The organism is Rhodococcus sp. C26F (genome assembly GCF_053345925.1).
On record NZ_JBKFBA010000020.1, the window covers coordinates 1 to 56,678 of the forward strand.

Below are 56,678 nucleotides of genomic sequence, written 5' to 3' on the forward strand. Positions count from 1 at the left end.
CGGTCCCATTCCGAACCCGGAAGCTAAGCCTGTCTGCGCCGATGGTACTGCACTCGACAGGGTGTGGGAGAGTAGGACACCGCCGAACACCCGTTACCGAAGACCCCCAACATTGTTGGGGGTCTTCGGCTTTGAAAAGGGGATCCGCTTTCGCGGGTCCCCTTTTCTCGTATGCGCACATCCGGCCGATCTATGCTCGGAGACGTGGGACGGATCGAGCCGGCGACAAGCGTATTCGGTGATTTCGAACTCACCATGGACGAACTGCGAGCGGTTGCCCGATACGTGGCGGAGAGTGCACAGGCCGTGCTCCCCGTCTTCGAGGAGTTCGTGCCCGACGACCGTCGTCCACGTGCAGCACTCGACGCAGCACGGGAATTTGTCGACGGTGCGCGACGAACGCGACTCCAGCGCGTCACCGCCTTGGATGCCCACCGAGCCGCGAAGGACGCACCGACCGAAGTGGCGTCCCTTGCCGCACGGTGCGCCGGTGATGCCGCGGCGGCTGCCTATCTGCACCCGATCGCGAAGGCCACTCAGGTCGGGCACATCCTGCGTGCCGCAGCGAGTGCCGCGCGCATCGCCGAACTCCGTACGGATGGCCACCCGGGAGCCGCGGAGGACGTGCTCGAAGACGCCCGGCGACGCGCGACTGCCGTCGTGGTCGACGTCCTCTCCAGATATCCGCTCGCCCCCACGTCGAGAAGTCGCGTCGGACAGTTGATGAGTGCACTGGATGCGTCTCTACGTCGTCGGCCCTAGACGACATCCGGAGGGGGACCCGATGCTCGGGTCCCCCTCCGGATTCCCATCCCCCGCGACCGGTGCCCATCCCACCGGTCGGCGTCCGGAAGATCGCGACTACAGGTACCAACCACCGTTGACGCCGATGGCCTGCCCCGTGATGAAGCCGGCGTCGTCCGTGCACAGGAAGGCAGCCGCCGCGGCCACGTCGTGCGGCGTGCCGGTGCGGCGCACCGGAGTCATGGTCGCCAGCACGTCCAGGTCGATCAACTGACCGGGCTGGTCCTCGGCCCGCGCCATCGGTGTGTCGATGATCGACGGTGGAATCGTGTTGGCGGTGATGCCCTTCGGCGACAGTTCGAACGCGAGGACCTTGGTGAGCGCGATGACCCCGCCCTTGGACGCGACGTAGTGTGCTCGATCCGGTGCGCCGGACTGCGCGCTCGACGACGAGATGGTCACGATGCGCCCCCACCCCGCCTCGAGGAGATCGGGGAGCGCCGATTGGATCGTGTTGAACGTGCCGGTGAGATTCACGTCGAGAGTCCGCTGCCACGACTCCGCGGTGATCTCACCGAACGGTGCGCTCTCCTGGATGCCGGCACTCGTGACGATGATCGAGATCGGGCCGAGTTCGGCGCGTGCCTTCTCGACGGCCGCATCCACGCTCGCCCGATCCGAGACGTCCACCTCGAGCCCGATCACCCGAGCGCCGTCGTTCGCCAGTTCGTCCGCCGCGGCTCGGACTGCGTCGCCGCTGCGGTCGAGCAGGACCACGGGGTGGTTGCGTCCGGCGAGTTCTCCGGCGATCGCTCGCCCGATGCCGGACGCGGTGCCCGAGACGATAACCACCCGATCTGCTGTGTTGTGCTCAGTGGACATGGGCGCTTCCTTCCGTGACGGAGACGGGAGTGAACTCGAGATGGATCTCGGTCAGTCCGCGGAGGATGTAGGTCGGTTCGTAGGTGAAGTGCCGGTCGTCGGCGGGTCCGTGCTTCTCTTCCGAGATCCGGATGTCGCCGAGCCGGTCCAGGAGACGTTCGACGGTGACACGTGCTTCCACCCGGGCCAGCGGACCGCCCGGGCACGAGTGGACACCGCGACCGAACGCGATGTGTTCGCGCGAGTTCTCCCGATCGATCCTGAACTCGTGGGGGTCGGTGAATCTGCGCGGATCGCGGTTGCCCGCCGGCAGGGACACCATGACGGTGGTGCCCGCCGGAATCTCGACGCCTCCGAGGTTCGTCTTCTTCCTGGTCAGTCGGAAGTCGCTCTTGACCGGACCTTCCAGCCGGAGCGCTTCCTCCACGAACTGCGGTACGAGACTGCGATCCTCGCGAAGTTGCTTCTGCAGGTCGGGATTCTCGGCGATGAGCCGGAACGCCGCGGTGATCAGGCGTGCGGTGGTGTCCTGCCCGGCACCGAACAGGAAGGTGGCGAGCCGGACGAGATCGACGACCGCGGGAGTATCGTCGTCCGCGTAGGTGGAGCCGGCGAGGATCGACAGGACGTCCTTCCCCGGATTCTTCCGCCGGTCCTCGATGTAGGCCGAGAACTTCGAATCCAGGAACTCCAGCGGATTGGTCCCGAGGGCGCCGTCCTCGGCCATCGCCCCGGGTGTCTGCGTCGACAGGTGGGCGACGAAGGCGGCGTGGTCCTCCTCCGGTACGCCGAGGAGATCGGCGATGGTGAGCAAGGCGAAGGGTTGTGCGTACTGGTGGAGCAGTTCGACCTTGCCGGACTCGTGGAAAGTGTCGATCAGACGGTCTGCCAACCGCCACATGAAGTCCTCGTTCTCGGCGAGGCGCCGCGGGGTGAACAACCCACCGAGTAGACGCCGGACACGGGTGTGCTGGGGCGGATCCATCGTCACGAGGTGTTCGTTCAGCGGGATCTCGGGACGATGACGTTCGATCTGTTCGCCGATATCGTCGCCCTCGGGCTCGAACGGCATGCCGGGGAACGGTCCCGTCGCGGCGTTGATGTTCGAGTACGTCGCCGTATCACGAAGTACGGCAAGACATTCCTCGAATCCGGTCACCGCGACCACGTTGCGGGGACCGGTGAACCGCACCGGGCATTCCGAACGGAGGTGATCGAAGTAGGGATGCGGGTCGGGGATGAAGGACGGATCCGTGAAGAAATCCTTGGAATCGAAGTCGTTCACTCGGGCTCCTGACGTCGTGCGCACACGAGGTGCGCAACTGCGGTGTTTTCCGATGAGAACGCCAGCCTCGCCCGATGCTGAGCGCCTGCCTAGCAGTGCTGGTCATATGGATAGCACGGGGGCCGAATGTGGTCAAGAGCACACTCGCCGGTGTGGTTACGATGAGCACGCATCGGTGCGCCGCACCGGCCGCGCGAAGCGGACGCCGACTACCACGGAGGTAGGGGATGACGTCGTCGAGGCGGATCGGCTCGCCGGATGCGAAGAACAGGACCGTTCTGCTCGACGCGGCCGAGCAGTTGATGCTCGAAAAAGGCTACGCTGCGGTCACTTCGAGACGCGTCGCCGAACGTGCCGGGCTCAAGCCGCAACTCGTGCACTACTACTTCCGGACCATGGACGATCTCTTCCTCGAGATGTTCCGCCGGCGCGCCGAGGAGGGCCTGGCGGTCCAGGCCGAAGTGGCGAAGTCCCCCAACCCTCTTCGGGCTCTCTGGGAGTTCAGTACCGATCCCGCCGCCGTGGCCGTGACGATGGAGTTCATCGCGATGGCGCGTCATCGCGACGCGCTCCGTTCCGAGATCGCGCGCTATTCGGAGCTGTTCCGCGTCGGGCAGCGGGATGCCGCACGCACCGCTCTCGCGCGGTCGGGATACGACCTGACCCGGATTCCTCCCGTGGTGCTGTCGGTGCTGATGACGAGCATCTCGCGAGTGCTCGTGATGGAGGAGTCCCTCGGCCTGACGGCGGGTCATGCCGAGACCTACGAACTCGTCGAGTGGTGCCTGTCGATGCTCGAAGGTGGTGCCGATAGCGGCGGAGCAGAACCTGCTTTCCAGCGCCGTGACCTGGCCTGATAAGCCTCGGTAAGGACTGGAAACCGAAGTCCTCCGAAATCGTGTATTGCAACTACGAGAATAGTATTCTACTTTTGGCTCGGGCGGACAGCCCGGCTTCGGCACCCGATCGCCCGCGGGTCGCCGAGGCGCTGCGCCACCGAGTGTGACCCGGCATCGGCCGGTCCCGCCCGTGCGCTCCGGTCGACGATGCGCTCGTCGTGCCGGATCTCGAAAAATTCTCGAAAAGTCTGCGAACACAATCTGTTTCGGCGATGCTTGCGACCGTTCGATGGTCGGTGTCGTCCACGCTCATCTACTCCTGGAGGGGAGCAGCCGTGACACCTACGAGGTGGGGGTCGAGACGGTGGGGTGTGCTCGATGTCGGATCGGTGCGGTAGGCCGCGATGAGCACGACGGCCACGAAAGAGATCGGCGCGTGGGCCCGCGGCTACCTCCGGCGACACCCGATGGCGGCGCTCGAAACCGTCGGTGGTCAGTGTGTGCTGGGCATCCGTGCCCTCCAGTACCTGATCCTCGACATCGCCACCCTGAGGTTCCCGTTCGCCGAGTTCGTCCGTCAGGCGGCTTTCATGGCTTCGGCCTCCGCACTGCCCACGATGTTCGTCGCGATCCCGATCGGGGTGACCCTGTCGATCCAGTTCGGGCTGCTCGCCGGCCAGGTCGGCGCGACCTCCCTGGCCGGCGCGGCGAGCGGTCTCGCGGTCATCAAGCAGGGCGCACCCATGGTGGCCGCCCTGCTCATGGCGTCGGCGGCCGGTTCCGCCGTCTGTGCCGATCTCGGATCCCGCAAGATCCGCGACGAGATCGACGCCATGGAGGTGATGGGCCTGTCGGTCGTCCGACGGCTCGTGGTGCCGCGCCTGGTGGCCGCGGTGGTGGTCGGTCTCGCCCTCACCGGCCTGGTCTGCTTCGTCGGATTCCTCTCCGGATACATCTTCAACACCTTCGTGATGAACGGAACGCCAGGCAGTTTCGTCACGACGTTCGCGTCGTTCGCGACGATCGGCGACTTCGTGCTGACCATGATCAAAGCGGCGGTCTTCGGGGCGATCGTCGCGGTCGTCGCCTGTCACAAGGGGCTGTCGACGCGCGGTGGGCCGGCGGGCGTCGCCGACTCGGTCAACGCGACCGTCGTCGCGTCGATCCTGCTCCTGATGATCGTCAACGTCGCCTTCACGCAGCTGTACGTGCTGCTGTTCCCGAAGACGGGGTTCTGACGATGGCGTCCCGCTACTTCCCGCCCGGCACCCGGCCGCTCGTCGTCGTCGCGACGGCACAGATCCGGTCGGTCCAGCGTCTCGGCCACATGGTCGTCTTCCTCCTGCGTGCCGTGGCCGCGATCCCGATGACCCTGCGTCACTACCGGAAGGAGTTCCTGCGCATCCTCTCCGACGTCACCTGGGGTAACGGCTCCCTCGTGGTCGGAGGTGGCACGGCCGGGGTGATCATCGTCCTGGGTGCATCGGCCGGTGCGATCGTGGCCATCGAGGGATACAACGCTCTGCACCTGCTCGGACTCGAACCCGCGACGGGCATGGTGTCCTCGACCGCCACGACCCGCGAACTCGCGCCCATCATGGCCTCGCTCGCGTTCGCCGCGCAGGCCGGGTGCCGGTTCACCGCCCAACTCGGTGCGATGCGTATCTCGGAGGAGATCGACGCCATGGAGTCGCTGGCGATCCGGTCGATCCCGTATCTGGTCACGACCCGGCTGCTCGCCTCGGTGGTCGCGGTGGTGCCGCTGTATCTGGTCTGCCTCACCGTCAACTACGTTGCCGTGCAATCGGTGATCGGGCTGACCGGGGGAGTGTCGGCCGGCACCTACGGCCACTACTTCTCCCTCGTGCTCAACGGCACCGACATCGCCTACTCACTGCTCAAGACCGTGGTCTTCGTCGTCATCACCACCACCATCCAGTGCTACTACGGCTTCTACGCCGCCGGCGGGCCGCAGGGTGTGGGAACGGCGGCCGGCCGCGCCATGCGGGCGAGCATCTCCGCGATGATCGTGGTCAACCTCCTCATGACCGTCGCCCTCTGGGGCATCGGTTCGGGCGCAAGGCTCGGAGGGTAGGCATGGCCATCCTGCTCGAGAGCGACGTCGGACGGGTGACCTCCACCAGGTTGTTCGTTGCGGGTGCGGTGGCACTGCTCCTCGGTGTCCTCGGTGTGGGGGCCGTCGTGGCGAAGGCCGACGGCAGATTCACTCGGACGGTCGACGTGGAGGCCGTGCTCTCGGACATCGGCGACGGACTCCCGGCGCGCTCGGACGTGAAGTTCCGGGGCGTGCTGGTCGGTGAGGTCGGCGAGGTCGTCCGCCCGGACGACACGTCCTCCCTCGTCGTGAGGATCGCGCTGAAACCCGAACATGCGCACTCGATTCCGAACACCGTCACCGCACGGGTCGTGCCGAGCAACGTGTTCGCGGTGTCGTCCGTGCAACTCGTCGACAACGGTCCGGCACCCGCCCTGACCGCCGGGGCGACGATTCTGCAGGACACCGGCCTCGAGACCGTCCAACTGCAGACCGCGCTGACGAAACTCCGCGACATCACCGCGGCGACCGCCCACGTCGACACCCGGCACACCCTCGGCATCCTCGCCACCGTGGCCGAGGCGACCGATCGCCGCGGTGCCGACATCGTCGCCGCCGGAGAGAAACTCGACCGGATGGTCCGTGAACTCGGAGCGGTCCTCACCCCCGACGGCGGACCCTCGACGCTGGTCGCACTCTCGGATGCCGTGCGCGGGCTGCAGGAATCCGCGCCGGATCTGCTCGACGCCGTCAACCATGCCGTGGTCCCCATGCGGACTCTGGCGGAGAAGCAGGCGGAGTTCGGAAGGTTCCTGGCGGCGAGTGCCACCACGCTCGACCACGTGGCGAACGGTTTCGAGAAGCACATCGACCAGGTCATCGGTGTGACGACCTCCCTCACGCCGGTGCTGGGGGTCATGGCGGACGGAGCCGACGAGTTCCCACGCATCACCACACGGATGCGTCGCATCTCCGACAAGTGGTTCGAAACCTTCTGGCCCTACGGCGCACCGCGCGGGATGGGCAAGTTCATCTTCCAGTTCACGCCGCACCGGATGTACACGCGCGCGGACTGCCCCCGCTACGGCGACCTGGCCGGCCCGAGCTGCGAGACGGCACCCGAGACCGGGGCACCCCCGGTCTCGTCGATGAACACCGGACCCCGGAGCGGAACGCAGGTGCTCAGCAGCATCCCGTCCGGTGGCAACGTCGGCCCGGTCGGCAGCGACGAGGAGAAGAAGCTGCTCGGTGCCCTTCTCGGCGGCGATCCGTCGGCCGCCGCCGAAGTGCTGCTCGGACCGGTGGCGCGCGGAGCGATGATCTCTATCCTCCCGGACGAGGGGAGCGGCCCGAGGTGAGCTACCGCAAGCCGCTGATCGGCCTCGTCCTGTTCCTGCTGCTGGCCCTCGCGGCGACGTGGCCGGTGGTCGTCACCCTCCAGCGGAACGTCCACGGCGACACGGCCGGCTACCGCGCGGTCTTCAGCGACGTCTCCGGCCTGCGGGTGGGTGACGACGTCCGGATGGCCGGCGTGCGGGTCGGACGCGTCGATGCCATCGAACTCGACGGGTCGACCGCGCGGGTGGCGTTCCGCATCGAGACCGGGCAGACGATCCACGACGACACCGAGGCCGCGATCACCTACCAGAACATCATCGGCCAGCGATATCTGGGACTCTCCCGCGGAGAGGGCGGCTCCGGGGCGCCGGTCCCGGAGAACTGGGAGATCCCCCTCGAACGCACCGATCCGTCGTTCGACATCTCCGTGCTGCTCAACGGATTCGAGCCCCTGTTCAGCGTGCTCGATCCCGAACAGGTCGACCGCATCACGAGCGCGATCATCGCGGCACTGCAGGGAGACGGTGGTGCCGTCACGGCCCTCGTCGCCGAAACGTCCCGTCTCGCAGAGTCGCTCGCCGAACCCGACCGGATCCTCGGCGACATCATCGTCAATCTGGACGCGGTCATCGGCGACCTCGCGACGCAGAGCGAGGACGTCGATGCCGTCCTGACCAGTGCTCGTGCGATCTTCTCCGAACTGTCGGCACGACAGGACGAGACGATCGGCTCCCTCGACTCCCTGTCGGCGACCGTCGACCGGATCGCGGCGATGAGCCGGGAGGTGCAACCCGATCTGCACGCGATGATCAGCCGCCAACCGGGTTTCACCCGTCACTTCCTCGACAACAAGGACAGCTTCGGATATTTCGGGGCGAACCTGCCGGGGCTGCTCAAGGGCCTCGCACGCGTCAGCCAGGAGGGCAGTTACCTGAACACCTACCTGTGCAACTTCAACGTCACCCTGATCCCCGAAGTGGGATCGATCATCCCGTCCGTCGTCTCCGAGGTCACGCCCGAAGGGCGGATCACGCATTCCCAGGTGTGCAGGTGAGATCGTGACACGGAAACCGACCCTCGAAGATCGCAATCCCCTGGTCATCGGGACCGTGACGGTCGTGGTGATCGCCCTCGCGCTGGTCGCCACCGTCGTCGTCTCCCGCATCGGATTCTCCTCCGTGCGATACGAGGCCGAGTTCGCGCAGGCGGCCCGGATCAGCGCGGGCGACGCCGTGACGATCGCCGGCGTCCAGATGGGAACCGTCGAAGGAGCGCGACTTGCCGGGGATCACGTGGTGGTGGCGATGGACATCGACCGCGACGTCGAACTCGGATCCGGCACCGTGGCGTCGATCAAGCTCACCACGCTGCTCGGATCCCGCTATCTCGAACTGCAACCCGCAGGAGGAGAACCCCTGGCCGACAACAGGATCCCCCTCGAGAACACCGTCGTGCCCTACGATCTGCAGGAGTTGCTCGCGGACGCGACGACCACCTTCGAGCAGGTGGACGCCGAACGCCTCGGGGAGACGATGACGCTGATGGCGGACGAACTCCACGGCGTACCCGAACTGCTCCCGCAGGTCCTGCAGAACATCGAGAGTCTCTCCGGCACTCTCGCCGACCGGCGCAGACAGATCGGGTCGATCCTCGAGGCGACCGCGTCGATCACCACCATCGTGCGCGCCCAGCAGGACAGCCTCGGTGTCCTCGTCCGCGACGGGTACAGCATGCTCGCCGAACTCGAGAACCGCCGTAATCTGGTTCAGCGACTGCTCGATTCGACCACTCGCCTCGTGGACTCCCTGCACTCGGTCGTCGTGGAGGACCGGACGCACGTCGACGCGATGATCGCGGATCTCGACGAGTTCCTGCAGACCCTCGCGAACAACGACGCGCTGCTCCGCAACATCCTCCAGATCCTGCCCGTCCCGCTCCGGAACTTCACCAACGCGTCGGGGACGGGCAACGAGGTCGACTTCACGGCGCCGGCCGGACCGATGATCGACTCCTGGATGTGCGCCCTCGTGGGGCACACCGGCGAGCCGAGCCTGCGCGACTATCTCGGGGAGTGCCGATGACGGTGAAACGGTTGGTGAAGGGGATCGTGCTGGTCGCGGTCGTCGCGCTGGCGGGAGCCCTCGTGTTCGACCGGGTCCTGTCTCCGGATCGGCCTGTCACCGTCACCGCACGGTTCGACAATGCCGCCGGTCTGTACGAGGGGAACGAAGTGTCGATCCTCGGAATACCGGTGGGGCGCGTGCTGACGATCGAGCCGCAGGGCACCCACGTCGCGGTCGCGATGGAGATCGACGCCGGTGTCGATGTACCTGCCGACGTCCGGGCGGTGGCCGTGTCGACCTCCGTGCTCACCGACCGGCATGTCGAACTGACTCCCGCCTACCAGGGCGGACCGACCCTCGCGGACGGCGCGGTGATCGACCTGGACCGGACCCGGACCCCGATCGAGTTCGACCGCCTGCTCGCGATGGCCGACACCCTGGCCCTCGAACTCGAGGGCGACGGGACGGGCGACGGACCGGTGGCACGACTGCTCGACGTCGGAGCCGGGATGACGGTGGGCAACGGCGTCGGTATCAGGGCCGCTCTCGGCCGCCTGTCGGACGCACTGCGGATGAGCGCCGAGAAGGGCGCGGTGACGGGCAACGAGATCACCACCATCGTCGACAACCTCTCCGCCCTCGCGGACATCGCCGCCGCCAACGACGTCGAGATCCGCGAATTCGGCGAAGCCACCAGGAGACTCAGCACGGTGCTCGCCGACGCTCGGGTGGGTACCGGCGACACCGGAACGAAACTCAACGAGATCCTCGCGCACGCCGAGCAGCTGCTCGAGACCCACCGCGACGAGGTGCACTCGGCGGTGACGAACGCCGAATCGGTCACCCGCGCGCTCGTCGACTACCGCAACGAGGTCGCCGAATTCCTCGATCTGTCACCGCTTCTCCTCGGCAACGCGTACAACGCGATCGACCAGGAGCACGGTGCGGCCCGCGTCCACGCCCAGCTCGAGAAGGTCTTCTTCGACGGGCATCTCGTCTCCCAGGTATGCGCGGCGCTGGAGATGCGCGATCTCGGGTGCACCTCCGGGAACCTCAAGGACTTCGGCCCGGGCTTCGGCATCGCCTCAATGCTCGAAGGGATCGCGGGGTTGCCACGATGAGACACCGACACACCAGCGGGCGACGGGCACGAGCCGTGGTCGCGACGATCGCCGCGTCGGTTCTCGGCACCACCGCCTGCTCTGTCGGCCTCGAGAGTCTTCCCCTTCCCGAACCGGGAGTGGGTGGCGAGTCCTATCCGCTCCACGCGACCTTCGAGAACGCGCTCAACCTGCCGACGAAGGCCAAGGTGAAGCTCGCGGGTGCGGACGTCGGGGAGGTCGCGTCCATGCGGGTGGAGGAGTACTCCGCGATCGTGACGATGCGCATCGCCGAAGACGTGTCCGTCCCGGTGGGAACGGGCGCCGAGCTGAGATCGGCCACGCCGCTCGGTGACGTGTTCGTCTCGTTGCAACCCCCGGCCGATGCGACCGGTGCCGCGGCTCTCGCACCGGGGGACACGATCCCGTTGTCGTCGACTGCGGCAGCGGCGACCATCGAGGAGGTGCTGTCCACCGCATCGGTGCTCGTCAACGGCGGAGCGCTGCGGAACCTCACGAAGATCGTCGATGGGCTGGGGGAAGCGGTGGGGGACCGCGGCGACCGGCTCGGGGCGCTCGTCGACGAGTCGACGCGGCTGGCGGGCCTCATCACCGCACGCACCGCCGAGATCGAGGAGTCCCTGACCCGCACCGACCGGCTCATCGTGACCCTCGCGGAAAGGCGATCGACGATCGACGAGGTGATGCTGGCCGCGCGCCCGGCGCTCGACGTCGTGGCCGCCGACACCGCGCAGCTGCTCGACCTCGTCGGTCAGGTCGACCGGATCGGACAGCAGATGGGACGGTTCCCCTCGGTGCAGGGCACCGACACCCGCAGCACCCTCGCGGACCTCGACCGGATCGCCGAACAGCTGAACACCGCGGCGACCCATCCGGACGCCAGCCTGAACTCGGTCAACCGGTTGCTCGCACCGATCATGCGGGTCACCAACAGCACGTCGGCGAACGTCGATGCCGACCTCGAGCAGCTGGTGATCGGCGCCGTTCCCGCGCCGGGCCATTCGGGGGATCCGGGAAGCCGCCTGCCCGACGAGACCGACTGGCAGGCGTTCGTGGGAACACTGACGTACACGCTGATGCGATTGCAGCAGCGACTGGACGGAGAGGGCCCGTGAGCCGCCGCGGCCCCCTCGAGGTCACCGCCGGCGGCATCGTCGCGGGGGTGCGGTACGGCTACGCGCGTCGGCTGGGACTGTCCGTGGTCGCCCTCGCCACCACCTTCGTCGTCGGAACGGCCTACCTGGTGTTCGGTGTGTTCGACGCGGACCCGACGGCCGAGACCTACCGGATCCGGGTGCACTTCGACGAGTCGGGCGGCTTGCTACCCGGCCGGGACGTCACGCTGCGGGGTGTTCCCGTCGGCACGGTCTCGTCCGTCGACCTGACGGAGGACGGGGTGGTCGCAGTCGCCGAGATCGATTCGCGGGCACGGATTCCGACAGGCGGCGAGATCCGGGTCGCGGGCCTGTCGCTCGCGGGCGAGCAGTATCTCGACCTGCGTCCCGACCGCGACGACGGCCCCTATCTCGAGGACGGTGCCGAGATCTCGGCCGAGGACACCTCGACACCCGTTCCGCTGTCGACCCTCATGCACGACCTCGACGGGATGCTCGCCCAGATCGACCCCGGCTCGCTGCGGGTGATCGTGGAGGAACTCGGTGTCGGACCGGACGGTCCGCGCAAACTCACCGACATCGTCGAGGGTGGAACCTTCCTCGTCTCGACGCTCGACGGAGTTCTGCCGCAGACGGTCTCGCTGTTGCGCTCCGGCAGGATCGTGCTCCGCACACTCGCGGACGCCGCACCCGGACTGCAGGGCATGTCGGCGGAGATGTCGACCCTGCTCGGCGGAGTCGAAGCGATGGACGAGGGATTCCGCAGTTTCGTCGACAGGACACCGGCGACGATGCACTCCGTCGACGCTCTCCTCGCGGAGAACTCGCCGACGATGGTGCAACTGCTGGGCAACCTGACGACGGTGGCGCAGATGGCGCACGTGCGCGTGCCCGCCCTGAACGAATTCTTCTTCCCGAGCGATCGTGACGGATCGACGCTCGAAGCGCTCATGACCGCCTTCCGCGACGGCGGCATCTGGGCGCTGGTGAACATCTACCCCCGCAACTCGTGCGACTACGACCTGCCGCGACGCCCACCGACGATCGCGGATCATCCGGAGCCGTATCTGTACACCTACTGCACCGACCCCGACCCGTCGACGCTCGTGCGCGGCGCGCGCAACGCGCCACGTCCTCCCGGTGAGGAGGGCGCCGCGACCATCCCACCCGGCGTCGATCCGCTCCGTACGTCCGACCCGGCTCCCGTCGGACCGTACAGCGTCCCACTCGAGTACGGCGGACCGACAGTGCCGAACTGACCTGTGCCCGACGATCGTGCAGAACCCAGGAGAACCGATATGAGCACCGACACCGCGACCCGCACGGACGGAACCGGGACGACCGACGACACGGATACGGGAGTAGCCGAGAAGAGTTCGAGGAGAACGCGGTTCGCGCGGATTTCCCTCCTTCTGCTCGCGCTGGTCGCGGTGGCGGGACTGGTGACCGCGGCGGTGCTGGGGGCCCAGCTCCGGAACGCCCGCGCCGTGGAGGACGCTGCCCGCGCGGCGTCGGAGGCCGCGCGGCAGTTCGCCGTGACGTTGACATCGGTGGACTCGGCGGACCTCGACGCCGACTTCGCCGCGGTACTCGACGGAGCCACCGGCGAATTCGAGAAGATGTACGCCGAGTCGAGTGCACAACTCGAACAGGTGCTGATCGACAACCAGGCACGCTCGGAGGGTGTCGTGGTGGAGTCGGGCATCAGGTCCGCGACCACGACGAAGGTCGAGGTCCTGTTGTTCGTCGATCAGAGCGTCACGAACACTCTCGTCCCCGAACCGCGACTCGACCGCAGCCGCGTGGTCATGACGATGGAACTCGTCGACGGCCGGTGGCTCGCGTCGCAGGTGGATCTGCCATGAGAAGAACTCGCGTCAGGCGGTCGGTGCCGGGGGAAGCTCTCGAGTGCTCAACCACGCCTCCCACAGCGGCCGGAGCGAGACGTCCGAGAAGCGCGCGGCGAGATCCTTGAACTGCGCCGTCGTCACGTTGCCGTGCCGGTGTTCCGCGGTCCACGTCCGCAGAAGGGTGAAGAACGGTTCGTCGCCGAGTTGCAAGCGCAGAGCGTGCAGTGTCAGTGCCCCGCGTTTGTAGATGCGGTCGTCGAACATGTCCTTCGGGCCCGGATCCTCGAGCAGGATGTCCTGCGGCTTGCGGGCCAGACCCCGGTGCGCGTCGAGCGCGTGCGCGTGCGCCGGCCTGCCGCCCGAGTTCTCCGACCACAACCACTCCGCGTAGCACGCGAATCCTTCGTGGAGCCAGATGTCGCACCAGCGGTTAAGTGTGAGGCTGTTGCCGAACCACTGGTGCGCCAACTCATGTGCGACGAGCCGTTCCTCGCGGCCGGTGCCGTCGCAGAAGTTCGCGCCGAAGATCGACAATCCCTGTGCCTCGAGGGGGATCTCGAGGTCGTCGTCGGTCACCAGCGCGGTGTAGTGCGCGAACGGGTACGGGCCGAAGAGGCGTGTGAACAACTCGAGCATCTCGGTCTGGCGCGCGAAGTCCCGATCGAACTCCGCGCGCAGGCGAGGCGGGTGGATTCCGTACTGCGGTACGGGTTCTGTTGCGAGGGTGCGTATCTCGTAGTGCCCGGTCTGGACCGTGGCGAGATAGGTCGCCATCGGTTCGGGTTGCTCGTACACGCGTGTGGTGCGGCTCGCCTTCGTGGTCTTGTGCACGAGCGTGCCGTTCGCGATCGCGACGAACGGAGCGTCGGTGGTGACCGCGATGCGGTAGGTGGCCTTCGAACCGGGATGGTCGTCGCAGGGGAACCAGGTGGGTGCGCCGTTGGGCTGGCTCGCGACGAGCGACCCCTCGTCGAGTTCCTCCCAGCCGACCTCACCCCACATGGTCCGCAGCGGGATGGGGGTCCCCGAGTACTGCACACCGAAGACGAGGACCGCCCCGGCGGGGAGTTTCTCGGCGGGGGTGACGGTGAGCTTGCCACCGCGATGCGCGAACTTGGCGGGACGTCGCCCGTTGACGGTCACCTTCGCGACCCGCATCGACTGCGCGAGATCGAGCGAGTACTTGGCACGCACGTCCGTCGTCGTGGCGATGATCTTCGCCCGGCCGTCGAGTCGGTTGGACACGACCTTGTAGGTGAGTTCGAGTTCGTAGCGGGAGACCCGGTAGCCGCGGTTCCCGCTCTCGGGCAGATAGGGGTCGAGCGGCCGATCGGCGGCGACCGGCGCGACGGGCTTGGCAGCCTTGATGGGCTTCACCGCGGCGACCAGTCGTTCGGCGTGGTCCACGGCGTGATCGGATTGCCCTGCCAGCGAGTGGACGGCGGGACGACGTCGCCGCGCATCACCAGCGAGGCCGGGCCGACGGTGGCACCGTCGCCGATGCCCGAGGCGGGCAACGCGACGCATTGGGGGCCGAGCGTGGCGCCGGCGCCGAGGGTCACGGTGTCCATGGACATGATCCGATCATGGAACAGGTGGGTCTGTACAACGCAACCGCGTTCGACGGTCGCACCGTCGCCCAGGGACACCAGGTCGGCCTCGGGCAACCAGTAGCTCTCGCACCACACACCGCGCCCGATCCTCGACCCCAGCGCGCGCAGCCACAGGTTCATCACGGCGGTGCCCGCCGCGGCCCGGGCGAACCACGGTGCCGCCACGGTCTCCACGAAGGTGTCGGAGACCTCGTTGCGCCACACGAACGAACTCCACAGTGGGTGCTCGACGCGTCCGATCCGACCGACGACGAGCCATTTCGCGATCACGGTCACGAGGCACGCCACGGCTCCGGCCACCATGAGCACGAGACCGCCCAGCAGTGCAGCGGCAAGATAGCCCAGGTGCACGGCGAGGGTGTTGAGGGCGAAGAGTACACCGAGCCCGATGCCGTAGGTGACGACCATGGGCACGAGCCGGAAGGTCTCCACCGCGCCGCGCGCGATCTTCAGTTTCAGCGGCGGTGCGAAGGTGCGGCTCGCGTCGCTGTCGCCGCTCGCGCGCCGCAGGCGCACCGGGGGACTGCCCAGCCACGACGAGCCGGACTTCGCCTTCTCCGGAGCTGCGGAGAGCACCGCGACGAGTCCGTGCTTCGGGACGCGCCGACCCGGCGCCGCCATGCCCGAGTTTCCGAGGAAGGCGCGCTTGCCGACCTTCGCATGCGAGATGTACAGCCATCCGCCGCCGAGTTCGTAGGAGGCGACCATCGTGTCGTCGGCGAGGAACGCTCCGTCGGCGACCTTCGTGAACTTGGGGACCATCAGCACGGTCGACGCCTCGACGTCCTTGCCGATGTCGGCGCCGAGCAATCGGAGCCAGATCGGGGTGAGCATCGACGCGTAGAGCGGGAACAGGAAGCTGCGCGAGGAATCCATGAGGCGCTCGGTGAACCACACCTGCCAGCCCACGCGGCTGCGCACGGGATGCCAGCCCTCCGTCATCCCGACGGCGAGCAGCCGCACCGCCATCAGGGTGAGCAGGGCGAAGACGAACATCGTCAGCAGCGCCGCGACGGGCAGCATCGCCAGGGAGTGCACCACGGCGTCGGAGACGGTGGGGGTGTCGTGCACCCACCACACGAGGAGCGCGACCCCGGCGGCGATCGAGACGACGGGCAGGCCGCCGAGCAGGATCGACGACACGGCGTAGACCGGCACCCATCTGCTGCCCCGTGGCGGCGTCGCGGCGGGCCACGGCCGGTCGGCCTTGCCGGCCTTGCGGGCGGGGGAACCCGACCAGTTCTGCCCGGCCTTCACGCGACCGAACACCGCGGATCCGGCCTCCACTTCGGCGTTCTTACCGATCCGCGCGCCGGGGGCCAGGAACGAGCGGGCGCCCACCGTGGCGCCGGCACCGATCCGGATGCTTCCGATGTGGACGACGTCGCCGTCCACCCAGTAGCCGCCGAGGTCCACCTCCGGCTCGACGGCACACCCGTCGCCGAGTTCGAGGAGACCGGTGACCGGCGGAAGACTGTGCAGGTCGACGTCGCGACCCACCTTCGCGCCCAGCGCCCGCGCGTACTGCCGCATCCAGGGAGCGCTCGAGATGTTCACGGCACCCACGGCCTCGGACAGCCGCAGGGCCGTCCACAGCCGGAGGTGGACGCTCCCACCGCGGGGGTGGCTTCCGGGCTTCACGCCGCGCAGCAGCAGACGCGAACCCGCGACGGAGATCGCCATGCGTCCGACGGGCGTGAGGAACAGCAGGACACCGAGCGCGACCCACCACCACGACAGAGTGACGGTCCACGGAACGTCGACGACGAACGCGACGACGTTGTTCAGGATCGCCAGCCAGGTCACCCACTGCAGTCCGGTGAGGGTGGTGAGGACGGCGGTCACCGCGATCTGCCCGAGCTGGGCGAGTCGCGGCACCGGCATCACCTCACGCGGTGTCGCCGCTTCCGTCGGCGCGAGTTCGTCGAGATAGACGGCGAGCGATCCGAGCCTCGGGTGGTCGTACAGTTCTGCAACGGTCATCTCCGGATACCGGCTCCGCAGCGCCGTGACGAGTTGCGCCGCCGCGAGGGAACCACCGCCGAGTTCGAAGAAGTCGTCGTCGACGCCCTCGATCCGGGCGCCGAGGATGTCGGTCCACAGTTCGGCGACCCATTCGGCGGTGGGATCGAGACCGAGTGCTTCCACCGAGTCGGCATCGGCGCCGGGCAGCGGCCACGGCAGAGCGTTGCGGTCGACCTTGCCGGACGTGCGGGTGGGCAGTTCGTCGACGAGCGCGAGTCGCGGGACGAGTGCGGCCGGGAGTTGTTCGGACAGCAGGTCGTGGGCCGACGCGATGTCGAAATCCGGATCGGTGGAGGCGATGTATCCCACGAGGATCGAATGCCCCGCGGCCGTCTTGCGGACCGCGCACGCACCGCCCGCCACGCCGGGCAGGTTCTGCAGTGCGTTGTCGACCTCGCCGAGTTCGATGCGGCGGCCACCGATCTTGACCTGGTCGTCGGCGCGTCCCTGGAACAGCAGACCGGCGCGGTCGAGCGTCACGAGATCACCGCTGCGGTAGGCGCGGTCCCAGCCGAGAGTGGGCATGGGAGCGTACTTCTCGGCGTCCTTCGCCGGATCGAGGTAGCGCGCGAGACCGACACCGCCGATGACGAGTTCACCGGTCGCGCCCTCCTCGACTGGGTTGCCGTCGGCGTCCACGACAGCGAGATCCCATCCGTCGAGGGGCAGGCCGATGCGGACCGGTCCGGTGCCGTCCATCAGCGACGCGCAGGCAACGACCGTCGCCTCGGTAGGGCCGTAGGTGTTCCACACCTCGCGTCCCGGAACGGCGAGACGTTCGACGAGATCGGGTGGGCAGGCCTCGCCACCGAAGATGAGCAGACGCACCGCCTCGAGGGCTTCGGCCGGCCACATCGCCGCGAGGGTGGGCACCGTGGAGACGACGTTGATGTTGCGCGAGACGAGCCACGGCCCGAGGTCCATGCCGGAGCGGACGAGCGCGCGGGGCGCCGGAACCAGGCAGGCGCCGTGCCGCCAGGCGAGCCACATCTCCTCGCACGAGGCGTCGAACGCCACGGACAGCCCGGCCAGGACCCGGTCGCCGGGACCGAGCGGCTCCCCCTGGCAGAACATCCGCGCTTCCGCGTCGACGAAGGCCGCCGCATTGCGGTGGGTGACGGCGACACCCTTCGGTGTTCCGGTCGAACCGGAGGTGAAGATGATCCACGCGTCGTCATCGAGGTTCGGACCCCGCACCACCGGGGTGCCCGACGGTGCGGCCGTGCCCGGTCCGATGCCCTCGTCGGTGACGATGGCGGTGACCTGCGCTTCCGAGAACACGAGTTCGGCCCGCTCGTCGGGATCGTCGGCGTCGACGGGGACGTACGCGGCGCCCGCGGCGAGAATGGAGAGAATCGTCACATACAGGTCGCTGCGCCCGGAGGTCATGCGCACCCCGACCCTGTCGCCGGCCCCGACGCCCGCGTCGTTCAGCGCATACGCACCGGCGATCACCGCCTCGACCAGTTCGGCGTATTCGAGGACCGTCGAGCCGTCGTCGATCGCGGGGGCGTCGGGATGTGCTTCGGCAGTGCTCCGCAGCAGGTCGACGAGGGTGCGGGCGGGTGGAGCGTGCGACGCGCGGAGGAACTCGTCCGGGATGGGGAACCGGCCGACGGGGGTCGAGGTTATGGCTGGCAACTCCGCGGGTCCTTCTGCTCGATGGTGCTTCCGGTTATCTCACGTCCGGGTGGACGGCAGGTGAACGTTCGGCGCGCAGAACGCGTGTCGGCGTCGTGCGGTGCCGGATGACGCGGAGCTGTGCGGGGTTGACACGGCTCTGTCGTCCTGCCATTCTCTTCGCCAGGTCATGAGTACCAGCGTCAAGCCCCGGCTAGCTGGTCGGCAACCCTCCAACCGCGGTGGGGTGCTCCGGGTGACGACCGGGCCGTGAATCCACTACCGGACACGGCAAGCGCGGACTCCGCCGGCGACGAGAATTCTCCGTCGTAGGCGTCACCGGCGGGTCCCCGAGTACACGAGGGATTTGTCATGACTGCTGTAGCCACCACCACCTGCATCGCTCCGTTCGCCACCGTTTCCGGCTGTGACGTGCAGGTTCCGCTCGTCCAGGGTGGTACCTGCACCTACGCGAACTTCGACTACGCGGCGAGCGCACCGGCGCTGTCCGCCGTCACCGACCGCATCACCGAGCTGCTGCCCTTCTACGCGAGCGTGCACCGCGGCGCCGGATACGCTTCGCGGATCAGCACCACCGCCTACGAGGACGCCCGCACCTCCGTGTCGCGCTTCGTCGGCGCGGCCGACGACCAGGTCGTCGTCTTCACGCGCAACACCACCGATTCGCTGAACCTGCTCGCGAGTGCGGTCCCCGGCGATGTCGTCGTGCTCGACATCGAGCATCACGCGAATCTGCTGCCCTGGAAGAACTCTCGCATCGTCGAGGCTGCGGCCACCGTCTCCGAGACGGTGTGGCGCCTCGCGGTCGAACTGCAGCGCGCCCCCGCGGCCCTGCTCGCCGTCACCGGTGCTTCCAACGTGACCGGTGAGGTCCTGCCGATCGCCGAACTCGCCGAGCTCGCACACGCTTCCGGTGCCCGGATCCTCGTCGACGGTGCGCAGCTCGTGCCCCACCGTCGTGTCGATCTCGCCGAGCTCGGCGTGGACTACCTCGCCTTCTCCGGCCACAAGCTGTACGCGCCGTTCGGTGCGGGAGCGCTCGTCGGCCGCCGCGACTGGCTCGACGCCGCCGAGCCGTATCTCGCCGGTGGCGGCGCGGTGCGCGAGGTGCGCCTCGATCACACCGAATGGGCCTGCGCCCCTGCGCGTCACGAGGCCGGCACTCCCAACGTTCTCGGTGTCGCCGCTCTTGCCGCCGCGTGCGATGCGCTCGCCGATTTCGACGCCGACGCGGTGACCCGTCACGAGGAGGCCCTGTGCGCCCAGCTCGTCGACGGTCTGCAGACCATCGACGGCGTGGAAGTGATTCGCCTGTGGAACGATTCGGCCGACAGCGTCGGGATCGTCACCTTCACGGTCGACGGCTACGAGCCCGGCCACGTCGCCTCCTATCTGTCCGCCGAGCACGGCATCGGCGTCCGTGACGGACGTTTCTGCGCCCATCCGCTGCTCGCGCGGGTCGGTCGTGCCGGTGGTGCCGTCCGGGCGTCGCTCGGACTCGGCAGCTCGTCCGACGACGTCGAGCGGCTCCTCGGAGCGCTCCGGTCGCTGGTCGAGAACGGACCGACGTGGGTGCACGCGAAGACCGACGGTGTGTGGAACCCCTCGCCGGAGACGCGCCCCGGACTCGGGGCGACCGACGGCGACGCATCTCCGTGCGTCTAGCGGTCGACAATTCCCCATAGGATCAGTAGGGTAATTCGCATGGAACGGACGAGGACGATCGCTGCGGCACGCTGGTGCCGTCGCCATGTCGACCTCTGCCGTACGGCATCGGGAATCTGTCCGGACTGAAGGTCTTCTCCCTCACAGTCTTCCGGCTCACAGGCCGATCCCTCCGTGCCGCTCCGCGGCCCGTACCGAGAGGCATCCCATGTCCGTCGCATCCACTGTCACCCGTGTATCCGCAGACCCGGCCGTCGTCGAGTCCGCCGCCATCCGGCCGTTGCGTGTCGCCGTCGAACTCACCGGGCACTCCGGGCCCGACTACTGGGCCGACCTGACCCTGGGGCGTGCCGGCGATCCGCCGCTCGACCTCAGCGCCGATGCATCCAACGTCGTGCGGGTGCGTGCCGCCGACCTGCGTGAGGCCGGGAAGCTGCGCGACCGCATCCGTGCGGAGGCCGCCGAGGAGGGCCGCGATCCCGATTCGATCACGGTGCTCGTCGACGTCGAGGTCGTCCTCGCCTCCGATGCCCGCACCGCCCGCACCCGGCGCACCCGCCCGGAATCCACTCGCGGGGCGGCCGGCACGTTGTCCTATGTCGGAACGCCGCACGGTCTCGCCGGGCTGATCGCGGACATCCATGCCGTGCAGGTCGCCGACGGCGTCACGTTGATCCCGCTCGCCGCGCCGTTCACCGTCGAGCATCTCGTCGACGGAACGCTGCCGTGGCTGGAGTCGCGCGGCCTCATCGAGGTCTCGCCGACCGTCGTCGAGGTCCTGCGCCGGTTCGGTGAGGGCGCTCAGACATCCGTGCGCGCTTCCTGACACGCATCCGTATCGCGAAGGAGGGGCAGGAGTTTCGACTCCTGCCCCTCCTTCGCATGCGTTCACGCCGTACGGCGGTCGAGTGATTCGACGACGTGTACGCGCGGATCGGGATCGAACCGGTAGCCCGACCCGCGGACAGTGGTGATGATGTTGCCGAAACGTCCCAGCTTGGAACGGATCCGGGAGACATGGACGTCGACACTGCGGTTGCCGCGGTCGGTGTCGAAGTCGTCGTTCTCCGAGTATCCGGCGCCGAGCGGCCTCAGTGCCGCGCGGGACACCACGACGCGGGGCCGACGCACCAGGTGCGTGAGGATCTCGAATTCGCTGTGACTCAACTCGACCCGCTGATTGTCGAGCACCAGCCCGCGGGCGGGCAGATCGATCACCAGAGGGGTCGGGCCGGGGCTGAGGAGAGTGTGGGTGCGCGCACCCGGAAGCAGATCGAGCGCGGTCTCCCGCAGAGCATCGGCGAGGGCGGCAAGATCGCCCGCCGATCCGGCGTTCGTGTCCGAGATCTGCACGATGAGAACGAGTTCGGGGGAATCGACCGAGCTGCCGGCCGGGTTCTCGATGGAGGACGTGGTCATGGAAGGGCTCCGCTGGTCGGAAGGTGAACGGCGCCGGGCAGGCAACTACCCGCAGCTGTACGGCGCCGGGAAAGAGGAAGGGATGGTGCGGATCTCAGAACGCACAGAGGCACGAGCGGGTACGACACAGGTCGACATGCCTGCGGCTCCACGCTCGGACTGTCACGACGGAGAGTGTACCCGGATAAAGATGCCGGTGGTACCGGTAGGTGGACGGTCTCAGTCCACGTCGACGTCGATCGCCGCGGTGATGCGCATGAGCTCCGAATAGACGGTCCGGAACAGTGTGTTCGGGCATCCACCCGACGCCCACAGATCGGGGTAGTGCTGCAGCGCACGGTCGATGTAGGTGGGCAGGTTCGTGGGATGACCGAGCGGTGCGACGCCACCGAGCGGCTGGCCGGTGACCTCCGTGACCAGGTCGGGGGAGGCCGGCACGAGTTCGCCGCCGAGCCGCTCGCCGGTCCGTTCGACCGACACGCGGTGCGCGCCGGACACGAGCAACAGGATCGGGTCGTCGTCGAGCAGGAAGACGAGCGACTTCACGATCGCGCCCACCTCCACACCCACCGCGGCGGCGGCCTGCTCGGCGGTGTGCACGGTCTCCGGCTGCTGGACGATCAGACCGTGATGGCCGCGGGAGATGAGCGTGTCCGACACGCGGTGGGCGTTCGGATGCAGCGACCTGGTCATGGATCAAGAGTAGGAAAATCGCCGCCCGATGGGCGCGGTTCCGAGGACGCGTCGTCGTTGTGTCGTGGGGTGCGGTCGGTGCGAAACGAAGATCCGCAAGTTACCCTTCGGTAATGTCCGATCACTCGCCCTGGAAAGCGTTCACCGTCGAACGCAAGGATCACGTCGCACAGGTCACGCTCATCGGCCCCGGCAAGGGCAACGCCATGGGCCCCGACTTCTGGGCGGAACTACCCGTCCTGTTCGGTGAGCTCGACGCCGACCCCGAAGTCCGCGCCGTCGTCCTCGCCGGTTCCGGCCGGAACTTCTCCTACGGCCTCGACCTCGTCGCCATGGGCGGCAGCCTCGGCGCCGTCGTCTCCGGCAAGGCGCTTGCCAAGCCGCGCACGGACTTCCACACGTTGATCAAGAACATGCAGGCGGCGATCACGGCCGTCGCCGACTGCCGCAAGCCGGTCGTCGCCGCGGTCCAGGGCTGGTGCATCGGCGGAGCGGTCGACCTCATCTCCGCCGCCGACATCCGTTACGCGAGCGCCGACGCGAAGTTCAGCGTCCGCGAGGTCAAGGTCGGAATGGTCGCCGACGTCGGCACCCTCGCCCGGCTCCCGCTCATCATCGGCGACGGTCACGTCCGCGAGCTCGCGCTCACGGGCAAGGACATCGACGCCGCCCGCGCCGAGAAGATCGGTCTCGTCAACGACGTCCACGACGACGCCGACGCAGTGCTGGCCGCCGCCCACGCGACCGCCGCGGAGATCGCCGCCAACCCGCCGCTCGTCGTCCAGGGCATCAAGAACGTCCTCGACCACACGCGCTCGCCGCAGGTCGACGACAGCCTCCGCTACGTCGCGGCGTGGAACGCGGCGTTCCTGCCGTCGGAGGACCTCACCGAGGCGATCACCGCCGTCTTCGAGAAGCGCCCGCCGCAGTTCAAGGGCGAATAGGCCCCGCAGACGACGGATCCCCCGGANTCGTCCGGGGGATCCGCGTTGTGCAGGCTCGGTGTCAGTGCCCGCCGTTGTTCTTCAGGCGCTCGACCGACGCGGTCACCTCGGCCTCGGCCTCGGCGCGACCGACCCAGTCGGCGGCCTCGACGTGCTTGCCCGGCTCGAGGTCCTTGTAGTGCACGAAGAAGTGCTTGATGGCGTCGAGCTCGAACTGCGAGACGTCGCTGATGTCCTGGACGTGATCCCACCGCGGGTCGCCCGCCGGGACGGCCAGGATCTTGTCGTCGCCACCGGCCTCGTCGACCATCTTGAACATGCCGACGGGGCGGGCCTCGACGATCACGCCGGGGAAGACCGACTCGGGCAGCAGGACCATGCAGTCGAGCGGATCGCCGTCCTCACCGAGGGTGTTCTCGATGTAGCCGTAGTCGGCCGGGTAGCCGAACGAGGTGTACAGGTAACGATCGAGCTTGACGCGTCCGGTCTCGTGATCGACCTCGTACTTGTTCCGCTGTCCCTTGGGGATCTCGATGGTGACCTCGAACTCCACGCCTTGCCTCACTTCGTCGGTGTTTTTCCGGCGGATACGACATCCGTATCTGCGGTGATGGTCCGCAGAGAGGATAACGGTCGCGGCGCTAGGCTGGAGGTGCAGGTACCGGGGCCCCGAGTGCGTCACAGCAGTGTGCGGCCGGCAGCGGGAAGTGCGGGTAGCTGGTCGACCAGTGTGTGCAGGATGCAGCGGAGGCGTGTTGACGGGGCAGGGCGGCAACAAGAAGCAGGGTTCACTGGCAACCAGGCGACGACGGGACATGAAGATCCTCTTCGGGATCTGGGGAGCGGGTTTCCTCGCTCTCGTCGTCGGCGGGGCCTTCGCGATCTACGACGTGCGGGCGTCCGCCGGCGCGGTCGTGCTCCCCGCACCGGCACCGGTGATCGCGACCCCCGCGGTCGCCGCGGTCTCGCCCGACGCTCCGACGCCCGACCCGACCTCGCTGGCGGCGGCACTCGATCCGGTTGTGAACAATCCCGGCCTCGGTGACTTCGCCGGGTCGATCACCGACCCCACGACCGGCACTGTGCTGTGGTCGAAGGACGCCGATCGCGCGCTGATCCCGGCCTCCACGACGAAGATCCTCACCGCCGCGGCCGCCATGCTCGTGCTGCCCTCCGACCATCGGATCACCACGCGCGTCGTCGAGGGTTCGAAGCCGGGGGAGATCGTCCTCATCGCCGGCGGCGACCCCACCCTCTCGGCGATGCCGCCCGGACAGGAGAGCTTCTACCCCGGTGGTCCCCGCATCGCCGACCTCGCCGAACAGATCCGGCGAAGCGGCGCGACGGTCGAGACGGTCCTCGTCGACACGAGTCTGTACAGCGGGGATCCGCTCGCGCCGGGCTGGTTCCCGCAGGACGTCGGCGACGGCTACGTCGCGCCCATCGAACCCGTGATGCTCGACGGCGGCCGGTCGAACCCGCTCGAGGACGAATCGCCCCGCAGCGCGACGCCCGCTCTGGACGCCGGTCGTGCACTGGCGACGGCGCTCGGTGCCGACCCGGCGCGGGTCGCGCCCGGGTCGGCCTCGCCGGGCGCGGCGCCCATGGCGTCGGTGCAGTCGGCGCCGCTCACCGTCCGCCTCGGCCAGATGCTGCGCCGATCCGACAACGTCCTCGCGGAGACCGTCGGACGGGAGGTCGCGGTCGCGACCGGCAACGAGCACTCGTTCGAGGGCACGACGAAGGCTGTGACCGGTACCCTGCAGCAAGCGGGTCTGGACGTCACCGGAGTGACGTTGCGCGACGTCAGCGGGCTCTCGGTCGAGAACCGGATCCCCGCTCGCACGCTCGATCGCGTGATCTCGGAGGCGGCCGGACCGAACAGGACGGAGCTGCGGCCCATGCTCGACTATCTTCCCGTCGCCGGAGCGACCGGCACGCTCGCCGATCGCTACGGCACCACGACCCGTGCCGGAGCCGGATGGGTGCGAGCGAAGACCGGCACGCTGACCGAGGTCAACGGACTCACCGGATACACCGTCGACTCCGACGGCCGCGTGCTGTCGTTCGCGCTGCTCTCCAACGGTAGGTCCCCGAGCGAGGCCCGGCCCGCCCTCGACGCCGTGGCGTCGGTACTGCGTGAGTGCGGTTGCCGATGACCGGCAAGGAGCGGGCACTCGGCGACGCGATCGACTGGTCGTTCGCGGCCGGGGTCGGCGTGCGCCTCACCCGCTCCGAACCCGCGATGTCGCGGTACACCCGCGATGCGGTGCAGGACGAGTTGTTCTCGGCCGCCGCGCGCGCCGAGGGACCGGTGCGCGAGCACACACGTCTCGACGACGGAACCGAGCCGCCGCCCGCGCAGGTCGTCGACCGGCCGGGCTGGGTGCGTGCGGCCGCGGCGTCGATGGCCGACCTCACCGCGTCACCGGGCGAGGATCCGGCCGGCTCCTCCCGCCGCTGGGTGGGCAAACCGGCGGGCGCGCAGGCCGGCGCGATGCTCGCCTACCTGTCGTCCGCGGTGCTCGGACAGTACGACCCGTTCTCCCGTTCGCTGCTGCTCGTCGCGCCCAACGTCGTCGCGGTCGAACGCGCGCTGAAGGTGCCGCCCGCCGACTTCCGGCTGTGGGTGTGCCTGCACGAGGTGACCCACCGCGTGCAGTTCGCACAGGCACCGTGGATGGCCGAGCTGATGCGCGAGGCCGCCGCCGACCTCGCCACCGCGGTCGAGGAACCGATGGGCGACGTCGCGACCCGCGTGGTGTCGGCGGTGAAGGACCTGCGCACTCCCGGCGACAAGCCGATGTCGGAGCGGGGCATGCTCGGTGTCGTGCGGGCGCTGCAGGCACAGTCTCAGCGCGAGTCGTTCGATCGGATCCTCGCGCTCGGAACGCTGCTCGAAGGCCACGCCGATCATGTGATGGACGGTGTCGGCCCGGCCGTGGTCCCGTCGGTCGCGCGGATCCGGCGGGCGTTCGACAACCGGCGGCACCGCAACAGCAGCCCGGTGCATCGCCTCATCCGGCTCGTCCTCGGAATGGACGCCAAGATGGCCCAGTACGTGCACGGCAAGAAGTTCGTCGACGCCGTCGTCGCGAAGGTCGGCACGGACGACTTCAACGCCGTGTGGTCCGGTCCGGACGCCCTGCCCACCCTGACGGAGATCGACCATCCAGATGCGTGGATCGCGCGGGTGCTGAGCTGATCGTGGCTTCACCGTCGGCCGATCGTCCGCTGCTGCCCGAGGCCCCGGCGATCCACGAGGTGCGACTCGCCGTGCGGGCCTGGCTGGGCGCGCACCCGGCCGACGCGGTGACCGTCGCGTTGTCGGGCGGGGCCGATTCCGCCGCCCTGACCGCCGCCGCCGTCGCGGAGACCGAGGCGGTGCACGCCGTCGTCGTCGATCATCGCCTCCAGTCCGGTTCCGAGGTCGTCGCCGCGCGGGCCGCGGAGTTCGCCCGGGCCCGCGGCTGCGCGACCGTCATGGTGGTCGGTGTGGACGTCACCGGTGGGGGAGGCCTCGAGGCCGCCGCGCGCGCGGCCCGCTACCGGGCGCTCGACGAGAACCGCGACGACCGGACCGTGTTGCTCGGGCACACCCTCGACGACCAGGCCGAGACGGTGCTGCTCGGTCTCGGCCGCGGATCGGGGCTGCGTTCGATCCGCGGGATGGCACCCTTCGACCCGCCGTGGGGCCGGCCGCTGCTCGGCGTGCGCCGCGACACGACCCGCCGGGCGTGCGACGAACTCGGCTACCGCCCGTACGAGGATCCGCACAACACCGACGACCGGTTCACGCGCGTGCGTCTGCGCCGCGAGGTACTGCCGCTGCTCGAGGACGTGCTCGGTGGGGGCGTCGCCGAAGCCCTCGCGCGCACGGCCGGGCAACTGCAGGACGACGGTTGCGCCCTCGATATCTGGGCCGGCGACCTCCTCGCGACAGCGCGGCGCGAGGACGACCTGCTCGACACCGACGCACTCGCGGCGGCTCCCGCCGCAGTACGACGCAGAGCCCTCCGATCGTGGCTGATCGATCACACCGTCACGCCGAACGAGACGATGCTGCGGGCGGTCGACGACCTGGTAGCGGCGTGGCGCGGACAGGGCCCGGTCGCGGTCGGACGGGGCCCGCGGACGGGGACGAGGTTGGTGGTGTCGCGTCGGCGTGGCACGCTTGCCGTGGAGTACGTCGACCGGGCGAAGGTCCGGGCGACCGGCAGCAGAAGGTAGGGAAGGACCCCGGTGTACGAGAACGACATAGCGTCGGTGCTGATCTCCGAAGAACAGATCAAGAAGCGGACCGCAGAGCTGGCGCAGTCGATCGCCGAGCGTTACCCGATGGGTGCGCCGGAAGGCGATCTGCTGCTCATCGGGGTGCTCAAGGGCGCCATCTTCTTCATGACCGACTTCGCGCGCGCTCTGCCGATCCCGACGCAGATGGAGTTCATGGCCGTCAGCTCGTACGGGTCGTCGACCTCGTCCTCGGGTGTCGTGCGCATCCTCAAGGACCTCGACAAGGACATCGCCGGTCGCAACGTCCTCATCGTCGAGGACATCATCGACTCGGGTCTGACGCTGTCGTGGCTGCTCAAGAACCTCTCGACGCGCAACCCCGCGTCGCTCGAGGTCGTCACGCTGCTCCGCAAGCCGGAGGCCGTGAAGATCGACGTCGAGGTCAAGGACGTCGGATTCGACATCCCGGACGAGTTCGTCGTCGGCTACGGACTCGACTACGACGAGCGCTACCGCGACCTGCCCTACATCGGCACGCTGGATCCCAAGGTCTACAGCAGCTGACCTCCGGTCGAGCCGGGTCGTGAGGTCCCCGGCCCGGGGAACTCCGGTTCCGTCCCGATCGTTGTCGATTACGACGTCTTCCCGGTGTCGGCTCCGGCCGGTGCCGGGGCGACCGCTCGTTGCTACGCGGTAACCTTGCGTTGCCTGGTCAGTGACCGTCGCGGCATGCGGCCACCCCGGGCGCGAAGCGCCGCGACTGCGAGACCCCGACGAACTCGATCGAAAGGACCGGCCGCTCGGGCCGAACCTGTATGAACCGCAAGACAGTGTTCCGTAATCTGGCGATCGTCGCCGGCATTCTGCTGGTGATCTACGCCTTCAGTTACTTCGGCGACGACACGCGCGGTTTCACCCAGGTGGACACGTCCGTCGCGGTGTCCCAACTCGAATCGCAGAACGTCAGCGAAGCCCGCATCGACGACCGCGAACAGCAGGTCCGGTTGTGGCTCGAGAACGGCAACGACGCGACCGAGGGCAGTACCGAGATCATCGCGAAGTACCCCGCGTCGGCCTCCGAGCAGATCTTCGACCTCGTCGCCGCGTCGGGCGCGCAGAAGTACGACACGAGCGTCACCCAGGAGAGCTGGCTGACGTCGATCCTCCTGTTCGTCCTGCCGATGATCATCCTGCTCGGCGTGTTCTTCTTCGTGATGAGCCGCATGCAGGGCGGTGGCCGCGGCGGCATGATGGGCTTCGGCAAGTCGAAGGCCAAGCAGCTGTCGAAGGACATGCCCAAGACGACCTTCGCCGATGTCGCCGGCGCCAACGAGGCCGTCGAGGAGCTCTACGAGATCAAGGACTTCCTGCAGAACCCGGCGCGCTACCAGGCGCTCGGCGCGAAGATCCCCAAGGGCGTGCTGCTCTACGGCCCTCCCGGCACCGGTAAGACCCTCCTCGCGCGTGCCGTCGCCGGCGAGGCGGGCGTCCCGTTCTTCACGATCTCCGGTTCGGACTTCGTCGAGATGTTCGTCGGTGTCGGCGCCTCCCGCGTGCGCGACCTGTTCGAGCAGGCCAAGCAGAACGCTCCCTGCATCATCTTCGTCGACGAGATCGACGCAGTCGGCCGCCAGCGCGGCGCCGGCCTCGGCGGTGGTCACGACGAGCGCGAACAGACCCTCAACCAGCTGCTCGTCGAGATGGACGGCTTCGGCGACCGCTCCGGCATCATCGTGATGGCCGCGACGAACCGCCCCGACATCCTCGACCCGGCGCTGCTGCGTCCCGGCCGTTTCGACCGTCAGATCCCGGTCACGAACCCCGACCTCGCCGGTCGCCGGGCGATCCTCGCCGTGCACTCGAAGGGCAAGCCGATCGATCCCAACGCGGATCTCGGTGCGCTCGCCAAGCGCACGGTGGGCATGTCCGGCGCCGACCTCGCGAACGTCGTCAACGAGGCCGCGCTGCTCACCGCCCGTGAGAACGGCACGGTGATCACCGAGACGATCCTCGAGGAATCGGTCGACCGCGTCATCGGCGGTCCCCGCCGCAAGAGCCGCATCATCAGCGAGCACGAGAAGAAGATCACGGCCTACCACGAGGGCGGTCACACCCTCGCCGCGTGGGCGATGCCCGACATCGAGCCCGTCTACAAGGTCACCATCCTCGCCCGCGGCCGCACCGGCGGTCACGCGATGACGGTGCCCGAGGACGACAAGGGCCTGATGACGCGTTCGGAGATGATCGCGCGCCTCGTCATGGCGATGGGCGGTCGTGCCGCGGAGGAGCTCGTCTTCCGCGAGCCCACCACCGGCGCCTCGTCCGACATCGACCAGGCCACGAAGATCGCGCGTGCGATGGTCACCGAGTACGGCATGAGCGCGAGGCTCGGCGCCGTCCGCTACGGCCAGGAGCAGGGTGATCCCTTCCTCGGCCGGTCGATGGGCGTGCAGTCCGACTACTCGCACGAGGTGGCACGCGAGATCGACGAGGAGGTCCGCAACCTCATCGAGGCCGCGCACACCGAGGCGTGGGCGATCCTCAACGACTACCGCGACGCCCTCGACGTGCTGGCGGGCGAGCTGCTCGAGCACGAGACGCTCACCCGCAAGGATCTCGACCGGATCCTGGCCGACGTGAAGAAGCGTCCGCGGATCACGACCTTCAACGATTTCGGTGATCGGGTCCCGTCCGACAAGCCGCCGATCAAGACACCCGCCGAGCTCGCGGCCGAGCGCGGCGAGCCGTGGCCGCCGGAACCGCCGTCGCTGACGAAGCCGGCGCATCAGCATCCGCAGTATCCGGGCCAGGGCGAGGTGCCCGCTCCCTCCGGTTACCAGCCCGGCGCGCAGCCGCAGTACCAGCCGGCGAACGGCTACCCCCAGCCCCAGACGCAGGCGCAGCCCCACACGCAGGCACAGCCCCAACCGCAGTCGCTGCCGGTCCCGGCCTCCGAACCGCTTCCGGGCTTCCAGCCGGCGGCGCCGTACCCGGGTGGTCCGCGGCACGCGACGCGGCCCGACTACGGCGCTCCCGCCGGATGGTCGGCTCCCGGCTGGCCGCCGCGCGAGCAGACCCCGCAGGAACAGCAGGGTCACGGGCCGCAGGGCTCCGGACAGCCGCAGGGTTACGGGTATCCGCAGGGACCTCAGGGTCAGAACCCCCAGAGCTACGGACAGCCCAGCTACGGACAACAGGCCCAGGAAACGCAGAGTTTCGGGCGTCCGCAGGAGCCGCAGGACGCCGACCGTCCGTCGGACTCCGGCGACAACGGTGCGGGAGATGCGCACCGCGGTGACAACCACGTGGGAGACTCGCAACCGCGCGATGGTTACGGCGCTCCCGAGCCCCCTCCCACACAGCGGTGGGAAGGCCCGGCCGGCCGGCACTGATCGGTGTCGGTGAGTCGGTACCGGGCGCACATCGGGACCGTCGGTTCCGATGGAGACGAGTGAGCGAAGAGTGGAGGGCGAGCGGGTGTCGGTGAACCACCTGAAGTCGGATACGGGTTCCGACCCGGAGGATGTGACGACCCACGAGTTGAGCGTGGACGCGGGACGTACGTTCGACCAGGCCCGAGCCGAAGCGGCCGTGCGCGAACTGCTGATCGCGGTGGGTGAGGATCCGGACCGCGAGGGCCTGCGCGACACCCCCGCCCGCGTGGCCCGTGCCTACCGTGAGGTGTTCGGGGGACTGTTCACCGACCCGGACGAGGTCCTCGACACGACCTTCGACGAAGGCCATCAGGAACTCGTCCTCGTGCGCGACATCCCGATGTACTCGACGTGTGAGCACCACCTCGTGTCGTTCCACGGGGTCGCCCACGTCGGATACATCCCGGGCCCGACGGGCCGCGTGACGGGTCTGTCGAAGCTGGCGCGTGTCGTCGACCTCTACGCCAAGCGTCCGCAGGTCCAGGAACGCCTCACCAGCCAGATCGCCGACGCCATGATGCGCAAGCTGCAGCCGCGCGGCGTGATCGTCGTGGTCGAGGCCGAGCACCTGTGCATGGCGATGCGCGGCATCCGCAAGCCCGGCGCCAGCACCACCACCTCCGCCGTGCGCGGGTTGTTCCAGACCAGTTCGGCGTCGCGTGCCGAGGCCCTGGACCTGATCCTGCGCCGGTGACCGTCTTCCCTGCCGAACAGTGGCCCGTCGTGATGGGCGTACTGAACGTCACCAGTGATTCCTTCTCCGACGGCGGTCGCTATCTGGACCGCGAGACCGCGATAGCCCGCGGCTTCGAGCTGCGCGAGCTCGGCGTCGACATCGTCGACGTGGGTGGCGAGTCCACCCGGCCGGGGGCCGTGCGCGTCGACCCGGAGGTCGAGGCGTCCCGCGTGGCGCCGGTCATCGCGGCCCTGTCGAAGGCGGGCATCCCCACGAGCGTCGACACGATGCGCGCCTCGGTCGCCGAGGCGGCCGTGGAGGCCGGGGTGACGATGATCAACGACGTCTCGGGTGGGCGTGCCGACGCCGACATGGCCGCGGTGGTCGCCGAGGCCGGGGTGCCGTGGATCCTCATGCACTGGCGTCCCCTCGGCGAGTTCGTCCACGCGGGCGGTTCGACGCACTACGACGACGTCGTCCGCGAGGTCCGCGACGAACTGCTCACCCAGGTTGACATCGCGGTGGCCGCCGGCGTGGACTCCGAGAAGATCGTGCTGGATCCCGGTCTGGGCTTCGTGAAGGAACCCGACCACAACTGGCAGTTGCTGCAGCGTCTGCCCGAGCTCACCGAACTGGGTTTCCCGGTGCTCATCGGGGCGTCCCGGAAGCGTTTCCTCGGAGCGTTGCTCGCGGCGCCCGACGGCACGGTCCGGCCGCCCGCGGGCCGCGAGGTCGCCACGGCGGTCGTCTCGGCGCTCGCCGCCACCCACGGCGCGTGGGGTGTACGCGTCCACGACGTGCAGGCATCCCGCGACGCGCTCGCGGTGGTGCGTGCCTGGCAGCGCGGCAGCGCGGAAGGAGTGCACGCGTGAGCGACCGCATCGAACTCCGGGGACTGACGGTCCGCGGCAATCACGGCGTCTTCGAGCACGAGAAGCGGGACGGCCAGGACTTCGTCGTCGACATCGTCGTGTGGCTCGATCTCGCGCCGGCCGCGGCGTCCGACGAGCTGACCGACACGCTGCACTACGGCGAACTCGCCGAGCGTGCCGCGGCGATCATCGCCGGTCCGGGTCGCGATCTCATCGAGACGGTCGCCGGGGAGATCGCCGACGAGGTGCTCACCGACCCGCGTGTCTCCCGGGTGGAAGTCACGCTCCACAAGCCGTCGGCACCGATCCCGCTGACCTTCGGCGACGTCGCCGTGGTGATCGACCGCTCCCGCAGCGACGCGACCGGGAGCGCCTCATGAGCCGTGCCGTGCTGTCCATCGGATCGAACATAGGCGACCGGCTCGCGCATCTGTGGTCGGTCGTCGACGCATTGGGTGAGCGGGCCGTCGCCGTCTCGGCGGTGTACTCGACGGCCCCGTGGGGCGGTGTCGAGCAGGAGGACTTCCTCAACGCGGTCGTCGTCGCGGAGGACCCCGCGTTCGGTCCGCGCGACTGGCTCCGGTTCGGCCAGGAGCTCGAGGAGGCCGCCGAACGCCTCCGGATCCGGCGCTGGGGTCCGCGCAGCCTCGATGTCGACGTCGTGACCTGCGACAACGGCGACGGTGAGGTGCGCAGCGACGATCCGGAACTGATCCTGCCGCATCCACGCGCACACCAGCGGGCGTTCGTGCTCGTCCCGTGGCTCGACGTCGAACCCGAAGCGGTGCTCACCGCCGACGGCCGGCAGTTGGGTATCGGCGAGTGGCTGGGCGAACTCGACGCCGCAGAACGAGAGGGCGTGCACCGCACCGACCTGACGCTCACCGGGCCGACGACCTAGGGACGCGGCGAGTGCTGAAACAGACCCGGATCCGAGATCTGCTGGCACTGGCCGTGCTGGCAGCGATCGTCGCGTGGCTGCTCGTCCGCACGATGTACGGCTCGCTGCCGCCCATCCCCGTCTACGCGGGAGCCTCGCTGTATCCCGTCGCGATCATCGAGGTGATCCTGGCGTTCATGATCCGGTGGCGGGTCGGCAAGCACGAGATCGGTGAGGGGCCCGGCAGACTGCATCCCATCACCGCGGCTCGCGCGGTCGCGCTCGCCAAGGCGTCCGCACTGGTGGGTGCCGCGAGCGCCGGAGTGTGGGTCGGCTTCCTGCTGTATCTCGTGCCGCAGCGCGGAGTCGTGCAGGCCGCCACCGACGACACCTCGGGTGTGCTCGTCGGAGCCCTCGCCGGCATCGCACTGGCGGCGGCCGCACTGTGGCTCGAATACTGTTGCCGGACACCGGAAGACCCCGACGAACCGAACGAACCGGCGCTCTGACCTCGGATTTCGCGGTGGGGCAGGGCGTGTCGTCCAGCTCCGATCGGTGGACCCATCCAAGTACCCTGATGGTCATGGCAACCTCGGCGCGACCAGACAGGAATCGCCGTCCGTGGCGCAGTACCGGCTCGATGATCGTGGCCGGTCTGCTCGCTCTGGCGATGATCGCCTCGCTGCTGTTGATCTTCAGTGAGAGCGTGCAGTTGCTGCGCGTCGCGGTGGTCGTCGCCCTGTGGGCCGCGACCGTCGGAGCCATCGCGATGAACAAGTACCGCCGCGAATCGGCGCTCGATCGGGCGAAGGCCGACGACCTGAAGACGGTCTACGAGCTGCAGTTGCAGAGGGAGATCGCGGCGCGGCGCGAGTACGAGCTGAGCGTCGAGGAGAAGGTCCGCGCCGATCTGAAGCTCGACGCCGGTGAGATGGCGGCCCTGCGCACCGAGCTGGCCACCCTGCGCCGCACGCTCGAGATGTTGTTCGACGGCCGGTTGCCCGACGACGTCGTCGCCCTCGAAGGCCAGGCCGAGGAGCTGCGTGAACTGAGCGAGGCGGCGCGAGTGTCCGCTCCGCGCCCGTCGGGGCCGGCCTTCGCTTCCCCCGACGACGAGCCGGTCACCGCGGAGACCGAATCGGTCGAGGCGGCAATGCGTGCTGCGAAGGCGTCGGAGAAGACGCCCGGAAAGGGTGGCGTCGAAGAACCGCGACCCGAGAAGCAGGCGAAGGACAAGGCTGCGACCGGGAAGACGGCGACCGGGAAGGGAACGGCCGAGAAGGCGACGGCGGGGAAGGCGACGGCTGCATCGGCGACCGCAGGACCGGACGTCGAGGACGCCGAGATCGAGGACGCGGCAGTCGAGGACCCGAAGACCGAGGACCCGAAGACCGGGGACGCGAAGGTCGCGAGCGCCGAGAAGACGGCGGACGGGAAGCCGGAGCCGCAGAAGCCCGGCAAGCACGAGTCCGGATCCGATCCCGATCCGCAAACGGACGCAGACGAGGCCGGAGCGAAGACGAAGGGCGATGACCCCGCGGAGGGGAAGGACACCGCCGCGAAGGCCGATGGAGCTGCGGAAACGACCCAGGAGGACGACGAGGACGACGACGAATCGTCCGGACGTCGCTCCCGGCGCCGTCGCGCCGACGGTGAGGGCCGGACGGTCGCGGAGATCCTCGCGTCGTTGTCGGCCGAGCGCTGATCGCGGGGCGATCGCGCGGCAGGTCGCGCCCACCCCACCTCGGTCGATGAGGCGCAGATCACTCGGCCCGACCGTGGCGAGCCCCGGAAAGCGCGCGCTATTGTCGAGCGGAACGTCCGGTACCCGCTGAGCGGGACTGGAACGAACGAGAGGACTCCCGTGAATTCCTTCGGGATCACCAACGCACCCGCGCCTGCGCGCCTGTCGGTAGGAATCGTGTCCGCCGGACGGGTCGGCACTGCACTCGGCGCAGCTTTCGAACGCGTCGGTCATGTCGTCGTGGCCTGCTCGGCCGTCTCCGACGTCTCGCGGCACCGTGCCGCCACCCGCCTGCCGGATTCGCAGATCCTGCCGGTCGACGAGGTTGCCGGCCGCTGCAATCTCCTTCTTCTCGCCGTTCCCGACACCGAACTGTCGTCCCTGGTCAAGGGCCTCGCAGTCACCGGTTCGGTCGCCGCCGGCACGATCGTCGTCCACGTCTCCGGTGCTCACGGCACCGCGATCCTCGAGCCGCTGACCGAGCAGGGCGCCGTGCCGCTCGCGATCCATCCCGCGATGACCTTCACCGGCCACGACGAGGACATCGACCGGCTCTCCTCCGCGTGCTTCGGCATCACGGCCGCCGACGAGATCGGCTACGCCATCGCGCAGTCCCTCGTCCTCGAGATCGGCGGCGAGCCGGTCCGCGTCCCCGAGTCCATGCGCACGACCTACCACGCCGCACTCGCGCACGGCAGCAACCATCTGGTCACGCTGGTCGCCGACGCCGTCGAGGCGCTGCGCAGCGCCCTGCAGGGGGAGGAGCTGCTCGGCCAGCAACTCGTCGACGACGCCCCCGGTGGAGTCGCCGAACGGGTGTTGCAGCCGTTGCTCTCCGCAGCGCTCGACAACGTGCTGCGGCGCGGGCCCTCGGCCCTCACCGGGCCGGTCGCGCGCGGCGATGCCGACGCCGTGGCCGCGCACCTGCGTGCGCTCGAGGCCGTCGACCCGCAGATCGCCGCCGGGTACCGCGCGCTGTCGCTGCGATCGGCGCAACGGACCGGGTCGAAGCCGGAACTGATGGCAATTCTCGAAGGAGCTGAATACGGTGAGTGAAGCAGGACAGCGCGGATACGTGCGAGGTGAACTGACCGTTCACCACGATCCCGCAGGCCTGACCAAGGTCACCCGGGCTCTGCGCGGCGTCGGCCGCACCGTCGCACTCGTGCCGACGATGGGTGCGCTGCACACCGGTCACCTCGAACTCGTGCGCCAGGCCAAGCTCACCGGTGCCGTCGTGGTCGTGTCGATCTTCGTCAACCCGCTGCAGTTCGGGAAGAACGAGGACCTCGACGCCTACCCGCGCACCCTCGACGCCGACCTCGAACTGCTCCGCGAAGCGGGCGTCGAGCTCGCCTTCGTGCCGACGGTCTCGGCGATGTACCCGCAGGGCCCGCGCACCACGATCCACCCGGGTCCGCTCGGGTCGGAGCTCGAAGGTGCTTCGCGCCCCGGCCATTTCGCGGGCATGCTGACGGTCGTCGCGAAGCTGTTCAACATCGTCGGTCCCAACGCGGCGTTCTTCGGTGAGAAGGACTACCAGCAGCTCACCCTGATCCGTCAGATGGTCGCCGACCTGAATCTCGACATCCGTATCCTCGGCGTTCCCACCGTGCGCGAACAGGACGGACTCGCCCTGTCCTCCCGCAACCGCTATCTCGACCCCGAGCAGCGCGCGATCGCGACCACGCTGTCTGCGGCGCTCGTCGCCGGCGCACACGCCGCAGCGGGCGGAGCCGAGGCGATCCTGTCCACGGCACGCGACGTGCTCGCGCAGAGCCCGCAGATCGAGGTGGACTATCTCGAGGTGCGCGGCGCCGATCTGGGGCCGGCACCCGAACGCGGCGACGGCCGACTGCTCGTCGCCGCACGACTCGGCTCCACACGCCTCATCGACAACGTCGGGGTCGCCGTCGGCACCGGCTTCCTCGAACGAGCCACCGGCCCGGTGGATCCCGACGCCGAAGACAACCTGACGAACCGCTGACCCACCGATCGAATTCGGAAACGAGAAAGAAACCGAGGACGAGCATGTTCCGCACCATGATGAAGTCGAAGATCCACCGCGCCACGGTCACCCACGCGGATCTGCATTATGTCGGTTCGGTGACCGTCGACCAGGATCTGATGGACGCCGCGGATCTGCTCGAGGGCGAGCAGGTCTGCATCGTCGACATCGACAACGGCGCCCGGCTCGAGACGTACGTCATCGCCGGTGAGCGTGGATCGGGCGTCATCGGGATCAACGGTGCCGCAGCACGTCTCGTCAGCCCCGGCGATCTCGTCATACTCATCGCCTACGGCGTGATGAACGAGCAGGAGTGCAAGGACTACAACCCGCGCGTGGTGTTCGTCGACGCCGACAACCGCCAGATCGAGCTCGGCAACGATCCCGCCCATGCTCCCGAGGGCTCGGGCCTGATCACGCCGCGGATGCTGTCGACTCTCGACTCCCCGTCCCTGGTCTAGAGGTGCTCCTCACCGTCGACGTCCGCAACACCAATATCGTCCTGGGGGTGTTCGCGGGCAGCGGCTCGCACGCGCGGCTGCTGCGCGACTGGCGCGTCCGTACCGACCCCAGGATGACCGCCGACGAGATCGCCCTGCTGTTCCGCGGTCTGCTCGGCGAATCCGCCGAGCAGGTCACCGGGGTGGCGGCGTTGTCGACCGTGCCGTCGGTGCTACGTGAGCTGCGCGTCATGCTCGACCGCTACTGGTCGTCGGTGCCGCACGTGGTGGTGGAGCCGGGGGTGCGCACGGGAGTGCCGCTGCTCGTGGACAACCCGAAGGAGGTCGGCGCCGACCGCATCGTCAACAGTCTGGCGGCCTACCACTTCTACGGATCCCCGTGCATCGTCGTGGATTTCGGGACCTCCACGTGCGTCGACGTCGTGTCGGGCAAGGGGGAGTTCCTCGGCGGGTCCATCGCTCCGGGTGTGGAGATCTCGATGGATGCGCTGGCGTCGCGGTCGGCGGCACTGCGGAAGGTCGAATTGCTCCGTCCCCGAGGTGTTCTGGGAAAGAACACCGTCGAGTGCATGCAGTCCGGGGCCGTCTTCGGGTTCGCCGGGATGGTCGACGGCATCGTGCGGCGCATCTGCGCCGAGGTGCCCGGTTTCGACGGCGACGACGTGGCCGTGATCGGCACCGGCGACAGTGTGCCGCTGATCATGCCGGAGTCGCGCACCCTCGAGCACCACGAGCCGGATCTGACCCTCGAGGGACTGCGTCTGGTGTACGAGCGGAACCAGGTGAGACGAGCGGCACGCGGAACTGCGGGTTCCGCTGAGCGTCATTCTGTGTAAAGATGTTCCTCGTGATCCGTTGCATGAGCACCCAGGAGTGTTGTCGAGGCTGACCGCCGCCTCGACCGATAACACATTCCTGGGAGTTTTCTCATGCGCGCTGCGCTTCTTTCCACCACTTCTGTTTCCACCGCTGCTCCGGTTGCCGCTTCTACGGTTGCCGCTACTGCTCCGGTCGCCTTCCACCGGCTCGCCGTCGAGCGCACGTACCCCACCGAACTGTCCGCAGCGGTCGCCCGCGGCGCCGTCGTCGTCGACATCCGCTCGAACGCCGAACGTGCCGCTCAGGGAACACTTCCCGGTGCACTGGCCATCTCCGCCGATCTCGTCGCCGAGCGACTCGATCCGAGCGGCCCGGGCCGTCTCGCCCTCGCCGTCGACCGCGACGTCGAATGGATCCTCGTCTCGTCCGACGGCGCGAGCTCGCACGGTGTGGTCACCGAACTGCACGCGCAGGGTCTGCGCCGGGTCACCCACCTCGTCGGAGGCTACGACGCCATCCGCGCGGCCCGCCTGGTCGGCGCAGTCGCCGAGGCCCAGCACGTCGCGCAGGACGTGGCGCGGGTCACCGCTCACTGAAAGCGCGCATCTGCAGGAATAGTGACCTCGGGTGTCCGATAGTCTGGTTACCCGTGAGTGATGCCACCGTTCAGCAGCCCGACGACACCCCCGAGCAGATGCGGGTCCGCCGCGAGAAGCGCGAACGGCTCCTGGCACAGGGTTCGGACGCCTATCCCGTCGAGATCCCGCGCACCCATACGCTCGCGGAGATCCGCGCCGAGTATCCCGACCTCGAACCCGACACCGCCACCGGCACCGTCGTGGGCGTCGCCGGCCGCGTGATGTTCTCGCGCAACACCGGCAAGCTGTGCTTCGCGACGCTGCAGGAGGGCGACGGCACCCAGCTGCAGGTCATGCTCAGCCTCGCCGGCGTCGGCGAGGAGGCGCTCGCCGCCTGGAAGTCCGAAGTCGACCTCGGCGACATCGTGTTCGTGCACGGCGAGGTCATCAGCTCCCGTCGCGGTGAGCTCAGCGTCATGGCCGACTCGTGGACCATGGCGTCGAAGGCGCTGCGTCCGCTGCCGGTCGCGCACAAGGAGATGAACGAAGAGGCGCGGGTGCGTCAGCGCTACGTCGACCTCATCGTGCGTCCCGAAGCACGTCGCAATGCACGCATGCGTGTCGCGGTGGTGCGCGAGCTGCGCAACGCGCTCGAGCGTCGCGGCTTCCTCGAGGTCGAGACGCCCATGCTGCAGACCCTGCACGGCGGTGCGGCGGCCCGCCCGTTCGTGACGCACTCGAACGCACTCGACATCGATCTGTACCTGCGTATCGCGCCGGAACTGTTCCTCAAGCGCTGCGTCGTCGGCGGTATCGAGAAGGTCTTCGAGATCAACCGCAATTTCCGTAACGAGGGTGCCGACTCGACGCACTCGCCGGAATTCTCGATGCTCGAAACGTACGAGGCGTACGGCACCTACGACGATTCGGCGCGGATGATCCGCGAGATCATCCAGGAGGTCGCGTTCGCGATCTTCGGCAGCCATGTGGTGACGCTCGCCGACGGTACGGAATACGACCTCGGGGGTGAATGGAAAACTCTCGAAATGTATCCCTCGCTGTCCGAGGCGATCGGCACGGACGTGACCCCCGACACCACGCTCGAGGAATTGACCGCGCTCGCGGATCGCGTCGGTCTGGAGATTCCCGAGGGCAAGGGCTGGGGTCACGGCAAGCTCGTCGAGGAACTCTGGGAGCACATGTGCGGCGACCAGCTGAACGAGCCGACCTTCGTGCGTGATTTCCCCGTCGAGACGTCGCCGCTGACCCGCGATCACCGCACGGTGCGCGGGGTCACCGAGAAATGGGATCTGTACGTCCGCGGTTTCGAACTCGCCACGGGTTACTCGGAACTCGTCGATCCGGTGATTCAGCGCGAGCGTTTCGTCGACCAGGCGCGCCTGGCCGCGGAAGGTGACGACGAGGCAATGGTCCTCGACGAGGATTTCCTCGCCGCGATGGAACAGGGAATGCCGCCGACCACCGGTACCGGAATGGGAATCGACCGTCTGCTGATGGCACTTACCGGTCTGGGAATCCGTGAAACAATCCTGTTCCCGATTGTCCGACCGAACATCCGTTAATCGGATTTCGCCGCTCCATATTGCGATGCGTTAATCGGCGGGTAGTGTGGTGCCCGTCCCGCGGGGGGAAGCGCATGCGAGAGGATTTACACCACATGGCGAAGAAAGTCACTGTCACCCTGATCGACGATGTGGATCAGGAATCGGCGGCGGACGAATCGGTGGAGTTCGGTCTCGACGGAGTGACGTACGAGATCGACCTTTCCGAGGACAATGCGGCACGGCTGCGCGAGCAGTTGGAATTCTGGATCGAACACGCTCGCAAGGTCGGCGGCCGCAAGCGGAGCAAGACCGCGGCCGGAACTGCGCCGGCTGCGCGCAAGAGCGGATCCGGAAGTGCGGGTCGCGAGCAGACGGCCGCTATCCGTGAATGGGCACGGAACAACGATCTGCCGGTTTCGGCGCGTGGCCGAATCTCTGCGGAGATCGTCGAGGCGTACAACAAGGCGCACTGACAAAATCCTCGTCCGTGGGGCGTCGTCCATCCGTGGACGGCGCCCCACAGTCGTCGATAGGCGGGTTCGGTTGCGGCACAGTGGTGCTCGTCACACCACTCGGTTGTGCGGACGAACCGGCACGATGCGGTGGGGGAGTAGCATCCGCTCATGGCCGAGACCGTGCTCGAACCTGGTTCCACCTGCTGGCGAATCGCGCGAGCGGAGAGGATGACCTGCATAGTCGACGCGGCCGACTATTTCCGTCACGCCAAGTCGGCGATGCTCCGCGCGGAAAAGCGCATCATGCTGATCGGGTGGGATTTCGACACCCGGATCAAGTTCGAACCCGACGGCGCGACTCTCGATGGACCGAACAAACTCGGTGAATTCCTCGAATGGCTTCCCGAACGCCGCCCCGATCTCGATATTTATCTGCTCAAGTGGAACATCGGTGCGTTCAGTGCCCTCGCGCGCGGAATGACGCCGGTGTTCGTGCTCGATTGGCTCACCGACCCACGCCTGCACTTCGAAATAGACGGGGCGCATCCCGTGGGCGCGGCGCATCATCAGAAAATTCTCGTCGTCGACGACAGCATCGCTTTCTGCGGCGGTATCGATATGACCGTCGACCGCTGGGACACCCCGGATCATCCGGACCGGAGCAAATACCGCCGCGAGCCGAGCGGTAAACGCTACGGGCCGTGGCACGACGTGACGACCGCCGTCGACGGTGATGCCGCGCGGGCCCTCGGCGACCAGGCCCGCGCCCGGTGGAAGGCGGCCACGGGGGAGGAACTCGAGCCCGTGCCGGAGCCGGAACCGATCTGGCCCGACGATCTCGAACCGACCCTCCGCGGTGTCGACGTGGGCATTGCTCGCACACTGCCCACCTACGACGGGAAGGACGGCGTCCACGAGATCGAGGCGCTGTACCTGTCGGTGATCGAGAAGGCCCGGCACACCCTCTACCTCGAGAGTCAGTACCTGGCCTCGCGCAGGATCGCGGACGCGCTCGCCGAACGACTGCAGGAACCGGACGGCCCCGAGATCGTGGTGGTGATCCCGCGCAACGCCGAGGGCTGGCTCGAACGCAAGGCGATGGACGGTGCCCGGCGTGCCCTGCTGCACATGCTGTGGGAGGCCGACGTGCACGGCCGTTTCGCCGCCTACTATCCCGTCACCGCCGGCGGCGAGCCGATCTACGTGCACGCGAAGGTCGTCGTGATGGACGAGACGCTGCTGCGGATCGGATCGTCGAACCTGAACAATCGTTCGATGGGCTTCGACACCGAATGCGACCTGGCGATCGAAGCCGCCGAACCCGGGGACGCGGTCGGCCGCGCGGCCGTTGAGCTGCGCAACATCCTGGTGGCGGAACACCTCGACGTCGATCCCGAGGTGATCGCCGAGGCCACGAGGGGCGGCGGCTCGCTCATCTCCACCATCGAACGGTTGCGCGGCCCGGGACGTTCGCTGCGGCCGTTCGAACCGGGTACGGTGTCGGACGAGGACAGTGTCCTCGCAGAAAGTGCTCTGGCCGACCCCGAACGCGCCTCGCGGAGTTTCGGACGCAGGATCGAGCGATTCTTCGCCCGTTGATCTTCCACTGCCGCTGTTCGCTTGTGGCGTACAGCTTGCGGAAACGTATCCGCCACGTGCAGCGTTAACTTCTGAAACCGGGTTTTCTCGCCGCCTTCCGAAGGGTAGAGGGAAAGCGAGTCGATACCACGACCACTAGAGTGTGGAGTGGGAGCTTGGAACCTCGAAACGGTTCCGACGAACGACTCGAGTGCCGGAGCTTAAGAGCGGCAGCAGGGTGCGGGACGATCGGCGTACCGGACCGGCGGCCGGAGAGTGTGAGGGAGTGCGATGTTCGAAAGGTTCACCGATCGCGCGCGGCGCGTCGTTGTCCTGGCTCAAGAAGAGGCCAGGATGCTCAACCACAACTACATCGGCACGGAGCACATCCTCCTCGGCCTCATCCACGAGGGTGAGGGTGTGGCGGCGAAGTCGCTCGAGTCGTTGGGTATCTCCCTCGAAGGTGTGCGCAGCCAGGTCGAAGAGATCATCGGCCAGGGTCAGCAGGCGCCCTCGGGGCACATTCCCTTCACTCCTCGTGCCAAGAAGGTCCTCGAGCTGAGCCTTCGCGAAGCGCTCCAGCTCGGACACAACTACATCGGTACCGAACACATCCTGCTCGGTCTCATCCGCGAGGGTGAGGGCGTGGCGGCGCAGGTGCTCGTCAAGCTCGGCGCCGACCTCAACCGGGTGCGTCAGCAGGTCATCCAGCTGCTGTCCGGTTACCAGGGCAAGGAGCCCGCAGAATCCGGCACGAGCCGTGGCGAGACCGGCACTCCGTCCACGTCGCTCGTCCTGGACCAGTTCGGCCGCAACCTCACGCAGGCAGCTCTCGAGGGCAAGCTCGACCCGGTCATCGGCCGGGCGAAGGAGATCGAGCGCGTCATGCAGGTGCTGTCGCGTCGTACGAAGAACAACCCGGTGCTCATCGGCGAGCCGGGTGTCGGCAAGACCGCCGTCGTCGAGGGCCTCGCGCAGGCCATCGTCAACGGTGAAGTCCCCGAGACCCTCAAGGACAAGCAGCTCTACACGCTCGACCTGGGCTCGCTCGTCGCCGGCAGCCGTTACCGCGGCGATTTCGAGGAACGCCTGAAGAAGGTCCTCAAGGAGATCAACAGCCGCGGCGACATCATCCTGTTCATCGACGAGCTGCACACGCTCGTCGGTGCCGGTGCTGCCGAGGGCGCGATCGACGCCGCGTCGATCCTCAAGCCCAAGCTCGCCCGCGGTGAGCTGCAGACCATCGGTGCGACGACCCTCGACGAGTACCGCAAGTACATCGAGAAGGACGCCGCTCTCGAGCGCCGCTTCCAGCCGGTGCAGGTCGGGGAGCCGACGGTGGAGCACACCATCGAGATCCTCAAGGGTCTGCGCGACCGCTACGAGGCGCACCACCGCGTCTCGATCACCGACAAGGCGCTCGTCGCGTCGGCCACTCTCGCCGACCGCTACATCAACGACCGCTTCCTGCCGGACAAGGCGATCGACCTCATCGACGAGGCCGGTGCCCGCATGCGCATCCGTCGCATGACCGCGCCGCCGGACCTGCGCGAGTTCGACGACAAGATCGCCGACGCCCGTCGCGAGAAGGAATCGGCGATCGACGCGCAGGACTTCGAGAAGGCCGCGAGCCTGCGCGACAAGGAGAAGCAGCTCGTCGCGCAGCGTGCCGAGCGCGAGAAGCAGTGGCGTGCGGGCGATCTCGACGTCATCGCCGAGGTCGACGAGGAGCAGATCGCCGAGGTTCTCGCCAACTGGACCGGTATCCCGGTGTTCAAGCTCACCGAGGAGGAGACCACGCGTCTGCTCCGCATGGAGGACGAGCTGCACAAGCGGATCATCGGCCAGGAGGACGCCGTCAAGGCCGTCGCCAAGGCGATCCGTCGTACGCGTGCCGGCCTGAAGGACCCGAAGCGTCCGTCCGGTTCGTTCATCTTCGCCGGCCCGTCCGGTGTGGGTAAGACGGAGCTGTCCAAGGCGCTCGCGAACTTCCTGTTCGGCGAGGACGACGCGCTCATCCAGATCGACATGGGTGAGTTCCACGACCGCTTCACCGCGTCGCGCCTGTTCGGTGCTCCTCCCGGCTACGTCGGCTACGAAGAGGGCGGCCAGCTCACCGAGAAGGTGCGCCGCAAGCCGTTCTCCGTGGTTCTGTTCGACGAGATCGAGAAGGCCCACCAGGAGATCTACAACACCCTCCTGCAGGTCCTCGAGGACGGTCGCCTCACCGACGGCCAGGGACGCACGGTCGACTTCAAGAACACCGTGCTGATCTTCACGTCGAACCTCGGCACCGCCGACATCTCGAAGGCCGTGGGGCTCGGTTTCTCCGCCGGCACGGGCGAGGCGTCGAACTACGAGCGGATGAAGAACAAGGTCCACGACGAGCTGAAGAAGCACTTCCGGCCCGAGTTCCTCAACCGCATCGACGACATCATCGTCTTCCACCAGCTCACGCAGGAGCAGATCATCCAGATGGTCGACCTCATGGTCGGACGTGTGGAGACGCAGCTGAAGAACAAGGACATGGGTATCGAGCTCACCGAGAAGGCAAAGTCGCTGCTCGCCAAGCGCGGCTTCGACCCGGTGCTCGGCGCACGTCCGCTGCGTCGCACGATCCAGCGCGAGATCGAGGATCAGCTCTCCGAAAAGATCCTGTTCGGCGAGATCGGCGCAGGTCAGATCGTCCTCGTCGACGTCGAGGGCTGGGACGGCGAGGGCGCCGGCGAGAACGCGAAGTTCACGTTCACGCCGAGCGAGAAGCCGGCCGAGGTTCCGGACACCCCGGCGGTCGCGCTGGCCAAGTCCAGCGAGGGCGAGTCCGAAGCCGGATAAGCGCTCGACGCCTGTGAATGCAGGCACGTGTTGCAACCTGTGAGAGCAGGCACCTGCTGTACCGAGAGGGGCGGCACCCGAGAGGGTGTCGCCCCTCTCGTCGTCCGACGCACTTGACCTCCAGTCGGCTCGAGGTTGCACGGTGGGTGGTGACCGGACGACGACCAGGAGGTATCGCGATGCGGCAAGTATTGCCCGATCTGTGGGAGACGCAGGAGGACAACCCGTTCCCGGGGCTGAGGACGCACGCCTATCTGTGGACCGGGAAGAACAACGTGCTCTTCTACTCGGTCGCGGGTGAGGCCGATTTCGACGAACTGGACCGCCTCGGGGGGATCACCGACCAGTACCTGTCCCACCAGGACGAGGCCGGTCCGATGCTCGGCAGGATCGCCGAGCGCTTCGGGGCGAGACTCCACGCGGCGGCGGCGGAGACCGACGTGGTCGGCCGGCACGCCTGCATCGACGTCCCGCTGACGGAACGTCACGTGGATGACAACGGAGTGGAGATCGTTCCGACGCCCGGGCACACGGTGGGGAGCATCTGCTATCTGGTGCCCGGCGCGGACGGGACCCGCTACCTGTTCACCGGCGACACGCTGTACCGCGGTGCGTCGGGGAAGTGGCGGGCCGGCAACATCGAGGGGATGAGCGACGCCCGTGCGCTCGCCGACAGTCTGCGCCTGCTGGCGACGATGGAACCCGATGTGGTGATCTCGAGTGCGTTCGCGGGGGAGTCGGGCGTGCACCGGATCGACCCTCGGGAGTGGCCTGCCCACGTCGACCAGGCTCTGACCGGGTTGTCTGCCGCGGTGCAGGGCTGAGCCGGGCGCTTGCCCGGACCGGCTCATCTTCCGATGGTCGGCATGTGCGCGGTGAGTGTCGACAGGGTGCTGGCGACGATCTCGGTGAGTTCGTCGGGACGGATGTCGAGCGTGCCATCGAGCCAGCCGCGGACGAGCTCGACGGCACCGGCCATGACGACCACCGCGCACAGTTCGGCCCGCCGGGAGTCGAGGCGGGTGCCCACCGCGTCGCTCTGCTCGGCGAGTTCGTCGGCGGCGGACCGGATGAACGCGCTCTTCCGCTCGGCGAGCGGGGGCGCGTCGGAGATGAGGAAGCGACCCTGCTGGGGGTTGCGTTCGACGGCGCCGACGATCGCTCCCACCGCGGCGCGCGCCTTGGCGTGCAGCTCGTCGGGGGCCGCCGCGATGGCGTCGACGGCGCGTTCGAGCAGGGTCGCGCCGAGCTCGTCGTAGGCGGTGGTGACGAGGTCGGTCATGTCGGTGAAACTCTCGTAGAAGAAGCGCGGGCCGACTCCCGCGGTGGCCGCGACCTTCCGTACCGTCGCCGCCGACCAGCCCTCGTCGGCGACGACGTCGATCACCGCGTTCTGGAGACGCTTGCGGCGTTCGGCGCGCCGGTCGGCCGGGGCGACGCCGCGATACGCGCGGGTGGCTTCGGGCTCGGACACATCGTCGAGTGTGGCACAACACCACCGGCCTTCCGGAATCGATCAATTCCGGAATCGAATGTTTACTAATTGTGAAATCCTTGTCATAGTCGGTCCCCGAATCCGGACGAGGAGGAAACGTGACGATCGATGCCCCGTCGACTGCCCACCTGCACGACCGAACCGATCGACTCGCACCGAAGCCGATCCTGCGAGAGGGCGGCCCGCGTCTGGCGATGTCGTTGCTCGCCGGCGACTCGGTGCGGCCCACCCGGGCCCAGGCCCGGGCGTTCGCCAAGTTCGCGCACGCCTGCGATCCCGTGGCCGATGATCTGGTCGCCGCGATGCGCCGCGACCGGCTCCGCATCCGCACACAGTTCGAGCAGGCACTCGAACACGGCATCGAGACCGTGGACGATCCCGCACCCGAGGTGGCAGCGTTCATCGCCACCCTCGACGACGTGCCGTTCTGGGTCGATTACGACAAGCTCGATCTCGCCGCGCGGGCGATCGCGCGGATGCCGCTGAGCACCCTCATGGCGTTCACCACCGCCATCGCCTTCCCGGCCAGCTACGTCTCCCCGCGCGTCAACGACGTGCTGCTGCGCGGCGGCGACCTCGCGAAACGCGCCGCGGGTCGGATCGTCGAGACGGTCTCGTGGTCGCTGGACTGCACGGCGCCCGGCGGAATGGAGCGCTTCGGAGCGGGGACGAAGAACACCGCCCGTGTCCGCGTCGTGCACGCCTACATCCGTGCCGGGATCGACCGCGTCGACGACTGGAACACGGACACGCACGGCCGGCCCGTGAACCAGCTGCACTACTGCGTGACGATGATCCCGATCGCCGGGGTGGCCCTCGCCGTCATGGCGGCCGGACACTGGTACTCGCGACGTGAGCGCGATGCGATCGTCCACCTCTACCGCTACGTCGCCCACACCATGGGCGTGACGGCGGAACTACAGGTCACCTCCCTTGATGAGCTTCTGCGTCTGATCTGGCTGGCGGTCTGGTCGGAGGTCGACCCCGACGACTCGTCCGCCGCTCTCACCGAGGCCGCGCTGAAGGCCGTTCCCCGCATCTACGGGGTCGACGGCCCGGGTGCGGCGAACCGCATCAGGAGCTGGGCGCACTATCACTTCCACGCCGACCTGGCCCGCCTGTCGCTGGGTTCCGGATACGCCGACGCCGTGGGTGTTCCACCACTGAGCCCGATGGCGGCGCTGTACCCGGTGTGGTTCGCGCGCAACCTCCTACGCGACCGCCTGAGTGTCCTGGTGCCCGGAGGCGCCGGACGCGCCGCCCGGCGGGGTCACGCCGAGCGCATGCGGGAGATCGTCGAGGTGAAGCGGCGGCTCGAGGTGCGGCCCTACGAACGGGACGAAGCCGTGCAGTCGATCCGCGAGCGCGACCGCGAACTCCGGGCGCGATCGGCCTGATCCGGACATCGGGAACGCTCTGGCGCGAACGGCCCTCGCCACCATCGCGACTCTGCAAGTGTGGTTCGTGAAGCAACTGTCGCATGCAGCGCTGTCGCACGCAGAGAAGGAGAGGTCATGCCCACTCGTACCGCACGGACCGCATGGAACGGGGATCTGCAGAAGGGCTCCGGTCAGGTGGAGCTCACCAGCTCGGGCCGTGGCACGTTCGACGTGTCGTTCCCGAAACGCTCGGCGGAGAACGCGGACGGCACCACCAGCCCCGAGGAGCTCGTCGCCGCCGCGCATTCGTCGTGCTACGCGATGCAGTTGTCCGCGCTGATCGCGGAGGCGGGCGGCACACCGCAGAGCCTCGAGGTCACCGCCGACGTCTCGCTGGGGCCCGACCCGGCGGGCGGATTCCGGCTCACCGGAATCGAGCTGAAGGTGCGGGGCGAGGTCGACGGCCTCGACGCCGACGGCTTCGTCAAGGCCGCAGAGGACGCGAAGGCGGGATGCCCCGTGAGCAAGGCACTCACCGGCGTCGAGATCTCCCTGGACGCCGCCCTCGAGAGCTGACCGGGTTCGTGGACCGATCGGCCCGGGAACAGAGCACGTCAGGGCCGGGTTGTACCCGGTTATGAGCATGCCCGACGTACTTCTCCCCACAGCCCACATCGAGATCTGGTCCGACATCGCCTGCCCCTGGTGCTACATCGGCAAGCGGCGCTTCGCGGAGGCGCTCGAGTCCTTCGACGACCGCGACCGGATCGAGGTCACCTGGAGGTCGTACCAGCTCTCGCCCGACACACCGGTCGGGCGACGGGTCCCCGAGGTCGAGGCGCTCGTCGCGATGAAGGGGATGCCGGCCGAGCAGGTCAGGCAGATGTTCGCCCAGGTCTCGGATACCGCTGCCGACGTGGGACTCGAGATCGACTTCGACAACGTCGTCGCCGCCAACACCTTCGATGCGCACCGGCTCGCGCATCTGGCCGGCGACAAGCGCGACGAGGTCCTCGAGGCGTTGTTCCGTGCGCATTTCGTCGACGGCGAGGTGGTCGACGATGTGGATGTCCTCGTGAAGGTCGCCACCGAGGTCGGGCTCGATCCGGAGTCGACGCGCGCGGCCCTCGACGGCGACGATCCCGCCGGTGAGGCCGCGGCCGACGCCGTGACCGCCGATCTCTTCGACGCGCGACGGATCGGCGTGCAGGGGGTGCCGTTCTTCGTGGCCAACCGCGCCGTCGCGGTGTCGGGTGCGCAGCCGGTGGACGTCTTCCGTCAGTTCCTGCGCAAGGCCGTCGACGACGTGACGGTCAAGCTGTGAGTGCCGCGAGATAACGTCGCGCGATCTGCTGCTGGAGCAGGTGCCCGGCGGGACCGGCCAGCTTCGTGTACCAGCGGGCGGGGCGGGAGAACGCGAGCACCGTTCCCCGCACCCGTCCGTCCGGGGTCCGCTCGACGACGAAGGTCTCCTCGCCGTTCTCCGGATGACCCGTGAGCGTGCCGTAGCAGAATCCGCGGAGGTCGGCGGTGTCGACGATCTCGACCACGCGGCACCGTGCCGACGCGCGCACCGGTCCGAGACCGAAGCCGAGATCCACCTCGACGCCGGGTACTGCGAGGGGCGTGCCGGCAGGAATCCGTATGCCCGCACCACGATGCATGTCCCACGAGAACAACCGGGCAGCGGCGACCTCGAACACGGTGTCGCCGCTGCCCAGTTCGCTCTCGACCTTCAGGTGCCGATAACCGGAGGGGAGCGGCGCCTCGCCCCGGAAGGCCCGCAGGCTCGCTCCCACCTCCGGATAGGTGAACTCACGCCCGGACCCGCCGGACGCGGACATCTCAGGACTTCTTGACGTCGAGGACGACCTCGAACTCGAGCAGCGATGCGCCGGTCGCGACGGGCTTCTTCGCCTCACCCGCGTGGGCGGCACGTGCGTCGCCGTCGCGCCACGCGGCGAAGTCCTCCTCGGACTCCCACTGCGTCACCACGAAGTACCGGTTCTCGCCGGCGGTGGGGCGGAGCAGCTGGAAACCCAGGAAGCCGGGGGAGTTGTCGACGGTGTGCGCCCGATTGGCGAATCGCTTCTCCAGCTCGGGGCCGGCGCCTTCGGGAACTTCGATTGCGTTGATCTTCACGACTGCCATGCGCGAGAGCCTACTCCGCTAACTTGGTCGATTGTGTTGCACGACGAGGGCGGAACCGGACGACCCATCCTCCTGTTGCACGGCCTCATGGGCAGCGCCCGGACGTGGCGTCGTCACGTGCCGTGGCTGCGCGGACACGGGCACGTGTACACCTTCGACGCCGCCGGTCACGGCCGTCCCGCTCCCGACGAACTCACCACCGAGGCGTTCGTCGCCGACCTCGCAGCCCACCTCGCCGGGATCGCCGAGCCGCTCGTCGTGATCGGGCATTCGATGGGCGCCCTGCACGCGTGGTGCTTCGCCGCCGCCCATCCCGAGCGGGTCACCGCGCTGGTGCTCGAGGACATGGCCCCCGACTTCCGGGGACGCACGGCCGCGAACTGGGCGGCGATGATCGCGCAGTGGCCGCAACCGTTCCCCACCGAGGATGCGGTGTTCGACTTCTTCGGGCCCGTCGCGGGTCGCTACTTCCTCGACTCGTTCGTCCGCCGCGACGACGGCTGGTATCTGCACGGCGACGTCGAGACCTTCCGCGACATCTCGGGAGAGTGGGGGTCGCGGCACTTCTGGGACGAGTGGAACTCGATTCGCGTGCCCGCGCTGCTGCTCGAAGGCGAGTTCACCATCACCCCCGAGGGGCAGATGCGGCGGATGGCGACGCGACCCGGCACCGACCACGTCCTCGTCGACGGCGCCGGGCATCTCGTGCACGACGACCGGCCCGACGAGTTCCGCACCGCAGTGGAACACTTTCTCACCGCGCACGCACTGTCGGCGAGCCGACTCGAGTAGTACTGCCGGTAAGCCGGATCTAGGAGGTCGATCCCTCGCCGGCGAGCGCGAAACGGCCGTCGTCGGTCTGCTCGACGAGACCGTCCACGAGCAGCGAATGCAGGGCGCGGTCGCGCTGGCCCGGATCCGTGGTCCACACGCTGTCGAGGACGGGCCGCTCCACCGGGACGCTGCTCTCGCGCAGCACCGCCATCAACCGACCACGCACCTGCCGGTCGGTGCCGGCGAACTTCTGCACCTTCCGGGGTGGTCCGTCGTGAGCGGGTCGCCCGGCCTGCACCCACGCGCACTCGGGCAGCGGGCAGCGCCCGCAGTCGGGTGTGCGGGCGGTGCACACGGTCGCGCCGAGTTCCATCAGTGCCGCGGAGAAGGTCGCCGCACGTGCACGTTGACGCGGAAGGATCGCCTCGACATCGGCGAGATCCCGTGTGGTCGAAGGGTTTCCCGGCTCCGCCCGGCCGTGGACGGCGCGGGCGACGACACGACGCACGTTCGTGTCCACCACCGGCACACGCTGCCCGTACGCGAAGCACGCCACCGCTCGCGCGGTGTACGCGCCGACGCCGGGCAGGGTCAGCAGGACGTCGACGTCCTCGGGAACCCGATCGTCGTGCTCGGCGGCGAGTACGCCGGCGCACTCGTGCAGGCGCAGCGCGCGGCGCGGATAGCCGAGCTTGCCCCACGCCCGCAGCACCTCGGCCTGGCTCGAGGCGGCCATCGCGGACGGCACGGGCCAGCGCCGCACCCACTCCTCCCAGATCGGGGCGACCCGGGCGACCGGCGTCTGCTGCAGCATGACCTCGGACATGAGGATCTGCCAGCCCGTCACCCCGTCGCGGCGCCACGGCAGGTCGCGCGCCTCGGCGGCATACCAGCGCAGCAACGACGGTGCGTCCACGGACATCTCGGGTCTCCTCCGGTCACAGGGTCGGGTGTCGGGATCCGCTGAGGAGATGTCGAACGAAATCGGACATGTGCGCAGGTGAATAATGTACGCATGCCGAACTCCAATCCCATCTCCGCCTGGAAAGCCCTGACCGAGGGTAATCATCGTTTCGTCAGCGACACGCCGCTGCACCCGAGCCAGGGAATCGATCGTCGCGCCGAACTCGTCAACGGCCAGCACCCCACCGCCGTGCTGTTCGGCTGCGGAGACTCCCGCGTCGCCGCAGAGATCATCTTCGACCAGGGGCTCGGCGACATGTTCGTGGTCCGCACCGCGGGTCACGTCATCGACAGTTCCGTCCTCGGTTCCATCGAGTACGCAGTCGACATCCTCAACGTTCCGCTCATCGTCATCCTCGGTCACGACAGCTGTGGTGCCGTGGCGGCGACCATCGACGCCCTCGACAAGGGCACGGTGCCGGGCGGCCACATCCGCAGCCTCGTCGAGCGTGTCGCTCCCTCGATCCTCATGGGCAGGGCCGAGGGTCTGTCCACCGTCGACGAACTCGAAGGGCGCCACGTCGTCGAGACGGGCAAGCTGCTCACGGATCGTTCGCGGATCATCGCCGACCGCATCGCCGACGGCCGCTGCGCCATCGTGGGCGTCACCTACAAGCTCGAGGACGGCAAGGTGAGTCTGCGGGGCCACTTCGGAGACATCGGCGAGGTCTCCGACAACTGAAGACGTGTGCACCTGCGGTCACAACGATGTGACCGCAGGTCACAGCGACACGCCGACGGCGGTGTAGCCGTGCGCAGCCCGTGGCACATACCGTGGGGGGCGTGCTTGAACCGACCGGTCCTCTGCCCCCCGAGATCTACTGGCGACGACGCATTCTCGCGATCGGAGTCTCGGTGGTCGTGCTGGCTCTGGTCATCTGGCTCGTAGTGGCGCTGACCGGCGGCGACGACCCCGATCAGAATCCCGAACCCGCAGCAGCGGAGGTGACGACCTCCGCCACCACGACGGCGGCCGATGCGTCAGCCGACGCGGCGTCCGCGAGCACCACCCGGAGCGGTGGATCCTCGGGTTCGTCCGGGACGCGCGGAGCGGAGGGATCGGCCTCGGAGGACGCGGACGACGAGGACAACACGTCCACGTCCGCCACCACCTCCGCTGCTCCGGTTCCGCCGGGGCAGTGCTCCGATCAGTCGCTCGCCGTGCGGGTGACGGCGGACGAGCCGAACTACCGGGTCGGTTCCGAACCCGATTTCACGATCGTCATCACCAACATCGGCACGTCGCAGTGCGAACGCGACCTCGGTGCGGGCCTGCAACAGGTGCTCGTCTACAGCCTCGACGGCAACGAGCGGCTCTGGGCGAACACCGACTGCTTCCCCGAATCGACCGCCGACATCCGATCGCTCGCTCCGGGCGACCAGGCCGCCTACTCCGTCAAGTGGTCGGCGACGACCTCCGAGCCCGGCTGCCAGGCGCCGCGCGAACCGGTCGGTCCCGGCGCGTACACCGTGATCGGGCAGCTCGGTGGCCTGCGCAGCGTGCCCGAGCCGTTCAACATCACGCCCTGACCTGCTGCTCGTCCGGTCGCTGTTCAGTCGTAGTGGTTGATCGCGGCTTCGGCGAGGCGCGACAGTCCCTCGCGGATGTACCGGGCCCACAGGGCGCCGACCCCGTCGACCGCCTGGAGATCGGCAGCGGTGGCCGCAAGCAGGCCCTGCAGTGTGCCGAACGCACCCACGAGCCGGTTGATCTGCCGGGTCTGCAGGCGCGGCACCCGATGGAGCACGCGATAACCGCGCGGGCTCATCGAGGTGTCGAGGGCCTCGATGGTGCCCGAATAGCCGAAGGCGCGGGCGAGGCTCGTCAGGTCGAGCAGGTCGACGTCGGTCAGGTGTGCGAGACGCTCGAGCGCCTGCTCGACCTCCTGCTGGGTGGGGACGTGCTCGCCCGCAAGGTAGTCCCGCACGATGAGCTGCCGGGCGAGCTGGTTGTCGCCGACGAGTTCTTCGAGCTGGAGGGCCAGCTGGCGACCGTCGGTCCCGAGTTCGAGCACGTCCTGCTCGATCTCCACGGACAGGCGGTGCATCATCTCGAGCCGCTGCGCCACGGTGAGCGCATCGCGCAGCGTGACGATGTCCTCGATCTCGACCACGGACAACTGCCGGGTCACCTCGTCGAGGCGGGCCTTGTAGCGCTCGAGTGTCGCGACGGCCTGGTTGGCCCGGGACAGGATGGTCGCGGAGTCGTTGATGACGTGGCGGCGACCGTCGACGTACACGCTGACGATGCTCATCGACTGGCTGACCGAAACCACCGGATATCCGGTCTGGATCGCGGTGCGTTCCGCGGCGCGGTGCCGGGTGCCGGACTCCACGGTGGGGATGCTCGGATCGGGCACGAGCTGCACGTTGGCACGCACGATGCGCGAACCGTCGGTGGACACGACCACGGCGCCGTCCATCTTCGACAGCTCCCGGAGCCGGGTGGGGGCGAACTCGACGTCGAGTTCGAAACCGCCGTCGCACAGCTCGGCGACCTTGTCGTCGAAACCGAGGACGATCAGGCCGCCCGTCCGGCCGCGGAGGATGCGTTCGAGACCGTCGCGTAGCGCGGTGCCGGGCGCCAGACGAGCGATGGTGTCGCTCAGCGTCGATGCCGGCGCCGACTCGGTCATCTGGACTTCCTTCCCCTGTGCGGTCTGCGGTCGTCGTCACAATGCGCGGACTCTTGGATCGGCGCCCCCGACCGCGCAACTACATTACTTGCTTATGCGCAGCACCTGGACTCTGCCCGACGACCTCGTCGTTCCCGATCTGCCGGAAGATCATCCCGGCCCGGGTGCGCCGGTACCGCAGCACTGGAACAAGTGCTTCGGGTGTGGTGACGACCAGCCCTCCGGCCTCGCGATGGAGTTCACGATCGGCGAGGGCCTCGAGGTGCTCGGCCGTCTCGACGTCGCCACGCGCTACCAGGGCGGACCGGGATTCATCCACGGCGGCATCCTCATGACGGCCTTCGACGAGGTCCAGGGAATGGCGTGCAACGCCGCCCTGCGGACCGCCGTCGTCACCGGGCACTTCGAGACGGACTTCGCTCGTCCCATCCCGCTGGGCTCGGTCCTCGAGTTCCGCGCCCGCGTCGACGGCACGGTGCGGCGCAAGGTCTACACCAGCGCGGAGGCACGCATCGTCGACGGTCCGCTGGCCGACCCGGACGTCGTGGTGGCGTCGTCGGTCGGGCTGTTCGTCGTCGTCGGACACGAGCACTTCGCGAAGGGTCGCGACTACGCCGACGGAATCCCGCAGAGCGAGCACGACATCTCCGCCGTCTGACATCTCCGCGCTTCAGGGCTTTCGCGTTCATACCTGTCTCGTTCAGGACTCCGGCCCGTCGGGGAGCAGCGGAACACCCGGCCGGTGGTCGCGTCCGAGCAACGCCGCGGAAGTGACCGCGCCCGCGCCGTAGCGGGAGTGCAGATCGTCCAGGACGGCATCGAGGGCATGCCGGTCGACGGCGCGGTGCTGCGTTCGCGTGTCTCCGGTACCGTCCCCGGCGGCCTCGACCGGCTCGTCGAACGGCAGCTCGAGTTGCTCGACGCCTTCACCGACGAGATTCGTCACCGCGATCCCGATGAGCGTGAGACCGCGCTCGGCGATGAGCGGTCGGGTCTGCTCGAGCAGGTCGTGCGCCGCCGCCGACAGCAGATCGGTGCGTGCGGTGGCCCCGGGCAGCGTGTGGGAGCGGGTCGCGCGGGTGTAGTCGGCGAAGCGCATCCGCAGGACCACCGTGCGGCCGAGGCGTCCGGCCCGGCGCATCCGCCGGCCCACGCGGTCGACGAGCAGTTGCAGCGTCTCGCCGACCGACTCGAGGCTGTGGGGTCCGCGGCCGAGCGCGTGCTGCGCGCCCATCGAACTGCGCCGCCGATGCCGGACCGGACGCGGATCGTGACCGATCGCGAGCGCGTGCAGGTGGCGTCCCGCCGCGCGTCCGAGCAGCGAGACGAGATCGGACTCGGAGTGGGCGGCGACATCGGCCACGGTCCGCAGACCGTGCGCGTGCAACTTCGCCGCCGTCACCTTGCCGACGCCCCACAACCGCTCCACCGGCAACGGATGGAGGAACTCGAGTTCGGCGTGCGGAGGGACGAGGAGCAGTCCGTCGGGCTTGGCCACCCCGCTCGCGACCTTGGCGAGGAACTTGGTGCGCGCGACACCGACGGTGATCGGCAGCCCCACCTCCTCGGCGACCGTGCGGCGCAGACGTGCGGCGATGTCGACGGGTCTGCCGGCGATGCGCCCGAGACCGGAGACGTCGAGGAACGCCTCGTCGATGGAGATCCCCTCCACGATCGGTGTGGTGCGATCGAAAATCGCGAAGACGTCGCGCGAGGCCTGCGCGTAGGCCTCCATGCGGGGAGGCACCGAGATCAGTCCCGGGCACAGGGCGCGGGCGGCCCGGCCCGACATCGCGGTGACGATGCCGTGGGCCTTGGCCTCGTAGCTCGCCGCGAGCACGACACCCCC

General features: G+C 68.4%; 55 protein-coding genes, 1 rRNA gene and 1 riboswitch (1 of these 57 running past the window's edge). Of the genes, 43 read left to right on the forward strand and 13 right to left on the reverse strand.

All coding sequences use genetic code 11. The features are described 5' to 3' along the window. Positions 1-88 (forward strand): 5S ribosomal RNA (gene rrf, locus ACLBYD_RS18825); the annotation flags it as partial. 167 nt (positions 89-255) lie between these two features. Further along, a complete protein-coding gene (locus ACLBYD_RS18830; protein WP_447817669.1) occupies positions 256-762 on the forward strand; it encodes a putative immunity protein in 507 nt (168 codons plus the stop codon). A gap of 99 nt (positions 763-861) precedes the next feature. Here ACLBYD_RS18830 and ACLBYD_RS18835 read toward each other — a convergent pair whose 3' ends face one another. Together ACLBYD_RS18835 and ACLBYD_RS18840 are read right to left on the reverse strand one after the other, a co-directional pair. Beyond that, the gene (locus ACLBYD_RS18835) at positions 862-1,626 is read right to left on the reverse strand and encodes an SDR family NAD(P)-dependent oxidoreductase (protein WP_447817599.1); all 765 of its coding nucleotides are present in this window, start codon (positions 1,624-1,626) and stop codon (positions 862-864) included. Continuing rightward, positions 1,616-2,911: a cytochrome P450 gene (locus ACLBYD_RS18840; RefSeq protein ID WP_447817600.1), complete on the reverse strand. Its 1,296-nt coding sequence runs from the start codon at positions 2,909-2,911 to the stop codon at positions 1,616-1,618. The genes ACLBYD_RS18835 and ACLBYD_RS18840 overlap by 11 nt, the downstream gene beginning before the upstream one ends. Before the next feature lie 227 nt (positions 2,912-3,138). Here ACLBYD_RS18840 and ACLBYD_RS18845 point away from each other — a divergent pair, with 227 nt between their 5' ends. The 10 genes from ACLBYD_RS18845 (at position 3,139) to ACLBYD_RS18890 (ending at position 13,308) form a co-directional block, all read left to right on the forward strand. Continuing rightward, positions 3,139-3,768, forward strand: coding sequence for a TetR/AcrR family transcriptional regulator (locus tag ACLBYD_RS18845; protein ID WP_447817601.1), 630 nt, complete (start codon positions 3,139-3,141; stop codon positions 3,766-3,768). 386 nt (positions 3,769-4,154) lie between these two features. Beyond that, complete coding sequence (locus ACLBYD_RS18850) at positions 4,155-4,988, forward strand: MlaE family ABC transporter permease (protein WP_120281239.1); 834 nt, start codon at positions 4,155-4,157, stop codon at positions 4,986-4,988. Between the two features lie 2 nt (positions 4,989-4,990). After that, the gene (locus ACLBYD_RS18855) at positions 4,991-5,845 is read left to right on the forward strand and encodes an ABC transporter permease (RefSeq protein WP_447817602.1); all 855 of its coding nucleotides are present in this window, start codon (positions 4,991-4,993) and stop codon (positions 5,843-5,845) included. Positions 5,846-5,847: 2 nt separating this feature from the next. After that, positions 5,848-7,164, forward strand: coding sequence for an MlaD family protein (locus tag ACLBYD_RS18860; protein WP_447817603.1), 1,317 nt, complete (start codon positions 5,848-5,850; stop codon positions 7,162-7,164). Further along, a complete protein-coding gene (locus ACLBYD_RS18865) occupies positions 7,161-8,198 on the forward strand; it encodes an MCE family protein (RefSeq protein ID WP_447817604.1) in 1,038 nt (345 codons plus the stop codon). The genes ACLBYD_RS18860 and ACLBYD_RS18865 overlap by 4 nt, the downstream gene beginning before the upstream one ends. Before the next feature lie 4 nt (positions 8,199-8,202). Then, entirely contained in the window at positions 8,203-9,225 is a 1,023-nt protein-coding gene (locus ACLBYD_RS18870; RefSeq protein WP_447817605.1) for an MCE family protein, read from the forward strand. Further along, complete coding sequence (locus ACLBYD_RS18875; RefSeq protein ID WP_447817606.1) at positions 9,222-10,328, forward strand: MCE family protein; 1,107 nt, start codon at positions 9,222-9,224, stop codon at positions 10,326-10,328. The genes ACLBYD_RS18870 and ACLBYD_RS18875 overlap by 4 nt, the downstream gene beginning before the upstream one ends. After that, on the forward strand, positions 10,325-11,443 hold the full coding sequence (locus ACLBYD_RS18880) for an MlaD family protein (protein ID WP_447817607.1): 1,119 nt from the start codon (positions 10,325-10,327) through the stop codon (positions 11,441-11,443). The genes ACLBYD_RS18875 and ACLBYD_RS18880 overlap by 4 nt, the downstream gene beginning before the upstream one ends. Further along, a complete protein-coding gene (locus ACLBYD_RS18885; RefSeq protein ID WP_447817608.1) occupies positions 11,440-12,702 on the forward strand; it encodes an MlaD family protein in 1,263 nt (420 codons plus the stop codon). The genes ACLBYD_RS18880 and ACLBYD_RS18885 overlap by 4 nt, the downstream gene beginning before the upstream one ends. Positions 12,703-12,741: 39 nt before the next feature. Continuing rightward, positions 12,742-13,308 (forward strand): hypothetical protein, encoded by a 567-nt coding sequence (locus ACLBYD_RS18890; protein WP_447817609.1) that lies wholly within the window; start codon positions 12,742-12,744, stop codon positions 13,306-13,308. 12 nt (positions 13,309-13,320) lie between these two features. Here the strand turns inward: ACLBYD_RS18890 and ACLBYD_RS18895 are convergent, their stop codons facing one another. Together ACLBYD_RS18895 and ACLBYD_RS18900 are read right to left on the reverse strand one after the other, a co-directional pair. After that, entirely contained in the window at positions 13,321-14,700 is a 1,380-nt protein-coding gene (locus ACLBYD_RS18895) for a M1 family metallopeptidase (RefSeq protein ID WP_447817611.1), read from the reverse strand. Further along, positions 14,667-18,572, reverse strand: coding sequence for a Pls/PosA family non-ribosomal peptide synthetase (locus ACLBYD_RS18900; protein WP_447817612.1), 3,906 nt, complete (start codon positions 18,570-18,572; stop codon positions 14,667-14,669). Before ACLBYD_RS18900 ends, ACLBYD_RS18895 begins: the two co-directional genes overlap by 34 nt. A gap of 165 nt (positions 18,573-18,737) precedes the next feature. Beyond that, positions 18,738-18,855: riboswitch (SAM riboswitch) on the forward strand. Between the two features lie 68 nt (positions 18,856-18,923). Here ACLBYD_RS18900 and ACLBYD_RS18905 point away from each other — a divergent pair. Together ACLBYD_RS18905 and ACLBYD_RS18910 are read left to right on the forward strand one after the other, a co-directional pair. Beyond that, positions 18,924-20,237, forward strand: coding sequence for an aminotransferase class V-fold PLP-dependent enzyme (locus ACLBYD_RS18905; RefSeq protein WP_447817613.1), 1,314 nt, complete (start codon positions 18,924-18,926; stop codon positions 20,235-20,237). 208 nt (positions 20,238-20,445) lie between these two features. Beyond that, positions 20,446-21,063, forward strand: a complete 618-nt coding sequence (locus ACLBYD_RS18910; protein ID WP_447817614.1) for a hypothetical protein — start codon at positions 20,446-20,448, stop codon at positions 21,061-21,063. A gap of 62 nt (positions 21,064-21,125) precedes the next feature. Here the strand turns inward: ACLBYD_RS18910 and ACLBYD_RS18915 are convergent, their stop codons facing one another. Further along, on the reverse strand, positions 21,126-21,656 hold the full coding sequence (locus tag ACLBYD_RS18915; RefSeq protein ID WP_447817615.1) for a winged helix-turn-helix domain-containing protein: 531 nt from the start codon (positions 21,654-21,656) through the stop codon (positions 21,126-21,128). Between the two features lie 219 nt (positions 21,657-21,875). Further along, a complete protein-coding gene (locus ACLBYD_RS18920; RefSeq protein WP_120281250.1) occupies positions 21,876-22,349 on the reverse strand; it encodes a YbaK/EbsC family protein in 474 nt (157 codons plus the stop codon). 113 nt (positions 22,350-22,462) lie between these two features. On the opposite strand from ACLBYD_RS18920, the gene ACLBYD_RS18925 reads away from it, so the two are divergent. Then, complete coding sequence (locus tag ACLBYD_RS18925) at positions 22,463-23,293, forward strand: crotonase/enoyl-CoA hydratase family protein (protein ID WP_255028562.1); 831 nt, start codon at positions 22,463-22,465, stop codon at positions 23,291-23,293. A 61-nt stretch (positions 23,294-23,354) separates the two neighbouring features. Here ACLBYD_RS18925 and ACLBYD_RS18930 read toward each other — a convergent pair whose 3' ends face one another. Further along, entirely contained in the window at positions 23,355-23,846 is a 492-nt protein-coding gene (locus ACLBYD_RS18930) for an inorganic diphosphatase (RefSeq protein WP_006550524.1), read from the reverse strand. A gap of 262 nt (positions 23,847-24,108) precedes the next feature. On the opposite strand from ACLBYD_RS18930, the gene dacB reads away from it, so the two are divergent. The 21 genes from dacB (at position 24,109) to ACLBYD_RS19035 (ending at position 46,255) form a co-directional block, all read left to right on the forward strand. Further along, positions 24,109-25,452, forward strand: coding sequence for a D-alanyl-D-alanine carboxypeptidase/D-alanyl-D-alanine endopeptidase (dacB, locus tag ACLBYD_RS18935; RefSeq protein WP_447817670.1), 1,344 nt, complete (start codon positions 24,109-24,111; stop codon positions 25,450-25,452). Then, a complete protein-coding gene (locus tag ACLBYD_RS18940; RefSeq protein ID WP_447817616.1) occupies positions 25,449-26,498 on the forward strand; it encodes a zinc-dependent metalloprotease in 1,050 nt (349 codons plus the stop codon). Before dacB ends, ACLBYD_RS18940 begins: the two co-directional genes overlap by 4 nt. Further along, on the forward strand, positions 26,474-27,523 hold the full coding sequence (gene tilS / locus ACLBYD_RS18945) for a tRNA lysidine(34) synthetase TilS (protein WP_447817617.1): 1,050 nt from the start codon (positions 26,474-26,476) through the stop codon (positions 27,521-27,523). The genes ACLBYD_RS18940 and tilS overlap by 25 nt, the downstream gene beginning before the upstream one ends. A gap of 12 nt (positions 27,524-27,535) precedes the next feature. Further along, positions 27,536-28,090 (forward strand): hypoxanthine phosphoribosyltransferase, encoded by a 555-nt coding sequence (gene hpt, locus ACLBYD_RS18950; RefSeq protein WP_447817618.1) that lies wholly within the window; start codon positions 27,536-27,538, stop codon positions 28,088-28,090. 251 nt (positions 28,091-28,341) lie between these two features. Further along, complete coding sequence (ftsH, locus tag ACLBYD_RS18955; protein ID WP_447817619.1) at positions 28,342-30,918, forward strand: ATP-dependent zinc metalloprotease FtsH; 2,577 nt, start codon at positions 28,342-28,344, stop codon at positions 30,916-30,918. A gap of 49 nt (positions 30,919-30,967) precedes the next feature. Beyond that, positions 30,968-31,654 (forward strand): GTP cyclohydrolase I FolE, encoded by a 687-nt coding sequence (folE, locus tag ACLBYD_RS18960; RefSeq protein ID WP_202400287.1) that lies wholly within the window; start codon positions 30,968-30,970, stop codon positions 31,652-31,654. A 32-nt stretch (positions 31,655-31,686) separates the two neighbouring features. After that, positions 31,687-32,508 carry a dihydropteroate synthase gene (gene folP / locus ACLBYD_RS18965; RefSeq protein ID WP_447817671.1) on the forward strand — a complete coding sequence of 274 codons (822 nt, stop codon included), beginning with the start codon at positions 31,687-31,689 and terminating at the stop codon, positions 32,506-32,508. After that, on the forward strand, positions 32,505-32,888 hold the full coding sequence (gene folB / locus ACLBYD_RS18970; RefSeq protein WP_016692986.1) for a dihydroneopterin aldolase: 384 nt from the start codon (positions 32,505-32,507) through the stop codon (positions 32,886-32,888). The genes folP and folB overlap by 4 nt, the downstream gene beginning before the upstream one ends. Further along, positions 32,885-33,409 carry a 2-amino-4-hydroxy-6-hydroxymethyldihydropteridine diphosphokinase gene (gene folK, locus ACLBYD_RS18975; protein WP_447817620.1) on the forward strand — a complete coding sequence of 175 codons (525 nt, stop codon included), beginning with the start codon at positions 32,885-32,887 and terminating at the stop codon, positions 33,407-33,409. Before folB ends, folK begins: the two co-directional genes overlap by 4 nt. Before the next feature lie 11 nt (positions 33,410-33,420). Next, entirely contained in the window at positions 33,421-33,897 is a 477-nt protein-coding gene (locus ACLBYD_RS18980) for a DUF3180 domain-containing protein (RefSeq protein ID WP_447817621.1), read from the forward strand. Between the two features lie 74 nt (positions 33,898-33,971). Further along, positions 33,972-35,093, forward strand: coding sequence for a DUF6779 domain-containing protein (locus ACLBYD_RS18985; RefSeq protein WP_447817623.1), 1,122 nt, complete (start codon positions 33,972-33,974; stop codon positions 35,091-35,093). Positions 35,094-35,252: 159 nt separating this feature from the next. Beyond that, a complete protein-coding gene (locus ACLBYD_RS18990; protein WP_447817624.1) occupies positions 35,253-36,188 on the forward strand; it encodes a Rossmann-like and DUF2520 domain-containing protein in 936 nt (311 codons plus the stop codon). Further along, positions 36,181-37,119 (forward strand): pantoate--beta-alanine ligase, encoded by a 939-nt coding sequence (panC, locus tag ACLBYD_RS18995; protein WP_447817625.1) that lies wholly within the window; start codon positions 36,181-36,183, stop codon positions 37,117-37,119. The genes ACLBYD_RS18990 and panC overlap by 8 nt, the downstream gene beginning before the upstream one ends. A gap of 44 nt (positions 37,120-37,163) precedes the next feature. Continuing rightward, complete coding sequence (gene panD / locus ACLBYD_RS19000; RefSeq protein ID WP_447817626.1) at positions 37,164-37,601, forward strand: aspartate 1-decarboxylase; 438 nt, start codon at positions 37,164-37,166, stop codon at positions 37,599-37,601. 2 nt (positions 37,602-37,603) lie between these two features. Then, positions 37,604-38,437 (forward strand): type III pantothenate kinase, encoded by an 834-nt coding sequence (locus tag ACLBYD_RS19005; protein ID WP_447817627.1) that lies wholly within the window; start codon positions 37,604-37,606, stop codon positions 38,435-38,437. A 93-nt stretch (positions 38,438-38,530) separates the two neighbouring features. Beyond that, entirely contained in the window at positions 38,531-39,016 is a 486-nt protein-coding gene (locus ACLBYD_RS19010; protein WP_447817628.1) for a rhodanese-like domain-containing protein, read from the forward strand. 98 nt (positions 39,017-39,114) lie between these two features. Next, complete coding sequence (lysS, locus tag ACLBYD_RS19015; protein WP_447817672.1) at positions 39,115-40,581, forward strand: lysine--tRNA ligase; 1,467 nt, start codon at positions 39,115-39,117, stop codon at positions 40,579-40,581. A 95-nt stretch (positions 40,582-40,676) separates the two neighbouring features. After that, entirely contained in the window at positions 40,677-41,036 is a 360-nt protein-coding gene (locus ACLBYD_RS19020; RefSeq protein WP_006550504.1) for a histone-like nucleoid-structuring protein Lsr2, read from the forward strand. Positions 41,037-41,186: 150 nt separating this feature from the next. Next, positions 41,187-42,617 carry a phospholipase D-like domain-containing protein gene (locus ACLBYD_RS19025; RefSeq protein ID WP_447817629.1) on the forward strand — a complete coding sequence of 477 codons (1,431 nt, stop codon included), beginning with the start codon at positions 41,187-41,189 and terminating at the stop codon, positions 42,615-42,617. Between the two features lie 270 nt (positions 42,618-42,887). Continuing rightward, positions 42,888-45,431, forward strand: coding sequence for an ATP-dependent Clp protease ATP-binding subunit (locus ACLBYD_RS19030; protein ID WP_016931934.1), 2,544 nt, complete (start codon positions 42,888-42,890; stop codon positions 45,429-45,431). Between the two features lie 179 nt (positions 45,432-45,610). After that, positions 45,611-46,255, forward strand: a complete 645-nt coding sequence (locus ACLBYD_RS19035) for an MBL fold metallo-hydrolase (protein WP_447817630.1) — start codon at positions 45,611-45,613, stop codon at positions 46,253-46,255. 23 nt (positions 46,256-46,278) lie between these two features. On the opposite strand, the gene ACLBYD_RS19040 is transcribed toward ACLBYD_RS19035, so the two are convergent. Next, entirely contained in the window at positions 46,279-46,905 is a 627-nt protein-coding gene (locus ACLBYD_RS19040; RefSeq protein WP_447817631.1) for a TetR/AcrR family transcriptional regulator, read from the reverse strand. A 119-nt stretch (positions 46,906-47,024) separates the two neighbouring features. On the opposite strand from ACLBYD_RS19040, the gene ACLBYD_RS19045 reads away from it, so the two are divergent. From ACLBYD_RS19045 to ACLBYD_RS19055, 3 genes are all read left to right on the forward strand, one after another. Next, the gene (locus ACLBYD_RS19045) at positions 47,025-48,323 is read left to right on the forward strand and encodes an oxygenase MpaB family protein (protein ID WP_447817633.1); all 1,299 of its coding nucleotides are present in this window, start codon (positions 47,025-47,027) and stop codon (positions 48,321-48,323) included. 117 nt (positions 48,324-48,440) lie between these two features. After that, positions 48,441-48,881 (forward strand): OsmC family protein, encoded by a 441-nt coding sequence (locus ACLBYD_RS19050; protein WP_060653552.1) that lies wholly within the window; start codon positions 48,441-48,443, stop codon positions 48,879-48,881. Between the two features lie 61 nt (positions 48,882-48,942). Beyond that, positions 48,943-49,629: a DsbA family oxidoreductase gene (locus ACLBYD_RS19055; RefSeq protein WP_060653554.1), complete on the forward strand. Its 687-nt coding sequence runs from the start codon at positions 48,943-48,945 to the stop codon at positions 49,627-49,629. On the opposite strand, the gene ACLBYD_RS19060 is transcribed toward ACLBYD_RS19055, so the two are convergent. Beyond that, on the reverse strand, positions 49,619-50,149 hold the full coding sequence (locus ACLBYD_RS19060; RefSeq protein ID WP_447817634.1) for a DUF1990 family protein: 531 nt from the start codon (positions 50,147-50,149) through the stop codon (positions 49,619-49,621). The genes ACLBYD_RS19055 and ACLBYD_RS19060 overlap by 11 nt on opposite strands. A gap of 1 nt (position 50,150) precedes the next feature. Further along, positions 50,151-50,456, reverse strand: coding sequence for an antibiotic biosynthesis monooxygenase family protein (locus ACLBYD_RS19065; RefSeq protein WP_006550495.1), 306 nt, complete (start codon positions 50,454-50,456; stop codon positions 50,151-50,153). Between the two features lie 33 nt (positions 50,457-50,489). On the opposite strand from ACLBYD_RS19065, the gene ACLBYD_RS19070 reads away from it, so the two are divergent. Then, entirely contained in the window at positions 50,490-51,248 is a 759-nt protein-coding gene (locus ACLBYD_RS19070) for an alpha/beta fold hydrolase (protein WP_447817635.1), read from the forward strand. A gap of 19 nt (positions 51,249-51,267) precedes the next feature. Here ACLBYD_RS19070 and ACLBYD_RS19075 read toward each other — a convergent pair whose 3' ends face one another. Further along, a complete protein-coding gene (locus tag ACLBYD_RS19075) occupies positions 51,268-52,152 on the reverse strand; it encodes an A/G-specific adenine glycosylase (protein WP_016693348.1) in 885 nt (294 codons plus the stop codon). 93 nt (positions 52,153-52,245) lie between these two features. On the opposite strand from ACLBYD_RS19075, the gene ACLBYD_RS19080 reads away from it, so the two are divergent. Together ACLBYD_RS19080 and ACLBYD_RS19085 are read left to right on the forward strand one after the other, a co-directional pair. Further along, positions 52,246-52,875 carry a carbonic anhydrase gene (locus ACLBYD_RS19080; RefSeq protein ID WP_019290184.1) on the forward strand — a complete coding sequence of 210 codons (630 nt, stop codon included), beginning with the start codon at positions 52,246-52,248 and terminating at the stop codon, positions 52,873-52,875. A gap of 101 nt (positions 52,876-52,976) precedes the next feature. Then, the gene (locus ACLBYD_RS19085; protein WP_447817636.1) at positions 52,977-53,723 is read left to right on the forward strand and encodes a hypothetical protein; all 747 of its coding nucleotides are present in this window, start codon (positions 52,977-52,979) and stop codon (positions 53,721-53,723) included. 23 nt (positions 53,724-53,746) lie between these two features. Here ACLBYD_RS19085 and disA read toward each other — a convergent pair whose 3' ends face one another. After that, positions 53,747-54,829, reverse strand: coding sequence for a DNA integrity scanning diadenylate cyclase DisA (gene disA / locus ACLBYD_RS19090; RefSeq protein WP_060653564.1), 1,083 nt, complete (start codon positions 54,827-54,829; stop codon positions 53,747-53,749). Between the two features lie 94 nt (positions 54,830-54,923). On the opposite strand from disA, the gene ACLBYD_RS19095 reads away from it, so the two are divergent. Beyond that, entirely contained in the window at positions 54,924-55,487 is a 564-nt protein-coding gene (locus ACLBYD_RS19095) for a PaaI family thioesterase (protein WP_060653565.1), read from the forward strand. Positions 55,488-55,529: 42 nt separating this feature from the next. On the opposite strand, the gene dinB is transcribed toward ACLBYD_RS19095, so the two are convergent. Beyond that, positions 55,530-56,678, reverse strand: the 3' portion of a protein-coding gene (gene dinB / locus ACLBYD_RS19100; RefSeq protein WP_447817637.1) for a DNA polymerase IV. The gene runs 108 nt beyond the window's last position; the window shows 1,149 of its 1,257 coding nt (coding positions 109-1,257); the start codon falls outside the window, past its right edge; it ends in the stop codon at positions 55,530-55,532.

Bases quoted from the DNA above. Each gene is read 5' to 3' on its own strand.
- ACLBYD_RS18850 (WP_120281239.1), top strand. From the start codon at position 4,155: ATGAGCACGACGGCCACGAAAGAGATCGGCGCGTGGGCCCGCGGCTAC.
- ACLBYD_RS18905 (WP_447817613.1), top strand. From the start codon at position 18,924: ATGACTGCTGTAGCCACCACCACCTGCATCGCTCCGTTCGCCACCGTT.
- ACLBYD_RS19030 (WP_016931934.1), top strand. From the start codon at position 42,888: ATGTTCGAAAGGTTCACCGATCGCGCGCGGCGCGTCGTTGTCCTGGCT.
- dacB (WP_447817670.1), top strand. From the start codon at position 24,109: ATGAAGATCCTCTTCGGGATCTGGGGAGCGGGTTTCCTCGCTCTCGTC.
- panD (WP_447817626.1), top strand. From the start codon at position 37,164: ATGTTCCGCACCATGATGAAGTCGAAGATCCACCGCGCCACGGTCACC.
- folK (WP_447817620.1), top strand. From the start codon at position 32,885: ATGAGCCGTGCCGTGCTGTCCATCGGATCGAACATAGGCGACCGGCTC.
- ACLBYD_RS18830 (WP_447817669.1), top strand. From the start codon at position 256: ATGGACGAACTGCGAGCGGTTGCCCGATACGTGGCGGAGAGTGCACAG.
- ACLBYD_RS19060 (WP_447817634.1), bottom strand. From the start codon at position 50,149: ATGTCCGCGTCCGGCGGGTCCGGGCGTGAGTTCACCTATCCGGAGGTG.
- ACLBYD_RS18890 (WP_447817609.1), top strand. From the start codon at position 12,742: ATGAGCACCGACACCGCGACCCGCACGGACGGAACCGGGACGACCGAC.
- ACLBYD_RS19065 (WP_006550495.1), bottom strand. From the start codon at position 50,456: ATGGCAGTCGTGAAGATCAACGCAATCGAAGTTCCCGAAGGCGCCGGC.
- ACLBYD_RS18925 (WP_255028562.1), top strand. From the start codon at position 22,463: ATGTCCGATCACTCGCCCTGGAAAGCGTTCACCGTCGAACGCAAGGAT.
- ACLBYD_RS18940 (WP_447817616.1), top strand. From the start codon at position 25,449: ATGACCGGCAAGGAGCGGGCACTCGGCGACGCGATCGACTGGTCGTTC.
- ACLBYD_RS19050 (WP_060653552.1), top strand. From the start codon at position 48,441: ATGCCCACTCGTACCGCACGGACCGCATGGAACGGGGATCTGCAGAAG.
- ACLBYD_RS19035 (WP_447817630.1), top strand. From the start codon at position 45,611: ATGCGGCAAGTATTGCCCGATCTGTGGGAGACGCAGGAGGACAACCCG.
- ACLBYD_RS19080 (WP_019290184.1), top strand. From the start codon at position 52,246: ATGCCGAACTCCAATCCCATCTCCGCCTGGAAAGCCCTGACCGAGGGT.
- ACLBYD_RS19055 (WP_060653554.1), top strand. From the start codon at position 48,943: ATGAGCATGCCCGACGTACTTCTCCCCACAGCCCACATCGAGATCTGG.
- ACLBYD_RS18835 (WP_447817599.1), bottom strand. From the start codon at position 1,626: ATGTCCACTGAGCACAACACAGCAGATCGGGTGGTTATCGTCTCGGGC.
- disA (WP_060653564.1), bottom strand. From the start codon at position 54,829: ATGACCGAGTCGGCGCCGGCATCGACGCTGAGCGACACCATCGCTCGT.
- lysS (WP_447817672.1), top strand. From the start codon at position 39,115: ATGCGGGTCCGCCGCGAGAAGCGCGAACGGCTCCTGGCACAGGGTTCG.
- ACLBYD_RS19075 (WP_016693348.1), bottom strand. From the start codon at position 52,152: ATGTCCGTGGACGCACCGTCGTTGCTGCGCTGGTATGCCGCCGAGGCG.
- ACLBYD_RS18915 (WP_447817615.1), bottom strand. From the start codon at position 21,656: ATGACCACGTCCTCCATCGAGAACCCGGCCGGCAGCTCGGTCGATTCC.
- ftsH (WP_447817619.1), top strand. From the start codon at position 28,342: ATGAACCGCAAGACAGTGTTCCGTAATCTGGCGATCGTCGCCGGCATT.
- ACLBYD_RS19020 (WP_006550504.1), top strand. From the start codon at position 40,677: ATGGCGAAGAAAGTCACTGTCACCCTGATCGACGATGTGGATCAGGAA.
- ACLBYD_RS18985 (WP_447817623.1), top strand. From the start codon at position 33,972: ATGGCAACCTCGGCGCGACCAGACAGGAATCGCCGTCCGTGGCGCAGT.
- folE (WP_202400287.1), top strand. From the start codon at position 30,968: ATGGAGACGAGTGAGCGAAGAGTGGAGGGCGAGCGGGTGTCGGTGAAC.
- ACLBYD_RS18880 (WP_447817607.1), top strand. From the start codon at position 10,325: ATGAGACACCGACACACCAGCGGGCGACGGGCACGAGCCGTGGTCGCG.
- ACLBYD_RS18860 (WP_447817603.1), top strand. From the start codon at position 5,848: ATGGCCATCCTGCTCGAGAGCGACGTCGGACGGGTGACCTCCACCAGG.
- folP (WP_447817671.1), top strand. From the start codon at position 31,687: ATGGGCGTACTGAACGTCACCAGTGATTCCTTCTCCGACGGCGGTCGC.
- ACLBYD_RS18875 (WP_447817606.1), top strand. From the start codon at position 9,222: ATGACGGTGAAACGGTTGGTGAAGGGGATCGTGCTGGTCGCGGTCGTC.
- ACLBYD_RS19010 (WP_447817628.1), top strand. From the start codon at position 38,531: ATGCGCGCTGCGCTTCTTTCCACCACTTCTGTTTCCACCGCTGCTCCG.
- ACLBYD_RS18845 (WP_447817601.1), top strand. From the start codon at position 3,139: ATGACGTCGTCGAGGCGGATCGGCTCGCCGGATGCGAAGAACAGGACC.
- ACLBYD_RS19025 (WP_447817629.1), top strand. From the start codon at position 41,187: ATGGCCGAGACCGTGCTCGAACCTGGTTCCACCTGCTGGCGAATCGCG.
- ACLBYD_RS18910 (WP_447817614.1), top strand. From the start codon at position 20,446: ATGTCCGTCGCATCCACTGTCACCCGTGTATCCGCAGACCCGGCCGTC.
- ACLBYD_RS18855 (WP_447817602.1), top strand. From the start codon at position 4,991: ATGGCGTCCCGCTACTTCCCGCCCGGCACCCGGCCGCTCGTCGTCGTC.
- ACLBYD_RS19095 (WP_060653565.1), top strand. From the start codon at position 54,924: ATGCGCAGCACCTGGACTCTGCCCGACGACCTCGTCGTTCCCGATCTG.
- ACLBYD_RS18920 (WP_120281250.1), bottom strand. From the start codon at position 22,349: ATGACCAGGTCGCTGCATCCGAACGCCCACCGCGTGTCGGACACGCTC.